Source organism: Opitutaceae bacterium TAV5, assembly GCA_000242935.3.
GTDB lineage: Bacteria > Verrucomicrobiota > Verrucomicrobiia > Opitutales > Opitutaceae > Geminisphaera.
In genome coordinates this window covers 5,901,947-5,957,636 of sequence record CP007053.1, presented here as the reverse complement: position 1 = coordinate 5,957,636, position 55,690 = coordinate 5,901,947, and the positions used below count along the sequence as shown (strand labels likewise).

The window sequence follows — 55,690 nt, the reverse complement described above, 5'->3', positions numbered from 1 at the left end:
GAGGCAACCCGCGTTCGATCTGCCGCCAGGGCGCGAGTCGCATATCGTCAGCCGATAACCGCGGCCGGTCGGCTTTTTCCCACGGCGGGCGAACGACCGGAGAGGCGCGTTCCTCCGCACGAAACTGCTCCTGCTTTTCATTTTCCAGCCGGTTGATTTCTTCGATGGACGGCACCCACCGAAATGCGACCGCCCGCTCGCGGGTCGCCTGTGCCTGGGCCGGCGTAGCCACCACCGCGGGCAAGGCTCGGCGAACGCGCTGCACGGCGGCGGGCCCGAATTCCATGAGCAACAGCCCGGCGCAGGCGAGCAGGGTGCAGCGCCAGACCCAGCACCGGGCGCGGGCCGACCGCCGGCGCAAGGCGGAGGCGACGAGCCATCCGGAAAGAACGATCAGGCTGCTCTTCAGCGCGCAGAGAACAAAAAGCGCCGTTGCCGGGTACTGCGTACTGAAAAACGCAAATCCGGAGACGAGCGGGTTCATGTCTCTTCCCTTTCGTCTTCCTTTGCGGACGGCACTTCCCGCGCGCTCTCGATCAGCCGGATGAGACGGTCCGCCTCATCGGCGGAAAGCTTCAGGTTTTTCTGGCCGAGAAGCGCACAGGCAGCGGCCCCGGCGGAATCGCCAAAAAAGTTGCGGACAATGGCCCGCAGGGCGCCCTTGCGGGCGGCGGCGGGAGCGACGGAGGGCGCATACCAGTCCCGTCCGTCGAGCGGGGTTTTGCGGAGGACGCCCTTTTGCGTGAGAATGCGCAGGATGGACCGCACGGCGGAATAAGTGGGCGGATCGGGAAGCTCGCGCTCGATGTCCCGCGCGGTGGCGCGACCCAGCCGGATGACGATTTCGACGACCTGACGCTCGCGCATGCTCAGGTCATCGGGAAGGGACGGGGTGCTCATGACTCCTGTTGAAATATCAACAGAAGCGGACCGTCAAGGCATATGTTGATATTTCAGCACAACAGGGGTTGCGCCCCCCTGCCCTGCACTGCTACCTTCCGAAGACCGCGCCCCGTTCGCGCAGCGCGTGCAGCCGGAGTTCGAGCCGGTCGCCGTGGCGGCGGAGGCGCATGGGGGCGCCGAAGGCTTTTCCCAGCACGGCACTTGTCAGCGTTTTTTCCCGCAAGCCGGCGGCCACCGCCCTGCCCTCGCGGAGCACGAGCGCGTGCGTGAACGCCGGCGTGATCTCCTCCACGTGATGCGTCACGAGCACGAGCGCAGGGCCGCCGCGGCGGCGGGCGAGCGTTTCGACAAACTGCAAAAACTGCTCGCGCGCCACCGGATCGAGGCCCGAGCACGGTTCGTCGAGAATGAGCAGGCGCGGGTTGGCCATCAGGGCGCGGGCGATGAGCACGCGCTGGCGCTCGCCTTGCGAAAGGTACGTCCACGGACGGTCGGCCAGCGCCGCGCCGCCGGCAAATTTCAGCCAGCGCAGGCCGTCGCGGCGGTCGGCGGCGGTGGTTTTTACCCAGAGATCGAGCTGCGCATAGCGCCCGCTGATGACGGTTTCGAGCGCGGGCTCGGCGGCCGGGACGGCGGCCTGGAGCGCGCTGGTGACGATGCCCACCTGGAGCCGCAGATCGCGCCAGTCGCTCTCGCCGTAGCGGTGGCCGAGCAGCGTGAGTTCGCCGGTGGTCGGCGAGAGGTAGCCGGTGAGCGATTTGAGGAGCGAGGTCTTGCCGCAACCGTTGGGCCCCATGATGACCCAGTGCTCGCCGCGCTGCACGCTCCAGTCGATGCCGCCGAGAATGATTTTCCGGTCGCGGACGACGCCGAGACTGGCGACGGAAAGGAGCGGCGCGGCGGATTTGCGGGTGCGTGGACGTCGGACGGTGCGGATGCGTGTGCCCATGGGAAAAAGGGAGAACGTTAACGATCCCGGCCGGCGGTGCAAAGCAAAGGAGCGGCGGCAGGAACGCGGCGGGGTAACCGGAAGTGATTTCGGCGGGGAGGGCTGGCATGTGGCACGGCCATCCTGGCCGTGGACGGAGCGAAGCGCCGCCCCGCCCCTGTCGTCGGCCCCGGAACACGGGCTGGGAAGCCCGTGTTACTTCATGGGCAGGATGCCCATGCCACGTTGCGTTACGGGCGGGACGCCCGCGCCACTTTTTCTGCCAGATCTGCCGCTCCGGTTACCTGACGGCGCGGATCGCCAGCCAGAGGATGCCGAGTCCGCAAACGAGGCTGAGCGCGACATAGAGCACGGCCACGCCGGCCTCGCCGCGGCGCAGGAGGAGCACCGTTTCCAGCCCGAACGACGAGAAGGTCGTGAATCCGCCGATCACGCCGGTGAAGAGCAGCAGGCGCAGGTGGGGCGTGAGGATGGGCCAGCGCTCCGCCGCCGCCCAGAGCGCACCGATCACGAGGCAGCCGATGAGGTTGACCAGAAAGGTGCCGAGCGGGAAGCGCCAGCCGGGCGTGCGGCCGGATGCATACGCCGAAAGAAGAAACCGCGCCACGCTGCCGAGACCGCCGCCAAAAGCCACGAGTGCGATCTGTTGCCAGGTGATGGACAGGGAGGATGGCATGAGAGGGGGGCGCCGGGATCACCCGGCGCGCAGTTGCAAGGTTTTTATGTGGTCGCAGCCGGGAATCGCCCGGATTTTTTTCAGGACGCTGTCGCGGTGCAGGAAGAGTTCGTTGCGCACGATGGCATGCGAGGTGAGGACGAGGAGGCGCCCGCGCGGATCGATCTCCACGGGATGCGAGTAGGCGGCGTTGGCCCCGCCGACGAGTTCGGCCCAGCGTTCGCGCAGCGTGTGCTCGGGCGAATCGCGACCGATGTGATATTTGACGAGCAGCGGTTCGAGCAGCTCGGCGAGGTTTTTTGTCGGGCGCCTGACCTGCCGCAGCGGCTCCCCGAACGGCAGCCGGCGCAGGTCGGCGACGAGCGCTTCGGCCGCCTTGCTGAACGGACGTGGTTCGGGCGGCGTGCGGTTCATTCGTGCTTCAGTTCGCGCGTCATCAGCGCGGTCAGCGCCTCGACCGGCGGGAGGTCCTGGTAGAGGATGCGGTAGACTTCGGTGAGAATCGGGGCATCGATGCCGCGCTCCTGGCAGAGTTCGTAAAAACTCTCCGTCGTCCGGTAGCCCTCGACCACGGATTTGCTGGCGGCAATGAGGTCGGCGGCCCGCTTTCCTTCGCCGAGGTGCTGGCCGAAGGTGCGGTTGCGGCTCCAGGCGCCGGTACAGGTGGCGACGAGGTCGCCGAAGCCGCCGAGCCCGTAAAACGTTTCCTGCCGCGCGCCGAGCGCGACGCCCACGCGCACCATTTCGGTGAGGGCGCGGGTGAGCAGGGCAGCCTTGGCGTTGTCGCCGAGCTTCAGTCCGTCGCAGCAGCCGGCGGCGATGGCGTAGATGTTTTTCAGGCAACCGCCGAATTCCGCTCCGGCCACGTCGCTGCCGAGGTACACGCGCAAGGTCGGCCCGCTGATCGCGGCCTGCACGGTGGCGAGGTAACCGGAGGCGGCCGCCGCCGAAGCATCGGGAACGGGCGCGGCGGCGAGGACCATCGCGGCGGGTTTGCCGCGGGCGACTCCGGCGGCGTTGGTGGGGCCGGTGAGACTGGCGGCGAGGTAGCCGGGCAACGCGGCCTGGATGACCTCGCTCGGGCGGAGGTGGGTGGAAAGTTCGAGCCCCTTGGCGAGGCTGATGACGAGGCGCAGTTGCGTGGCGAGGCCGGAGGCGGCGCGGATGTTTCCGCAGGTCTGGCGCAGGGATTGCGAGGGGCACGCGAGGATGACGACTTCGGCCTCCATGAGCACGGGCGCGAGTTCATGGCCGATCTGCAGGCTGGGCGGCAGCGGGATGCCGGGCAGGTAATCGGCGTTTTCGTGCGAGGAGGCGAGCGCGAGCGCCTGCTCGAAACGCCGGGGCACGAGTGTCACCGTGTGGTCGAGTCGCGAGAGATGGATGGCAAACGCGGTGCCCCAGGCACCCGCCCCGATGACGGCAAAATTCATGAGGGTGGTTCTGAAAATTCAGTTTTTGAACAGAAGGAAACAAAGAGAACGAAGATGAAACAAAGAAGACTTTTTATGAAAAAATAAAAATCATTTATCATGAACAGGTTGGACAGAAGAGACAGAGATGCGCCCTTGGTTGCTCTTGGTTCTCTTTGTTGCCTTCTGTTCAATTTTCAGAAGTTCCCATGAGGCGTTCACGCCCACTCGGGCGGGTTTTGCAGGTGGGGCTTGAGGACGCCGATGCAGGGGAGGTTGCGGTAGCGTTCGGCGAAATCGAGGCCGTAGCCGACCACAAACTTGTCGGGGATCTGGAAGCCGACGAAATCGGCCTCGAACTCGACCTCGCGGCGGCCGCGCTTGTCGAGCAGCACGCAGGTGCGCACGCTGGCGGGCTCGAGCTTGCGTATCATGTTGGCCACGACGGAGAGCGTCTTGCCGGTGTCGAGGATGTCGTCGATCAGCAGCACGTGGCGGTTGGCGATGTCGAGGCTGAGGTTGCCGAGGATGCGGGGCTTGCCGAGCGAACGCGTCTCGTTGCGGTAGCTGGAAATGCGCACGCAGTCGAGACGCACGGGGTTGGGGATGTGGCGGAGCAGGTCGGCGGTGAAGAAGATGGCGCCGTTGATCAGGGCCACGACGGTGATCTCTTCGTCGCCGTAGAGGGCGCAGATCTCCGCGCCGAGCTTGCGCAGGCGTTTTTTGATTTCGCTCTCTGGGACGAGCACCGACTCGAGGTCGGCATGCACGGCGGAAGCATCGGTTGATAACGCGGATTTGCGGGTAGCGGCGGCGACAGTCATGTGGCGTGTAAAACCGGCAGGCTGGAAACGGCGCGCCCCGGGCGCAAGTGCCGATCCGCGGACAAATCGCAACTATCACGGGGCGGCCTGTTTTCCGGCTTGGTTTCCCGGGCCGCCCGGGGAAAACTTTGCCGCATTCTTCATGACAATCCTTCTCGGAGTTAACATCGATCACGCCGCCACGCTGCGGCAAGCGCGCTACCGGGGTTACGAGCGGACGGCCGGCGGGCCGGTGGAGCCCGATCCGGTCGCCCTCGCCTCGCTGGCCGAGCAGGCGGGCGCCGACGGCATCACCATCCATGTGCGCGAGGACCGCCGCCACATCCAGGAACGCGACGCATGGCGCCTGCGCGAGGTCGCGCAGACCCGCATCAACCTGGAAATGGCCTGCACCCCGGCGATGATCGACTTCGCGCTCGAGCTGAAGCCGGATTCGGTCTGCGTGGTGCCGGAAAACCGCGAGGAAATCTCGACCGAGGGCGGGCTTGACGTCGCCGGCAACCGCGACCGGGTGCGCGCCTGCGTGGAGGCGATGAACGCCGCCGGCATCACGACCAGCCTGTTCATCGATCCGGAGGCAGCGCAGATCGAGGCCGCCGCCGCTGTCGGCGCGCCGTGGGTGGAGTTGCACACCGGTTCCTGGGCCAACGCGTATCACTCGCCGCGCCGCGCCGGCGAACTGGCCCGGCTCATCGACGGCGCCGGCCGCGCCCGCTCCGCCGGCCTCGTGGTCAATGCCGGGCACGGCATCAACTACGTCAATGTCGCCGAAATCCGCACCGTGCCGCACCTGCACGAGCTCAATATCGGCCACAGCATCCTTTCCCGCGCGCTTTTCGGCGGCATCGCCGAGGCCGTCCGCGAGATGAAGGCGCGGATGAACGGCTGATTTTCAGGCCCACGAAACACACGAAATGACACGAAAGAAAAACCTCCATCCGGATTTCCGGAAACAGGGCGTCTGTATGTATTCACTCTGCTTTTTCGTGTCATTTCGTGTGTTTCGTGGGCACCTTCTCCGGTCATGAACATCGAAATCCCCACCGGCGGCATCCTGATCGGGCTCGGTTGCGACATCATCGAGGTCGAGCGCATTCGCGGCGTTCTGGTGCGGCAGGGCGACCGGTTTCTCGACCGCGTCTTTACCGACGAGGAGCGCACCTACTGCTTCGGGATGAAATATCCGCACAAGCACCTCGCGGCCCGTTTTGCCGCGAAGGAAGCGGTGTCGAAGTGCTTCCGCACCGGGATCGGCGCGGAGCTCGGGTGGAAATCGGTCTCGGTCTGGCACGGTCCGCGTCACGATCCCCATGTGCGGCTCGATGAAAAAGGCGAGGCCCTGCTCCGCCATATCGGCGGCACGCAGGTGCTCGTGTCGCTCTCGCACACGGATACCGCGGCGATGGCCGTGGCCGCGATCGTGAAGGCCGTGTAGCGCGGGGAGCGCGCATTTCGCGGCAAAGAATGGGCGCGGCTTGCTTCGCGGTTGCGAACCGGGGATCGACCCGGTTCCTGCATCCGGTCAACATACCGGCAAATTTCCGGAACCGAACCGTCCGCACCGCCTGCCATGCTTCACGTCATCGACCACCCGCTCGCCCATCACGCCATCACGCATCTGCGCGACAGGACGACCAAGCCCGCGACCTTCCGCGTGCTCAGCCATCATATCTCGACCTTGCTCACCCTGGAAGCGACGCGCGACCTCGGCACCCGGACGATCAGCGTCGAGACGCCGCTGGAAACCACCACCGGGCAGGTGCTCGGGCAGCCGCTGGTCGTGGTGCCGATCCTGCGCGCCGGGCTGAGCATGGTGGAGCCGGTCGCCAACCTGTTCCCCGACGTGAGCGTGGGTTACATCGGCATCGAGCGCGACCCGGTCACGCACTTCGCCCGCAGTTATTATTGCAAGCTGCCGCCGCTCGCCGGAGCGCGGGTGTTGCTGGTCGATCCGATGCTGGCCAGCGGCGGCTCGGCCGTGATGGCCCTGGATGTCATCAAGCAAAACGGCGCGACGGACATCCGCATGCTCAATGTCGTGGCCGCGCCCGAGGGCGTGGAGGCCGTGCACGCCGCGCATCCTGACGTGAAAATTTTTGCCGGGGCGCTCGACCGGTGCCTCAACGCCAGCAAGTACATCCTTCCCGGCCTCGGCGATTTCGGCGACCGGCTTTACGGGACGTGACCCGGGCGACGGCTACGCCGGCTGCTGCTGCGAGATGCAGTGCAGCGTGCCGAGGCCCCAGATGAGGTGATAGCAGTCGATCGGCACCACTTCGCGATCCGGGAAACAGGAGGCGATGATCTGGCATGCCTCGCGGTCGCGCTTGTTCTGGCGAAAGGTCGGGACGAGGACGGCGCCGTTGATGATGAGGAAATTCGCGTAACTCGCCGGCACCCGCTGCCGCTGGAAACCGAAGGGGCGCGGCATGGGCAGCTCCACGATATCGAACTTGCCGCCGGCCGGCGTGCGGAACGATTTCAGGCGTTCGAGGTTTTCCGCGAGGATGGCGTGATTCTTGTCATGCGTGGCGGGTTCGACGCAGGTGATGAAACCGTCGGGCTTGTAAAACCGCGTCATGTCGTCGATGTGCCCGTCGGTGTCGTCCCCGACGATGCCGTCGCCGACCCAGAGGATTTGCGTGACGCCGAGGTAATCGCGGAGGTTTTGTTCGATCTGCTCCTTCGTGAGGTGCGGGTTGCGGTTTTTGTTGAGCAGGCATTGCTCGCTGGTGAGGAGCAGGCCTTCGCCGTTGACGTCGATCGAGCCGCCTTCGAGCACCATGTCGTTTTTCTCGAAACGGCGCAGGCCGAGCGCCCGGCCGATGCTGGGCGGGATTTCGTTGTCGAGATCGTAGGGCGGGTACTTGTCGCCCCAGGCATTGTAGGCCCAGTCGGTGAGCGCTACCTCGCCGGTCTGCGTGTGTTTCACGAAGATCGGGCCGTGATCGCGGCACCAGGCGTCGTTGGTCGGATGATCGTAAAAGGTGACGCGCGCCATGTCGGCGCCGGCCTTGGCGCAGAGTTTCGCGGCGCGGGCCTGGAGGCGGGCGGCGCAGTTGATCCGCACTTCCTCGCGCTGGCTGATCGCGGTGACGATACGGCTGAACAGGTAGGGAACCGGCCGGAACTTGCCGGGCCAGGACTCGTATTTGTGCGGCCATGACAACCAGACGGCGGTCTGCGGCGCCCACTCGGCCGGCATGCGGAAGCCGAGCGCGGCGGGCGTGCCGGTCCCCGGGGCGGCGGGATGTCCGGCGGCGGAGTCGGCGGGCGCGGCTTTTTTCTGGGCGGTTTTGGTGGATTTCGCGGAAGTTGTCACCGGAGGGAAGAGGGAGAGTGTTTGATCGGACGGATCTTCGGTTTCCGAAAATTACAGGGCGGTTCAGGAATCGATGAAGCGTTGCGTGAGTTGTCCGTAAGCGTCGATGCGGCGGTCGCGGAAAAACGGCCAGTGGGTGCGGGTCACGTCCACCTTGCCGAGTTCGACCGGGACGAGAAGGATCTCCTCCTTGTCGACGCTCGCCTTGGCGAGGATCTGGCCGCTGGTGCCGGCGACGAAGCTCTGGCCCCAGAATTCGATGCCGTCGCCGCCCACGCCCTTGATGACTTCGCGGCCGATGCGGTTGATCGAGGCCACGTAGCAGCCGTTGGCGACGGCGTGCGAGCGCTGGATCGTTTCCCACGCGCCGTGCTGGTTGACGCCGTATTCGGCTTTCTCGGACGGATGCCAGCCGATGGCGGTCGGATAAAAAAGGATCTCGGCGCCCTGGAGCGCGGTGAGACGCGCGCCTTCGGGATACCACTGGTCCCAGCAGATGAGGACGCCGATCTTGCCGTACCGGGTTTGCCAGGCGCGAAAGCCGGTGTCGCCGGGCGTGAAATAGAACTTTTCGTAGAAGAGCGGATCGTCCGGGATGTGCATCTTGCGGTAGATGCCGAGGAGCGAGCCATCCGCGTCGATGATGGCGGCCGTGTTGTGGTAGAGGCCGCTGGCGCGTTTTTCGAAGAGCGAGGCAACGATGACGACCTTGTATTTTCTGGCGATTTTCCGGAACGCCTCCGTGGTCGGTCCGGGGATGGGCTCGGCAAGATCGAAGAACTTGTGATCCTCGCTCTGGCAGAAGTACTGCGAACGGAAAAGCTCCTGGGTGCAGATGATCTGCGCGCCCTGTTTCGCCGCCTTTTCGGTGAGAGCGAGGGTTTTTTTGAGATTGGCCTTCGGGTCGGCGGCGCAGGCGTGCTGGAGGAGTCCGAGAGTGACGTTCATGGTGGTCAGGATGAGAGCTATGCGAGTTATGGGAGAGAGGGGAGTTATGGGAAGCGGGAGTCGCGCATGAGATGAGGCGGGCAGGAATGCATCATAACTCTCATCGCCCCCATGTCTCCCATAGCTCCCATACTCGATCTTTCAGTACACGACCTTGTTGAGCGGGTACTCGACGATGCCTTCGCCGCCGAGGGCCTTGAGTTGCGGGATGATCTCGCGGGCGACGCTTTCGTCGATGATCGTCTCGAGCGCGATCCAGTCGGGATTGCTCAGCGGGGAGATCGTCGGGTTGCGCAGCGAGGGGAGCTGCCTGATCATGGCGTCGAGGGCGCTTTTCGGGAGGTTGAGTTTGAGCCCGACCTTGCTGCCGGCCTCGAGCGCGCCGCGCAGGAGAAGGGCGATGGTCTCGATCTTCTTGCGCTTGGCGGGATTGGCCCAGGACGCCTTGTTGGCGATGAATTTGGTGTTGGTGGTGAGGAGCGTGTCGATGATGCGCAGCTTGTTGGCGCGCAGCGAGGAGCCGGTCTCGGTGATGTCCACGATGGCATCGACGAGATCGGGCACTTTCACCTCGGTGGCGCCCCAGGAAAATTCGACCTGCACGGGGATGTTTTTCGCCGCGAAGTAACGTTTCACGGTGCCGACGAGTTCGGTGGCCACGCGTTTGCCGGCGAGGTCCTCGGGTTTTTGCAGGGAGGAGGCTTCGGGCACGCAGAGCACCCAGCGCGACTTGAGCGTGGAGGCGCGGCTGTAGACCAGATCGCACACCTCGACGACGTCGGATTCGTTTTCCTGCACCCAGTCCCAGCCGGTGAGGCCGCAGTCAAAAAAGCCGTGCTCGACGTAGCGGCTGACCTCCTGGGCGCGGATGAAACGGCCATCCAGCTCGGGGTCGTCGATGGACGGCTTGTAGGAGCGCGAACTGGTCGTGATCTTCCAGCCGGCTTTGGCAAAGAGCGTTTTTGTCGATTCCTCGAGACTGCCCTTGGGCAGGCCGAGCATCAGGAGTGGAACTTGGGCAGACACGCCCGCCAAGGGAGCAGCGGCGGCGGACGCGTTCAAGTCTCTTTATTGTGCGATTCTTGTCCGGTTTCATGCGTCATCCGGCTGACCGGCGCGGGGTTTCGGCGGGAAGATGCCGGGAGACGGGCCGCCGCCGGACGCCGTTTTTTTTCGTCCCGACGAGGGACGCGTGAAGGGCAAACAATTTACATATCGACAGCGCAGGCCGGGGTCCGCGATATATCCGCTCATCCTGCTCAACTCCTCCGAATGACTGTTAACTGGTATTTGCTCGTTGGCGGCCTTGTCGCTGCCTTTATCCCCGCGCGCCTCTTCATTTCTCCGGATTCCCGGCCTCTGGAATTGCTCCAGATCCGGGCCATGCGCATCGACAAAAGCCGGCGACGGCGGCGCTGGTGGAAGGCGCGCCAGATCTGGCTCGAACCGCTCCGCGGAGCGGCGGCGGCCTTCTGCCTGCGCGCAGCGCTGACTCCCGCTCCCGGGTCCGGACGCGGCATGCACCTGCTGGTCATCCTCATCGTGCTGGCGATCCTCGTCGTCTCCGTCACCCTGCAAACCCTCGGCGGAAAACCGGGGGCAAGCCGCTATGGCGACGATGACGACAACGACGGCAAAGAGCGCGAGAGCGATGCCGCCGCCGGAAGCAGGGGCAGCCGGTCCTCGCGGCGCCGCCGCAATCCCGACGTCACGCCGCAGAGCCTCGCGGCCGCCCGGGAAAACCGGCCGCTGACGGCTCCGCTGCTTTTCCTCGCCGGCATGGCGCTGGGGCTGCCCGTTACCTGGCCGATCGGCAACGGCGCGGTTTTTTTCGTGGGAAGCGCGGCGATCGTGATCGGGATTTTTGCGCTCAAGGCATTCCATTACTGGGGCATGGCCTGCCTGGCGGGCGGCGTCGTCGCCATGGTCATCGGCTATGTCGTCATGGGGAAAAGTCTCTACGTGCCGGGCCTCGCCTTGCTGATCATGGAACCGGCGCTGCTCGCGTGGTATTTCCACCGCGGACTCGTCATGCCGGTGCGGATCTGACGACGCGCGACGGGGTGCGCGGCATTCCCGCCACTGCTTCTGGTGTTGAATAACCGCGCCCCGCGCCCCTGACTCTCGCCTTTTCCCGAATGCCTGCCGTTTCTTCCTCCGACCGGATCGATTCCGCGACGCCGCCTCCCGCGATGCCGCCGCCGCCCGCCCATGTGGCCATCATCATGGATGGCAATGGTCGCTGGGCTCGCCAGCGCGGACTTCCCCGGATCGAGGGTCACCGCCGCGGGGTCGAGGCCGTCCGCGCCGCCATCGAAGGCGCCCGCGAGCAGGGCATCCGTTACCTCACGCTCTACGCCTTCTCCGCCGAAAACTGGAAACGTCCCCAGGATGAAGTCGGCGCGCTCATGGGCCTGCTCGAGCTTTTTCTCAAACGGGAAACCTCCACCCTGATCAAGAACCGCATCCGGCTCCGCACCATCGGCCAGACCGCCGCCCTGCCTCCCGTCGTCCGGAGCGAACTGGCGGCCGCCATCGCGGCCACCGCCGCGTTCACCGAACACACCCTGATCCTCGCGCTCAACTACGGCTCCCGCACCGAAATCCTCGACGCCGCCCGCTCGCTCGCCGCCGATGCCGCCGCCGGCCGCCTCGCGCCCGACGCCATCACCTGGGAAACCCTCGCCGCCCGCCTCTACACCGCCGGCCTCCCCGACCCCGACCTCGTCATCCGCACGTCCGGCGAGACGCGCATCAGCAATTTCCTGCTCCTCCAGGCCGCCTACGCCGAATTCGTTTTCATGCCCGTCCTCTGGCCCGACTTCCGGAAGGAAGACCTCGCGACCGCCATCGCCGAGTATTATCGCCGCGAACGCCGTTTTGGCGGCACCGGCATCGCCGATTCCAAATCCTGAAATACCAAACCCGCTCCCGTGGCCAAACGCACTTTCAGCACCCTTTCCCTCTGGTTGATCATTCTCGGCACGCTCTGGTTTTTCGGCACGCGCGGCGCCGCCGTCCTCGCGATTGTCGTGAGTGTCTTCACGCAACTCGAACTCTACCGGATGCTCCGCCGGATGGGGCACCGGCCGTTTGTCCGGCTCGGGCTCGTGTCTGGCGCACTCGTCGTCATCTCGCCAGTGCTTCCGGCTTTCGGCCTTCCGCCTTCGGCCTTCAGTCTTTCCGTTCTCGCTCCCGCCAACCTCCTCGCGCTCTCCGCCATCGCCTCCGCCCTGCTTCTCCTCGGGCGCCGCACGCCGGAAAACCGCGTCGAGTCGCTCGGCTGGACGCTCTTCGGCATCGTTTACGTGCCGTTCCTGTTGCAGTTTCTCGTGCAGATCCTCCTCATCGCGCAACCGCACGCCTCCACCGGCCTCGTCCTCGGCCTCTGGGTGATCGCCACTTCCAAGTTCTGCGATGTCGGCGCGCTCCTCACCGGCATGGCTTTCGGCAAACACAGGATGGCGCCCGTCATCAGCCCGAAAAAAACCTGGGAAGGCGCGGCCGGCGGCGTCGTCACCTCGGCCCTCGTCGGCGCGGGCATCGCGTATTTTTGCCGCCAGTGGCTGCCTGTCACGTTCACGCCGCTCCTCGCCGCGGCCATGGCGGCGCCGGTCGCCCTCCTCGGCATCGTCTCCGATCTCGTGGAATCGATCATCAAGCGCCGCGCCGACACCAAGGACTCCGGCGCGACCATCCCCGGAATCGGAGGCATGTTCGACCTTTCCGACAGCCTGCTGCTCACCTCGCCCGCCGCCTTCATCCTGTTTTCCCTCTTCCTCTGATGCCGTGCATCCGTATCCCCTTTTTCGCGGCCCCTGCGTCCGCGGCCATCGCGGTTAACCCACAATGAAACGCGTCGTCCTCCTCGGTGCCACCGGCTCGGTCGGTGAAAACACGCTCGCCGTCCTGCGCGCCCATCCCGACAAGCTCCGCCTCGTCGGGGCCGGCGCCTGCCGCAGCGCGGAAAAACTCGCCGCCATCGTCCGCGAGTTTCACGTTCCGCACGCGGCGTTGTCCGACACCGCCGCCGCCAGCCAGGCCCGCGCCGCCGGCCTCTTTCCCTCCGGCGCCACGTCGCTCCACGCCGGCCCCGATGCGCTCGCGCACCTCGCCACGTTGCCCGAGGCTGACATCGTTCTCGTGGCCGTCGTCGGCACCGCCGGCCTCGCCCCCGCCCTCGCCGCCCTCGCCGCCGGCAAGGATCTCGCTCTCGCCTCCAAGGAAATCCTCGTCCTCGCCGGCCCCTTCGTCCTCGCCGCCGCCCGCGCCAGCGGCGCCCGGCTGCTCCCGGTGGACAGCGAACACAACGCCGTTTTCCAGTGCCTGGCCGGCCACGATGCCGCCGACGTCCGCCGCATCGTGCTCACCGCTTCGGGCGGCGCCTTTCGCGACTGGCCCGCAGAGCGCCTCGCCCACGCCACCCCGGCCGACGCGCTCCGCCACCCCAACTGGTCGATGGGTCCCAAAATCACCGTCGATTCCGCCACCCTCGCCAACAAGGGGCTCGAGCTCATCGAGGCGCAAATCCTCTTCGGCCTCCGGCCCGACCAGTGCCAGACGATCCTGCACCCGCAAAGCATCGTCCACGCGCTCGTCGAGTTCACGGACGGTTCGCTCGTCGCGCAGCTTTGCCCGCCCTCGATGACGTTTCCCATCCAGCATGCGCTGCTCCATCCCGGGCGCGCGCCCGCCGCCGCCGCGCCCACGCTCGACCTGCTCACACAAAACCTCACGCTCGACTTCCGCCCCATCCCCCCCGGCCGTTTCCCCATGCTCGATCTCGCCCATGCCGCCATGCGCGCAGGTGGCGCGGCTCCGGCGATTTACAATGCTGCCAACGAGATCGCCGTCGCCGCCTTCCTCGATGGCCGCCTCCCCTTTCTTGCGATTCCGCGAGTCGTGGAGCAGACTATGGCCTCGATCGACATCAAAATGACCCATCCCGCCGAACTTTCCGCCGTCCTTGCGGTCGATGCCGAAGCACGCCGCGTCGCGGCGGAAATGCTGAAAACCGAAACGCTGAAAAACCAAAGTCGGGGTCTTCCCGGAGAGACAGATTTTTAACCACTAATGCACACTGATGCACACTAATCCAGGGCGATGCAGCCTGCCATGATTCCTCTCAACTTGTTATAAATCTGCATGGTCTGTTTTTATCCGTGTCCATCAGTGTCCATTAGTGGTTAAAAAAATCCCGTTTTCCGCATTTCATCTCTCCGCATTTCCGCTTTTTCCGATATGTCTATCGCCACTCTCCTCTCTCTCCTCTGGGCCGTTGTCCTCATGGCGCTGTTTTTCGGCGGCTCCATCTTCGTTCACGAGCTCGGCCACTTCCTCGCCGCCCGCCGCCGCGGCGTGAAAGTCGAGCGGTTCTCCATCGGCTTCGGCCCGAAAATCGTCTCGTGGCGGGGCAAGGATGGCGTGGAATACCGCCTTTCCTGGATTCCGCTCGGCGGGTACGTGGCCCTCCCGCAACTCGCCGACATGCGCGGCATCGAGGGTGAACCGACCACGGAAGCCGAGGCCGAAATCCGCAAGCTGCCGCCGCCCTCGTACAGCACGCGCATGCTCGTCTTTGTCGCCGGCGCCGTCTGCAATATCATCTTCGCCTTCGCCCTCGCCGCCATCCTCTGGATCGCCGGCATGCCCCAGGAAGCTCCCACGCAGATCGGCTACGTCGCCCCGACGCTCACCACCACCGACGGCGCCACCGTTCCCGGCCCCGGAGCCGCCGCCGGCCTCCGTCCCGGTGACATCATCACCCGCGTGGACGGCAAGGCCGTGCAAAATTTCTCCGACGTCGAGACCCTCGTCATCCTCGGCTCCGGGCGCACCGCTGCCGGCGCCCCCGAAGTCGAGCTCACCGTCCTGCGGGACAAGACCGAACAGACGCTCCGCCTCGTCCCCGCCTACGTCAGCACCGAACGCATGCGCTCCCTCGGCATCGCTCCCTCCAGCAGCCCCGCCGTGGACGGATTTTCCGCCGACAGCGCCGCCCGCGACGCCGGCCTGCGCACCGGCGACATCATCACCCACATCGACGACCGCTCCGCCTTCTATGTCGGCTCCATCGCCGATTACCTGCGCGACCGCGCTCCCGAGGCCGCCGCCCGCCCCGTCCATGTCACCGGCCTTCGCGCCGACGGCGTCACGCCCTTCGCCCTCGACATCACGCCGCGCCTCGTCGTCGACGAAGCCACCGGCCAGACCATCCCGCGCCTCGGCGTCATGCTCAAGCCGCACATCCTCAACGCCGCCCTCGTCCACCTCCCGCCACACGAGCAGATCGGCCGCCACATCAGGACCACGTGGCGCACCATCGAAAGCCTCGTCAGCCCGCGCTCCGACATCGGCGTTTCCAAACTCAGCGGCCCGGTCGGCATCGCCCACGTCTTCATCCGGCTCGCCCAGATCGATCTGCGCAGCGTTCTCTGGTTCACGGTTCTCCTCAACATCAACCTGGCCATCTTCAACCTCCTGCCCATCCCCGTCCTCGACGGCGGCCACATGCTCTTCGCCACCATCGGCAAACTCCGCGGACGCCCCCTTCCGGTGCGACTCATCATGAATACCCAGCTCACCTTCATGGCGCTGCTGCTCACGATGGTCCTTTACGTCACCTTCTTCGACGTCCGTCGCGTGGCCCGCGACATCCTGCCGGCGGAACCCGCGCAGCAGGAGCAGGCTCCCGCTCCCGCCGCGCCTGCGGAGCCCGCGCCCTGATTCCGTAAACATGCGCTACTGCCCATCCCGCTACCACACCCTCCGTCGCGAGACGGTCGAGGTCCAGGTCGGCTCCGTCGGCATCGGCGGACCCGGCGGGATCGTCGGAAAAAATCCGGTGCGTATCCAGTCGATGACGACGACCGACACGCAGGACGTCGCCGCCACCGTCCGGCAATCGATCGCCCTCGCCGAGGTCGGCTGCGAGATCGTCCGCGTCACCGCGCCCAACGTCACCGCCGCCCGCGCGCTTCGGGATATCCGCCAGCAGCTCACCGCCGCCGGCTTCGGCCACATCCCGCTTGTCGCCGACATTCACTTCCTGCCCTCCGCGGCGATGGAGGCCGTGGAGCACGTCGAAAAAGTCCGCGTCAACCCCGGCAACTACGCCGACAAGAAAAAATTCGCCGTCACCGAGTATTCGGATGCCGACTACGAGCGGGAGCTCCAACGCATTTACGATGCCTTCACCCCGCTCGTGCTCCGGGCAAAAGCCCTCGGGCGCGCCCTGCGCATCGGCACCAACCACGGCTCGCTGTCCGACCGCATCATGAACCGCTACGGCGACACGCCGCTCGGCATGGTTGAAAGCGCCCTCGAATTCCTGCGCATCTGCGAAAGCCACAACTTCCGCGACATCGTGCTCTCGATGAAGGCCTCCAACCCCAAGGTCATGATCCAGGCCTACCGCCTCCTCGTCGCCCGGATGGACCAGGAGGACATGCACTACCCGCTCCACCTCGGCGTGACCGAGGCCGGCGATGGCGAGGACGGCCGCATCAAGAGCGCCATCGGCATCGGCAGCCTCCTTTACGACGGCCTCGGTGACACCATCCGCGTGTCGCTCACCGAGGACAGCGTTTACGAAATACCCGTCGCGCAAAAACTCGCCGCCAAGGCCCACGCGCTCTGGCAGCAAGGTGGCGCGGGCGTCCCGCCCGCTTCCGAAACCGACAGCATCGATCCCTACCGCTACACCCGCCGCGAAATTCTCCCGGTCGAACTCTCCCCCGGCCTCCCGGTCGGTCCCGACCACCCGCCGCGCGTATTCAGTGGCGCGGGCGTCCCGCCCGCAACGTGGCATGGGCTTCCAGCCCATGAGGTGGCACGGGCTTCCAGCCCGTGTGCCGCGGGTGTCCCGCCCGCTCCCCAACCGCCCGCCCTTCCGCCCCGTGATTCCGACACTCCCGTCGAAGGCCGCGTCCATCCGATTTCCGACGCCGACGCCCTCCGCGCTTTTGTCGCTCAGGCACCCCGTCCGCAACGAGACGCAGGCAACCCGCCCGCCTCTTCCTTCCGTCCCGCCGATGTTCTCGCGCTCTCTCCCGCGCTCTCCGTTGCCACCCTCGAATCCGCGATTCCGGAAGGTACGCTCGCGTCTTCACTCATCCTCCTCCGGCCTTTTACCGGCTCTGCTGCTGACATCGGCGAACTCACGGCCTTCGCCACGTTCGCCCGCGCCCGCAACCACGCGCTCGCCATCGCCACGACCGCCGAAGCGCTCCCCGCGCTCGCTCCGGTTCTCCGCACCCTCCCGGCCGGCCAACGCCTGATCTTCACTCTGGATACGCGGGCACCGGCCTCCCCCCCTGCCCTCCCGCTTCCGCAAGCCTCTCCCACCGCCCGCTATCGCGCTCTCGCCGAAGCCCTCCGCGCGCTCGCGCCTGCACCCGCGGCCCGCGCGCCGATCTGGATTCGCAACACCGCCGAAACCGCCATCCGCGCCACCACCGGAGATTCCCCGGATTTCCTTTCCCGCCTCCTCGACGCCGCCATTCTCACCGGCTCGCTTCTTTGCGACGGCGTCGGCGACCTCGTCAGTGTCGAGACCGACCCCGACCCGGTGCGGGCGAACAAACTCGCCTACAACATCCTGCAAGGCGCGGGCGCACGTGTCACGAAAACCGAATACGTCGCCTGCCCCTCCTGCGGCCGCACCCTTTTCGACCTGCAAACCACCACGCAGCGCATCCGCCAGAAAACCGGGCACCTCAAGGGCGTGAAACTCGCCATCATGGGTTGCATCGTCAACGGCCCTGGCGAGATGGCCGACGCCGATTTCGGCTACGTCGGTGGCGCTCCGGGGAAAATCAATCTCTACGTCGGCAAAAACTGCGTCCAGTACAACATCCCCCAGGCCGAAGCCGACGCCCGCCTCATCGAACTCATCAAGCAACACGGCAAGTGGATGGAGCCAGCGGAACAGATGGAGAGAGCAGGAGGCTGAATGAAAGTGGTGAGGCGTTTTTTGCCCGGATAGCGGCCTCCCCTCCTCGAACACAACTATCATCCCCCTCTCTGCTTTAACGCTGTGCGCGACCACTTTTCCCTCATCCTCATCACCTACCTCTTCGTTTGCCTCTGGCTCGGCTTCCGGAGCTGGCAGGCGCTCCCCCGCCGCCGCTGGCTGCGCAACCTCTGGCCCGCGTTCATCGCCGCGCTTTCCCTCTCCTTCATGGTCGGCATCCTCCTGCGTTTCGCCGATCTGTGGGAACCCGTTGCCCGCGCCTGCCGGCTCGTCGGCGGGATCTGGCTCGTGACACTCCCGTACTGGTGCCTCATTACATTCGCCTTCGAAATCGTCCGTATCGCCGCCCGGCTACGCCCCTCGCTCGTCCCGCAATCGCTCCGGCAAAATCCGCAGCGCGCCCGCACCCTCGGCCTGCTCGGCTCCGTCCTGCTCGTCGTCCTCATTTTTACCGCAGGCTACATCCGCTTCCTCCACCCGCAAGTCACCCGCTACGCGATCCACATCGACAAGCCCGCCATCCCCGCCGCGTCGTCCCCCGCCGCCTCTCCCCGCCTGCCGCAACCGCTCCGCGTCGCTTTTGCCGCCGATCTCCATATCGGCGACATCATCGGGAAAAAACGCACCGCCGACTACGTCCGCCGCATCAACGCCCTCAACCCCGACCTCATCCTTCTCGCGGGCGATCTGCTCGACAACGGCCTCGCTCCGCTTGTCGAACAGGACATCGGCGCCGAACTCGCAAAACTCCGCGCCCCGCTCGGTGTCCATGCCGTGCTCGGCAACCATGAAACCTACTCCGGCGCCGACGACTGCGCCGCCTGGTTCAGCCGCTACGGCATTCGCGTCCTGCGCGACAAAGCCGTTCCGCTCGCCGGCGGCGCCCTCTGGCTGGCCGGCCGCAACGACGCCACGATCCGCACCCGCAAGCCCCTCGCGCAACTCCTTGCCGATGCCGGCGTCGATCGCACTCGCCCCCTCATCCTCCTCGACCATCAGCCCAACGACCTGGTGACTCCGGCCTCTGCGGGCATCGATCTGCAACTGTCCGGCCACACTCACAACGGCCAGGTCTGGCCGATCAGCCTGGTCGTCGCACGGCTCTACGATGTTGCGTATGGTCATGCCCGCCGCGGCGATTTCCAGATCTGCGTCACCTCCGGACTCGGCCTCTGGGGCCTGCCCGCCCGCATCGGCACTGTCTCCGAGATTGTCGATCTCGAGATCAGCTTTCGCCGTTCGCCCTGAGTCCCTTGAAACAGGCGGGCTAACCGGGTTTCCTGTCCAGGGCGGCGCGCAGGCAGCGGTTCAGCATTTCGATATTGTAGGGCTTTTCCAGAAACTCGACCGGGCCGATCTCGCTCAGCCGGTCCCGCATTTCAGGCATGAGTTTGCCGCTCAGCACAATGACCCTGGCCTCGGGCCGGCGCGCCCGGATCGCCCGGAAAATCTCCAGGCCGTGCACGCGCGGAAGATTCAGGTCCAGCAACACCGCGTCGATCTTCAGCGACTCGTCCCCGATCGCCCGCATCGCCTCGTCGCCGTCCGCGACGAGATGGAGCGTGTAGCCGTTTTCGCGCAACAGCGTATTCAGCAGCAGCCGCAAACTCGCCTCGTCCTCGATGACCAGAATGCTTTCCCCTTTCCCTGCCGCCGCCGGCTCCTGACCCCGCTCCTCCGCGATCGGGGCCGGCAGCATGCGCTCCTGCAACGGCAGATAGATGTGAAAGGTCGTCCCCTCCCCCGGCGCCGTCTGCACGTCGATCAGGCCGTGGTGGTTGACCACCACTCCGTACACGACCGAGAGCCCGAGACCCGTCCCCGTGTGGCCCTGCCGGGTCGTGAAAAAGGGTTCGAAAATGTGTTCGCGCACGTCCGGGGTCATGCCCGACCCCGTGTCGCTGACGGACAATTCCAGGTAATCCTGCTGTGTGTTCGCCTGCAACGCGGCGATCTCCGCCCCCGCCACGCGGCGCGTGCCCAGCGTGAGCACGCCTCCCGCCGGCATGGCGTCGCGCGCATTCACGCACAGGTTCATCAGGACCTGCTGCAACTGGTTCGGATCCGCCGCCAGGGCCGGCAGCCCCGGCTCCAGCTTCTGGCGAAACTCGATGGGACGCGGAAACGTCTCGCCGAGCATCTGCACGTGCTCGGCAACGAGCCGGTTCAGATCGACGGCGCGGTAACTCACCTCCGCCTTGCGGCTGAAAGTCAGGATCTGCCTGACGAGGCCGACCGAACGCTGCGTCGCATTGTGCACCTCGCGCAGATAACGCAGCAGGGTCTCGTCGCCGGCCGGCACGCGCGCGAGCGAAAGCTCGACGAAGCCCTTGATGATCGCGAGCAGGTTGTTGAAATCGTGCGCGATGCCGCCCACCAGCGTGCCGAGGCTTTCCATCTTCTGCGACTGCCGGAGCTGCTCCTCCAGGTGCTTGCGCTCGGTGATGTCCACCCGCAGGCAGAGCAGGTGCGTGATCTCGTCCGCGTGACTCCGTATCGGAGACACCAGGACATTTTCCCACACGTCGGGATTTCCCCGGTACGAGGTGTGCAGCTCGCCGCGCCACTGGCGGCCGGCCGCCACCGTCTCGCAGAACTGCCGCCAGGATTCCTCGTCCGGGTGTCCCTCGCGCAGCACGCGGATATCGCGCTCGAAAATTTCCTCCAGCGTGTAGCCGGTGAGCTGGGAGAAGCGGGGATTCACGTATTGCACGCGCCCTTCGGGCGTCGTCATCACGATGGAAACCGGCGCCTGCTCGACAGCCTGGGCGAGTTTTGAAAAATGCTCCTCGCCCAGCCTCCGCCGGGTCACGTCGCGGCCGATGGAACGCACGGCAAGGGGCCGGCCGTCGACGTCGCGCAGCAGCGTCTCTTCCCAGGAGATCCAGCGCCAGCCTTGCGCGGTGTGCCAGCGATGTTCGCGGACGATGTGAAACGGTGCGGCATGCAGCCGCGCCGCCGCCTGCCGCCAGTTTTCCGCATCGTCGGCGTGCACGAGATCCGCCAGCTCCAGCCCGACGCAATCCTCCATGCGCCGCCCGAGCTTGCGCGCGAAGGCGGAGTTGCCGGCGAGGACGAGACCGGAAAAATCATGCACGACCGCAAGCTCCAGGCTGTTGGCCCAGGGGCTCACCCGGGAATCGGTTTCCGCGCCGGAAAAGGGCGCGGGGCCGCTGGTATAAACGGCGGGGGGCATCATGGTGCGGGAAAGATGAACGAAGGCCGGAAGCGGCCGGATTGGCAGGCGGTGCAAAGTCTCATATCAGGCCGCTCAGGATAAACGGCAGTCGCTGGACGCTGTTGGAAAGGGCGGCCCGGGCGAGCCGGGTGCTGCGCTCGCTTTCGCCGTAAAGGATGCGCCAGCCGGGAAGCCGTTCCCAGGCATCGGGCGCCAGCGCCGGGACGTTTTCGAAACCGCCCCGGATGCCGGCCTGGCGCACCAGCTGGTCGGCCACCTGCACCGCGGCCGCGCAAAAGGCATGTTCCGGCGCCGTCTCCGGATCGTTGTGGTGCAGCACCGCCTCGACGATCTCGTTCGAGAGCCGGTGACGTTGCAGGTAATAGCCGCCGATCCAGGCGTGATCGCGGCCGACCAGGGCGCGCTCCACGGCGCACACGGCGGCGGTGTCGGCGCAGGCGCTCACCACGATCTCGGCAAACTCGGCGGGAAAGGCGGTGGCGAGGACGACCTTGCCGACATTGTGGAGCAGGCCGATGATGTAGTCCATGTCGTCGTCGATGGAGAGCGTCGTCGTGCTGAGGATTTCGCGGGTCATGATGCCGGAGCCGATGCAGTGCTTCCACAGTTCGCGCCACGGCAGGTCGAGCCCCTGGCCGCCGATGCGCTGCATGTCCTCGATCACCGGCGTGGCCATCGACAGTTCGCGAATCTGCCGGATGCCGAGAAAGAGCACCGCCTCCTCGATGTCGTTGACCTTGGCGCTCAGCCCGAAAAACACGCTGTTGACCATGCGCAGGAGCCGCGCCGTCAGCGACGGGTCGCGCCGGATGATTTCGGCGATCTGCGCGGTGTAGCTGCGTTCGGAATTCACGGCCCGCGCCAGATCCGTGTTGATGCTCTGCAGGGAGGCCAGTTTCGGACAGGCGTCGATGCGGCGGCAGATTTCCTCGTCTGTGTAGGGACCGGAAGAGCTGCCGCAGGGGACGTCACGGGTGTTCGCCATGGATGATGACACGATCTCCCGTTAATCGGAGCATCCCGGCGGAGGGTTTAGCGGAAACCGGCGCCTGGGGCCAAATGCATGCATGGCCCGGGCAACGGGGCGCAACCCGGCGTCGGGCGAAGCGTTCTCAGCGGGGGCGGCCCCGCAGTTCGTTTTTCAGCCGCAGGATGCGTGCGTGCGCCTGGAGAGAAAACCGGCGCCAGTTGAAGCCGGGGAAAACCCGCTCGTTGAGAATCGGCCACGCCGTCGTGTCTTCCGGATTGCGCGCCAGAGCGCCGGTCCACTCGCCGCACTCGCCAATCTGGTAGCGGAGGCAGAGATGCCGGGCCAGTGCCACCACCGCCACGAGATCACGGTGGCGGATGGCGTTTTCCGGCTGGTCCGCGCAGCGGATCGCCTCCGTGTAGGCGGCCGGCAGCCCGTGTTTCAGGGCAAAGGCCTCGCCGATCTCGCGCACCTCGCATCCCAGAAACCGTCGTTCCGCCACCGGCCGGGGCACTTCATGGCGCCGGGCATGACGCGTGATCGCCCGGAAGGCGTACGGATGGAGCTTCAACAGCACGAGTTGTCCGAGATCATGCATCAGGCCGGCATTGTAGGCGGTGCGCGCCAGGTGCTCCTGCTCCAGCGCCTGGCAGACAAATTCCGCCAGGTGCGCAACGGCCACCTGAAACATCCAGAACTGCGTCCAGGAGAGCGGGGCCAGATTTTCTTCATCGATCGTCACCAGCGAGCGGCCCAGCGCCTGCAGGCGGGCGTTGCCCAGCCATCCCACCGCGCCGCGCAGGCTGCTGATGGCATCGCCATCGTCGCGGTTCAGCCGGTTGGCGCTGATCAGGATCTGGCCGGCCAGGCCCGGATCGCGCAACACGAGGTGCTGGACCGAGGCGAGGCTGGCCAGGTTGGCCGACGCAGCCATCTGGAACGCCGCCGCCACGCTCGCGATCACCGGGCAGCCGGGCAACGCCGCCGCCCGCGCCTTCACCGTCTGCGGATCGACCAGCGGACCGGCGGAAAGATCGGCGCCGATCCAGCGTTGCTGCTCCTGCCGCTCCGCCTCGTCGAGAGAGGCGGTCCGCCGCTCCTCCGCTCGCGCCCGCCCGGCGCTGCGCGAGGCCGCCCGGGCGTCGCCGGCGCGTTCGTCGCGATCCGGAGATGAGCCGAGCCGGACGATGCGTGCGGCTCGCGCGCAGAGAGCCGCCAGCGCCGCGGCGGCCCCGGCGTCGGCCGGCGGCCCCGTCACTCCCGCCAGCCAGCGGGCGATGCCGGGCGCGCTGGCCGCGGTCGCCAGGTCCGCCAGTCCGGCCACGTCGGCGGCAAACCGGGCGCACTCCTCCGGCGTTCCGGTAGCGGACACGGTATCCGCCCGGGCCGCACCGGCCTCCGGGACATCCGCCGGAAGGGGCGGGAAAAACGCGCGCAGGCCGGATTCCATGCCGGCGAGGGCATCCGCCAGCGCCCGGCGCTGGTCGCGTATCCATTCCATGGTTACTCCGGAACGGCGGACGACGGCGGACGGCTCCGGAACCAGCGCCCGGAGCCAGGATTGTTCCTGCGCCTTGGCGATTTCCTGGAGGATGAGTTCGTCCTCGTAGGGTTTTATCAGATAGTTCCGGGGACGGTAATCGAGCGCCGCCCGCACGGCCTTGCGCTCGGATACGGCGGTGTAGATGACGACGGGCAGCGTCCGGAAAAACGGATCGGCCCGCACTTTCTCCAGAAAAACAAAGCCGTCCGCCCCGCCGCCAAGACGCAATTCGACCACGGCGAGATCGTACCCGACATGCGTGTCGAGCAGAACCCACGCCTCGTCGGGCGTGGAGGCGACGTCGCAACTGTGATCGCCTCGCTCCAGGATGCTGGGAAAGACACGTTGCGCCGCCAACTGGTCATCAAGGAGAAGCAGGTGGGCCATAAGCGCGCAGGGTTCGGTAAAAATACCTGTCTGTGTACTTCGGTTCCCCGGGGAGAAACTTTAAGGGGAGTTTTTCGGGTGCTACCCGCAAAACACCCCGCACGCCGGGAGGCGCACGGGGTGTTTGTCTGATACCGGACTCCGGTCTGTTTCCGGCGTCCGTGTTTCCTGGTCTGTCGGGCTGGTTTACACACTACCTGTCCAGAAGGGGCGCCCGCCGGAGGGCCGGCACCCCGGTTATCTGCCGGTTACTGCAGGAGCGAGAGGGCGATCTGTGCAGAACTGTTGGCCTGGGAGAGCATCGAGGTGCCGGCCTGCACGAGGGTGTTCCAGCGTGCGAGCTGCGTCGATTCCTCCGCCACGTCCACATCCACGATGCGGCTGTTGGCCGCCTCGAGGTTGGTCTTGTTCGTCGTCAGCACATCCGAGGCGAAGCCGAGGCGGCTCTGCTCGGAACCGTTTTCGGCACGGAACGTCGCCACCGCTTGGATCGCGGTGTTGAGCGCGGCCACATCGGCGATGCCCGCCAGTGAGCCGGCTCCGGTATCATCGACCAGAGTCGTGCCCAGCGTGGTAGCCAGATCCTTGGCCGTGATGTCAACGCTCTGCAGACCATCCTCGGAAACCTTGACGTTTTCGATCACGCCGGAACTGTCTGCGCCGAACAGGGCCACGCCGTTGAACTTTTCCTCGGCGAGCGAGGCCAGCTGCTTCTGGAGCTGCTTGAACTCGACGTCGTAGTTGTCCTTGTCACTGGTGTTCTTCGTCGGGTCCTGGTACAGGGTGTACAGTTCCGAGATGCGGTTGAGGACATCGCCCGCGGTGGCGAGCACGCCGTCCTGGGTTTCCAGATACGACGTGGTGTTGGCGATGTTGGTGGCTGTCGCGCTGGAGCGCACCGCCGCGGCGGAGAGCTTCATCGAGACGGCCAGGCCGCCGGCGTCGTCCGCCGGGCTGACGATCTTGGAGCCGCTCGAGAGCCGGTTGAGGCTCTTTTGCAGCGCCGCGTTCGAGGCCGACAGATTGTTGGATGCAATCGTCGCCGCGTAGTTGGTGTTAATGACTACTGCCATGGGTTTATCTTTCCTTGATGAATGCGACGTCCGTCGTCGCCACGGGCCCGAATGGGGAAACGGCTCCGGGCCAGGCCGAACAGGGCGTGTGCCCCGAAACGTCAATCCCCTCCCGCCAAGGGACACGGGCCCGAAGGGCGCGCGCGGCCGGCATGCCGGGGGGGGTGAAAGATCCGCTTACTGGAGCAGGGCGAGAACGGTGTTCACGCTCTGGTTGGCCTGGGAGAGCATCGAGGTGCCGGCCTGCACGAGGGTATTCCAGCGTGCGAGCTGCGTCGATTCCTCGGCCACATCCACGTCTACGATGCGGCTGTTGGCGGCCTCTAGGTTGGTCTTGTTGGTCGTCAGCACGTCCGAGGCGAAGCCGAGGCGGCTCTGCTCCGCTCCGTTGTTGGCCCGGAATGTGGCCACGTTCTGGATCGCGGTGTTGATCGCGGCCACATCGGCAACGCTTCCGAGCGAGCCGCCGCCGGCCGGGTCGGAAAAGACGCCCAACCCGGTCGCCAGATCCTTGGGCGTGAGCTCGACCGCCTGGAGGCCGTCCTCGGAAACCGGCACGGACAACGAATCGGTCGAGAACAGCGCGAGGCCGTTGAACTTCTCGCCGGTCAGGCTGGCGAGCTGCTTCTGGAGCTGCTGGTACTCGACGTCGTAGTTGGCCTTGTCATCGGCGTTCTTGGTCGGGTCCTGATACAGGGTGTACAGTTCGCCGATGCGTTCGAGCACGCTGGCGGTGGTGCCGAGCACGCCATCCTGCGTTTCGAGAAGCGAGACGGCATTGCCGATGTTGGTGATGGTCGCTCCGGAGCGCGTGGCCGCAGCCGAGAGTTTCATCGAGACCGCCAGGCCACCCGCATCGTCGGCGGGCGAGACGATCTTGGAGCCGCTCGAAAGCCGGTTGAGGCTCTTTTGCAGCGCTGCATTCGAGGCCGAGAGATTGTTGGCGGCAATCGTAGCGGCAAAGTTGGTGTTGATGACAACAGCCATGATATCTTCCTTGATGTTGAAAACTGCCCTGTCCGTAGGGCGACGGGCCGGTGGAGGAACCGGGCCGGTCCGGCTGCGCGATAGGTCGCAGATGAGAACCTGTTACGGCGCGCCGCCGGACGGACTTTAGAAAAATCCCCGGACCGCCTCCGCCCTTCCCTTGTATCCGTCATTCCAGAACAGCGGACTTGCGCCGATGTGAACCCGAAACCCTCGCCGGCGTCCGCCACCGCCTGGCCGCCTGAACCGGAGGAATGGCCGCGAAAGGGCGCAAAAATCCTTATGCGCATGAAACCCTCCATCGCGCTTATAAGCGCGCGGGAGATTCACGACGGGCAGAATGATTTTTGCGCCCTTTTGCGGCTAAAAAATCTGCAAGGATTATACCAACGTCTCAGAGTCTTTGGATTTGCACAAAAAAACATAAATTATCCAGAGGCACCGGCAGGGCCCGGATCCGGTCGCCCGGATTTGGACAATGCAGGCTAAAGTCCCCATCCCTCCGTGCCGATAGCCCCCTCGCAAAAGCCAACCGCTCGCCTACACACCATGGCCTCTATCCAACTCACCGGGCTGATCTCGGGCCTCGACTGGGAATCCTTCATCGAGGACATGCTGGCACTCCAGCGCGTCCCCATCACCAGCCTGCAAACAAAGCAGAGCGAAAATACCCAAAAAATCAGCGCCCTCGATACGCTCGGCACCTTGTTCAACCAGCTCGGCACCGCCTCCAGGGCCCTGCAAAGTGACGGGGTTTTCAACGCCCGCACCGCCAGCTCCGGCAACTCTGCCTGGAACGCCTCGGCCTCCGCCGGCACCGCCAGCGGCACCTGGGCCATCAACGTGCTCGAAGTCGCCACCGCCACCCGACTCTCCGGCGCCGCCGGCATCAGCCAGGGACTCGCCGCCACGAGCGCGGAAGCCGAAGCCCTCACTCTTGCCTCGCTCCCCACCTCCACCGCCGTCACCGCCGGCACCTTCACCGTCAACGGCGCCCGGGTCACCATCGGGCTCGGTGATTCGCTCGGAGACGTCTTCGGCAAAATCGCCACCGCCACCGATGGCGCCGTCACCGCCGCCTACGACGCCGCGGCCGACCGCATCACCCTCACCGCCAGCGACGGTGAAGCCATCGTCCTCGGCGCCGCCAACGACACCTCCAATTTTCTTGCCGTCGCCAGGCTCTACAGCAACGGCACCGATGCGGTGGCCAGCACCGCCACCCTGGGACGCACCGTCACCAACGCCCCTCTGGTCAACGCCGGCCTTGCCACCGGCATCGCCGCCGTCACCGATGGCGACGGCACCGGCACCTTCACCCTTAACGGCGTGGAAATCGCTTACGACGCCAACACCGACTCCCTCTCCACCCTCATCCGCCGCATCAATGCCAGCAGCGCCGGCGTGACCGCGAGCTACGACTCCACCACCGACAGCGTCGCCCTCACCGCCAACACCACCGGCAGCCTCGGCATCACCCTCGGCGCCGACGATGGCGGCCTCCTCGCGGCGCTCGGGCTCACCGCCGCCGCCGGCGCCACCACCACGCTCGGCTCCAACGCCGTCTTCACCGTCAACGGCGGCCCCCCGATCACCAGCACGGGCAACACCCTCACCGCGACCGATCACGGCATCACCGGCCTCTCCCTCACCGTGACCGAAGCCGGCTCCGGCACCGTCACCGTCGGCGCCGACACGGAGACCATGCGCTCCACCATCGAAAACTTCATCACGGCCTACAACGCCGTGCAGACTTACATCGATGACGTCACCGCCACCACCGTTTCCGGCAGCACCGTCACCTCCTCCACGCTCAGCCGGAACCGCGAAGTGCAAAGCTGGGCCAGCCAGCTCCGCTCCACCGTCTTCGGTTCGGTCACCGGCCTCGGCGCCGCCATCTCCCGCATCACCGACCTCGGCATCGACTTCAAAGGCACCTCCCCGCAACTCGTCATCACCGATTCCACCAAGCTCGACGCCGCGCTCGCCGACGATCCGGATGGTGTCGCCGCCTTTTTTGCCACCGGCTCCACCGGACTTGCCGCCAGGGTCGACACCCTCCTCGCCAACTACATCGGCACCACCGGCACCGGCGGTTCCCTCAAAAGCCAGACGGACGCCCTCGCCAAAGCCAACGCAAAAATCGACGACCAGATCGCCGTCCTCGAACGCCGGATCGAATCCCAGCGCGCCCGCATGGAGGCGTCCTTCATCGCCATGGAAAGCTCCATCTCCAAATACAACCAGATGCAGACTCTCCTCGATAACGCGCTCGGCATCAAAAAAGACGATGACTGATTCTTTCCATCGCGTGCGCCCTCTCGCGCTCTCTCTCCTCCTCCTTATCGCCGCCGGCGGCTGCACCACCGCCACCCGCGATGCGCTCGAACTCGGCCCCTTCTACACACCGGCCAACAGCCGGGGCGCCGCCGTCTGGCCGGAAGACATCCGCCGCATCGCCGTGCTTCCGGTCGACGGTTCCTCCGCCGCCCTGCCCGACGACTTTATCGCCTCGTACGATCCCGTGTGGCTCGCCGCGCTCCAGAGCACGCAACGGGCGGAATTCGTCCCGGTGCCCCGCGAACAGATTTCCCACCTCGCCGACGGACGGCGCTCCGTCGGCTCGACCTCGCTCCTGCCCGCCGCCTTCTTCGAAAAAATTCTCGCGATCACCGGCGCCGACGCCGTCGTCTTTTGCGATCTCACCGGCGTCACGCCCTGGCCCCCCCTCGCGGTCGGCCTGCGCGCCAAACTCGTCCACCTGCGCCGCGGCAACCTCGTCTGGGCCTGTGACGAACGTTTCGACGCCGCCGCTCCCGCCGTCGCCAATTCCGCCCGCCGCTACGCCCGCAAGTCGGGCAACGGTCGCGGCGATTCGGTCACCTCGGTCCTGCAAAGCCCGTCGCATTTCGCCTCCTGGGCCTCCGGCGAAGTCGCTTCGACCCTCCCTCCCCGCATCGACGTGCGACAGGCGCCCGAGCACCGCTGATACCCTCCGTCAATCATCCGCCACGCTCCCGACAAAAATTTCGCAGCTTCCCATGATCTCCCGACCACTCTCCACCACCTCCTCCACGCCGGAGCGCATTGGCGCGCTGCCGGCGCAAACCCGGACCGCCGCCACCGGCGCCGCGCCCCGCGCCGCCGCCGACGAACGGCTCTCGGCGATCCACGCCGCCAACCTCCTGGCGGCGCTGGCCGCGCTGCCCGAAATCCGCCCCGAAGCCGTCGCCCGCGCCCGCGACCTCGCCGCTGATCCCGCCTGGCCCGACGCCGGGGTGATCGATGCCGTCGCCCGCCTCGTTTCCGCCGCCGCCGATCTCTCCGCCATCGAGGACTAGTTCCATGTTCGCACCCAACTACGCCCGCATTTACCGGCAACAGTCCGTCCTCACCGCCAGCCCGGGCCAGCTCGTCGTCATGCTTTACGACGGCGCGCTGCGTTTCATGGCGCTCGCCCGCGAGAGTTTCCGTCTCCCCGAAAACGATGTGCGCCGGATCGAGCAGATCCACACCTCGCTCCTGCGTGCGCAGGCCATTCTCAAGGAGCTCCAGGCCACGCTCAATCACGAGGCCGGCGGTGAAATCGCCGCCAATCTCGAACGCCTCTACGACTACTATATCCGCCGCCTCGAGGAGGCCAACCGGCGCAAGGACGAAGCTCCCGTCATCGAGGTCGAGCGCCTCGTCGGCCATCTCCGCGACGGCTGGGCCGAGATGCTGCGCACTGCCAATCCCGCCGGCGACACCGTCGGGAAATGACGAATGACAAACGCCCCCTCCTATCCCTGTCACCGCCACCATCGCGCTGCCCCCCTCCCTTTCATTCGTAATTCGTCATTCTCTCCTCCCATGCCCGTGACCCGCCGCCTGCTGTATTCTCTCGAAACGCTTTCCGGCCAGGAAAACGCCCTGATCGATGCCGGAGACTGGCCGGCACTCGACGAACTGCTCGACCGCCAGATCGCGGTGACGCGCGGGCTCGTCGCCCATCTCCCCCGACGCCGCGAACCGGCCGCCTCCGCCGACGCCCTGCTGCGGGCCCGCCTCCGGCAATTCCATGACGGTTGCGTCGCCCGGGTCCGGCAACTCGCCGCCATCGCGGCGGCGGACAAAAACAGCCTGCGCGCACTCGAAACCCTCCATCGCCAGCTCTGCGCGGTGAAACAGTCCTACATCAACCGTCCGCGCTCCGGCAGCCCCGCCCGCGCCGGCCTGGCCGTCCACGCCTGACCGTTGCCCTTTCCCGCCCGGATCCTGCCCGGCCGGATTCAGATTCCGCAGAAATTTTTCAGCCGCAAAAGAGCGCAAAGGATCTTTTTGCAGGGAAACTCTCCATGGCGCTTATAAGCGCCACGCAGTGTTTCATCCGCGTGAAGATTTTTGCGCTCTTGTCAGACTGTCGCTTCGCTCGGTACACGGCTGAAAAAATCACTCCTTGTGCTCTCTCGCGGCTCCCCGCCCCGCGAGCCACGCCTCCGCCAGCCCCTCGGCCGCCGCGCGCCAGTCGGATCCCGACGCCGCTCCGTAAACCGATCGCGCTGCCGCCACCTCGCCGTCCGGGCCCGAGGCCACGGCCCGCAGACAGAGCTGGCCCTCCGCCAGCGCGGCCGCCTGCAACAGCAGCCCCCCGCCGTCCGCACAGACCATCCATGCGCGCCCCCGGTTGTAATTCGCCTGACGCCGGATATCCCCGGTCACCATCCCCGGAGCACGTTGCCGCAGGACGGCCTCCACATGTTGCAGAAAAGAAAGCAGGCGCAGGGTGGCTGATGAAGTCACAATGGCTCTTCACATCGGCAACAACCCCGAAAACTGAAGCGCAAGGCAAACGCATCTGCAACCCCCGCCGCACGACGGAAAATCATCCCCGTGTTTTTTCCTAAAGTACAAAAGAGGCAGGTCGATAACACGAGCCGGCGCTATCTCGCCTCCACTCACGCAAACCGGTCCGCCTGCTCCACCGATCAGGCGTCCTCGCATCCACGCCTCAACGCATGCCCGCCATCCAGGATATCAACGAAACCATTTTTCAGGAAACGATCACGCGCGCCGTCCAGGAGGTTTTCAGAACCATGGTCGGACACGCCGCCGAACTCGCCGGCACGGCGGAGGATCGCCGGCTCAAGTCCCTGTCCATTCACGGGCCCCAGGTGGTCGGCACCGTCGGCTTCATCGGCGATATCAACGGCCTCATCTACCTCTATCTCGACGCCGCCTTCGCGCGCAAGGTCTCCGCCAGCCTTCTCGGCATGACGCCCGAGGAGATCGACGACGCCGGCGACGAGGTCGTCAACGATGCCATCGGCGAGCTCACCAACATGACCGTTGGCACCTTCAAGAACCAGCTCTGCGACCGCGGCTATCCCTGCCGCCTCACCATCCCCTCCATCCTGCGCGGCAGCAATTTTTCCATCGAGCCCATCAGCTCCACCACCCGCCGCGTCTACCGCTTCACCATCGACGGACATCTCCTCGTTGCCGACCTCCTCATGAAACCGGCCGGAGACGCCGGCAACGACGCCGACATCTGATCCCGCCCGCCCCCGTCTTCCCTCGCTTCCCGCACCTGCACGCCATGCGCTACAAGATCCTCACCGTGGACGATTCCCGCACCGTCCGCATCATCGTCAAAAAAGCGTTCCGTCCCTGGGATTGTGAAATCGTCGAAGCCGCCAACGGCATCGACGGACTCGCCCTCGCCGCCGGCGACCGGCCCGATCTCATCCTGCTCGATGTGACCATGCCTGTCATGGACGGCGTGGAAATGCTCACGAAGCTCAAGTCCGACCCCGCGCTGAAGACCATCCCCGTTGTCATGCTCACCGCCGAAGGCGGCCGCGAGAATGTCCTCCGGATCGCAAAGATCGGCGTGCGCGACTACATCGTAAAACCCTTCAAGGAAGAGCTGCTCGTGCAGAAGGTCGGCCGCATCATCGATCTTCAGCCCGCCACCGGTTCGCCCGCCCGCTCCCGCACCATTCTCGATCCCGCCGCCATCCTCGTCGTCGAGGACAAGCCCGCCATCGTCCGGCAGATCGCCGACGGCCTGAAACACACGCCCTGGCAGGTGACCGGCGTCGACACCACCGCCGCCGCCATCGACTTCTGCGCCCGCACCGTGCCCGACCTCGCCATGATCTCGCTGTCGCTTCCCGACGACGCCGCGTTCACCCTCTTCCGCGTCATCCGCGCCAATCCCCGCACCCGCAACACCCCCGTCTTCGGCCTCGTCGTGAAGACCGACGCCCTCGCACAGCAGCAGGCCCTGCAAACCGGCTTCACCGCGCTCGCCACCAAACCGCTCGACATGCGCGAAGTCGAGACCCGCGTCGCCCGCGCCCTCAATCTCGACACCTCCCACCGCTATTTCTCCATCGAACAAAACCTCCTCGTCATGCGCTTGCCCGAAAACACCGGCCAGGGCGTCGTCAACGAGGTGTCACGGTATCTCAAGGACAAGATCGCCGACGCCGTCGATACCGGCGTCAGCAAGGCCGTCTTCGACCTCAAGCAGCTCCGGCATCTCGACATGACCGTGATCAAGCTCCTGCTCCAGGCGATGGAGACCTGCAACCAGCTCGCCCTGCGTTTCAGCCTCGTCGGCAATCCCGCGATCACCGCCGAGTGCGAGGATTTCGAGGACACCCGCAACTGGCACTTTTTCGACTCGCTGGAAGCCGCCCTCGCCTCCGTCACCGATACCACCTCCGCCGCTTCGCAACCCGTCAGCTCATGAATCCGCCACGCCTCCGCTCCTCCTCCTCGCCTCCGCCCGACGACAAGTTCTCGCCCTTCGACCAGCCGCCTCCGGAAAAAGAGCGTCCCACCATGCTGCCGATGATCATCGGCCTCGTCCTCATCGTCCTCGCCTCGCTCGTGATCTTCTCGAGCTGACCCCCTGCGCCCGCCGCCCTTCTCCTTCCCATGCAAACCGAAGACGACAACGAATCAGGTCCCTCGCCGGTCTCCCTGCTCATCGCCTTCGCGCTGATCGCCATCAGCATCGTTCTCATCTGCACCGGATGACTCCGGTTTCCTGCTCAACGATTCACTGCCACATCGTATGGACGACCCGAATGCCAAGGATACCACTCTCATCGTCGCCGCGCTCGTCGTGGTGCTGACCGCCGCCGCCATCGTGTTCGGCCTGTTCCTGTTCTCCCGTCTCTGAATACCCGTTCTCCCGCTTGTCGGGAAACCTGCCGCCACATGAGCCGCCTGCCATCGCCTCCCCCCGTCAGTCCGCCGCCGTCATCGTCCGTGCTGCGCGCTGCATGGCTGCTCCCGGTGCTCCTCTCCGGCCCCCTGCCCGGCGCCTATGTCGTGCATGTTCCGCCCGTGCATTACGATCACCCGCTGCGGCCTGACGAGGCCCGGCAACTCCCCGCCGACGATTCGCCGCCCGGCCTCCCGCCGCTGCCCCCGACCCTCACCTGGTCTCCGGACGACACCGCGGCGGCGCCGTCTGCGGAAACGGATCGCGCCTCCTCCTCGCCTTCCCGCCCGCCGAAGCCCGCCGTCCCCTCCGGCCAATCGCTGCCCTGGCTCGTCTGCGGCGAGCCTGCTCCCCTGCGTTTTGCCCGACTCCGGAAACCGGCGCCCGCGCCGCCCGCCCTCGCCAACGTCGACTTCCCTCGTATCATAAAAAAAACGACACCGGCGCCCGTCCCGCCGCCCGTCGCCGCGCCGGCGGCGAAGGTCGAGGCACGCAGCGAACCGCCGCCTCCGGCTGTCATGGCCCCGCTGATACTCGGCGACGACCTCCGCCGCCACGCCCTGCCGGAAGACCCGCTCTTCTACTTCCGCCCGCCCTTCACCGTCATCCCTCCTCCGCCGCCGCTCCCCGAGAGCAAGGCCACCTACCGGCAACAATGAATCTCCCTGCGCGCGCCGTCCCCGTTTTCCTGTTCTTCCTCCTTCCCGCAGCCGTCCTCGCGGAAACCGGTGCGGACGCGGCCCCGCCTCCCGCTGCCGGAGCAACCCTCCCGGCCGGCGACGCCCCGCCCGCAGTTCCGGCCGTTCCCGATGCTGCCGCCGCTCTTCCCGCGCCGCCCGCCGCCGCCCTTTCACCGGAGGAACGCGCCAGCCTCTTCCGGCTCGCGGCCGGCAGCCTTGCCAAAGGAGACACCGCCGGCGCCGAAATCGCCTGGCGCCGGATCCTCCTTGGCGATCCGTCCGCCGCGGATGAAGAAAACGCCCTCCTCGGCCTCGCCCGCACCCATCGCCAAGCGGGCGATCTCGTCAAGGCCGCCGCCGTTTACGAAAAACTCCGCCAGGATCATCCGGCCTCCGGCCTTCTCCCCGAATCGTGCCTCGAACACGGCCGCGTGCTCCGTGTGCTCGGCGCCTGGAAACTCGCCATCGACCAGTTCTACAACGTCATCCACGGCACGCTCAGGATCGCCAGCGGGCAGACCGCGCATTACCGGCAACTCGCGCGCACCGCCCAGTTCGAAATCGCCGAGACGCACTACCTCGCCGGCAACTACGCCGACGCCGCCCGCTTTTTTTCCCGGCTCAACCTTCTCGATCTCGCTCCCGGGGATCGCGCCCGCGCCCACTTCATGGCCGCCATGTCCCGGCTTCGCGAAAACCGGCTCGAGGACGCGGCCACCGGCTTCACCTCCTTCATCGCCTCCTGGCCCGATGACGAATCCGTGAGCGAAGCCCGCTACCAGCTCGCCACGATCTGGATGCGCCTCGGCCGCAAGCAGGACGCCCTCGACGTCACGCTCGACCTCCTCCGCCTCGAGCACCGCCATGCCGGCGCCGACGTCCGCGCCTGGGCCTGGTGGCAGCGCCGCACCGGCACCTGGCTCGCCAACGATTTCTACAACCAGGGCGACTACTCCGGCGCGCTCACCATCTACCACCATCTCGTCCGCATTTCTCCCGAACCCCGCTGGCGCCTTCCCGTCCTCTACCAGATCGGCCTCTGCCAGGAACGCCTCCGGCAGACGGGCGCCGCCCGCGCCACCTGGCGGCAGATTCTCGACGACCCCGCACTGCAACCGCAGTCCGCCGGCTCCCCCCCCGCCTCTCCTCCACCGGAAGATCTCGCCGAGCTTGGCCGTATGGCCGCCTGGCGTCTCGAGCATCTCGACTGGGCGGAAAAAACCGGGACCCTGCTCGACAGCCTCACCCCGCCCGCCCCCGACCCGCCCCTCCGGCCCTCCTCCGTCGCCTCCCCTCACGCCGTCAATCCGCCCTCCCGCTCCCAACCTTCGATATCCGCCAATATAGATACATAAAACCCCTCACACGCCCCTCCCCCGCCAGGAAACGCAGGGATCTCCCGCCTTCGGAATAATGCCGGGGCGATCTTCCCCTTCGTTTCTTTTTCCGTCCCGTGAAGATACGCCCAAAAAATATTTTCCTATATACAACCATTAACATTAGGTGCAACCGGAAGACTGCCATCCTCATAAATTCACAAATTATTGGCAAAAGGCACTTTCATCTGACCGATAAAATCGGTCAAGAAGATTGACAATTTGGCCATATATCGAAAAAGCATCGCAAACAACACCCGTCTGCCCTGGTATGAGGAGCATCTGCCGACAGCATCTGCAGACCGGAAAGACGGTCTCCATTTGCCCGCGGCAATGTCCATTCCCCTGCAATATAGCAGTCAATAAGAAATCGTTAATCGCACTATAAACAAATCGGAATATCCCGGCATTTTTCCCGGTCACCACCCTTTTCCCCGCGTCCCTCCATGCCGACTTCCTGTGACAGCTCCTTGCGCGATGCCCTTGTGGTTTCCGCTCACCGCGACGCACCGGGGGTCTCCGTCGCTCCGGTCGCCCCTCTCCCGCCACGCCAGCACCGGGTGTTGCCGAGGCTGACGGGCGACTGGGAATGGGAACCCTTGACCGGCCTGTTTACCTGGTCGGCTTCCCACGCCACCCTCTTCGGTTTGCCCGCCCGGGCTTTTCAGGAAGATTTTGCCACGCTGTGCCTGCGGCTCCATCCTCACGACCGCCCCGGACTCGAGACCGCCCTGACGCGCAGCCGCGACCGGCAGACCCCCTTTCTTTGCTCCTGGCGTGTGCGCTGGCCCGACGGATCGCTCTATCTGCTGAAATCCGCCGGCCGGTTCCTGGCCGCCACCCCCACCCGTCCGCCCAGGCTGGCGGGCACCAGCGAAGGCCGTGGCCTTCCCCCGGAACCTCTCGTCGCCCGGCGTCCTCTCGCCGAGGAACTGCGCCTGTCCTCCGCGCCTTCCGTCCGGCCTCCGTATCCTGCCGGCCGCCACGTGGCGCCGACGCTGGCTCCGCTCGTGTGCGACCCCGACTACCTTGTTCCCGTCAGCCAGACGCGGATCATCGAGGAGCGTTACCAGATGATCTTCCAGCAAATGTCCGACGGTTTTGCGCTCTTCGAAGGCACGCATCCTTCGCACAGCCAGGCAACCATCGATGACTTCCGCCTCGTCGACGCCAACCCGGCCGCCGAGCGCAATCTCGGCCGGCTCGCCTCCGACTGTATCGGCAAAACCCTTCGCGAGATCCTGCCCGACATCGATCGCGAGCTCCTTGAAAATCTCGACCGGGTCGTCTCCACCGGCGCGGATTCCCGCTCCACCGTCGAATCCCGCTCGCTCGGCAAGCACTTCTCGATCCTCGCCTTCCGTCCCGGCCCCGGCCAGCTCGCCTGCATTTTCCAGGACATCACCGAACGCAAGCAGCTCGAAGCCCAGTTTCTCCAGGCCCAGAAAATGGAAGTCGTCGGCCAGCTCGCCAGCGGCGTCGCCCACGATTACAACAACATCCTCACCTCGACGCTCCTTCTCCTCGGCATGCTCCTCGGCGATCCCGGCCAGCCTCGCCACATGACCGAGGCGCTCAAGGAGCTCGAAGGCGAAACCCGCCGCGCCGCGCGCCTCACCCGCCAGCTCCTCGCCTTCAGCCGCAAGCAGCCCGCCCAGGTCCGCCCGGTCGATCTGCACGAACTCCTCTCGCATCTGTTCACCATGCTGAGCCGCCTGCTCGGCGAACACATCCACCTCGAATTCCGCGGCGACAGCGCGCCGCTCTGGATCGAAGCCGACGCCGGCATGATCGAGCAGGTCGTCATCAATCTCTGCATCAATGCCCGCGACGCCATGATGCCTGCCGGCGGGCTTCTCGCCATCGAGACCACCGCCGCTCCCGCCTCCGCGCTCCACCGCCCGGTCGGCGCGAATCACCCGGCCTGGGTCCGCCTCTCCGTGAGCGACACCGGTTGCGGTATGGACGACTCCACCCTGCATCGCATTTTCGAACCCTTCTTCACCACCAAGGGGCGCCAGCACGGCACCGGCCTCGGCCTTGTCACCGTGCAGAGCATCGTCCGCCAGCATCACGGCTGGATCGATGTCCGCAGCCGCCCCGGCGAAGGCAGCACGTTCGATGTTTTCCTTCCTGCCATTCCCTCCGCGGCCCCTCTTCCCGACCGCCGCTCTCCCCGTGAGGCCCGCCTGCACGGCTCCGAAACCATCCTCCTCGTCGAGGACGAGACCAGTGTGCGCAGCACCGCCGCCGCCAGCCTCCGGGCTCATGGCTACCGCGTCATCGAAGCCGACGACGCCGCCTCCGCCCTCCGCTGCTGGCGGCAGAGCCCCGATCGCATCGATCTCCTCCTCACCGACATGGTCATGCCCTGCGGCGTCTCCGGCATGGAACTCGCCCTCCAGCTCGCCCGCGAACAACCCGCCCTCAAGATCATCGTCTCGAGCGGCTACAACATGCACCCCCGCGCCGGCTCCGATCTCCCCGCGATGAACGACTGTTACCTCCCCAAGCCCTACGACATCCAGACGCTCCTGACCACGGTCCGGCAACACCTCGACCAGCCCTGAGATGAAAACCCGTCCGCCCCCCCCTGCCTCATCCCCTCCTCCCGGGCCCGTGCGCGTGATGCTCGTGGAAGATCATCTGATGATGCGTTCGGGCCTGCGGCTGCTCGTCGGCGGGCAACCCGGTTTCACGATCACCGGAGAGGCCGGCGATGGCGCCACTGCGCTCGCCCAGGCCGCGCTCGCCCCTCCCGACCTGATGATCGTGGACATCCATCTCCCCGGCGAGTTCGACGGCATCGAACTCACCCGCCGGCTTCTCCGCCGCCATCCGGAGATCCGCATCATCATTCTCTCTGCCGACGACCAGCCCGCCAACATCCGTGCCGCACTCCTGGCCGGCGCCGCCGGCTACCTGCTCAAGGAAAACACCTGCGACGAATTGCTGCGCGCCATCCGCACCGTGCTCCGCGGCCGCCAGTACCTCAGCCCCGGCATCCTCGGCGCCTGAGACCCGGGCCATTCCTGATCGTCAAAGAAGGACCGGAGGGGCCGGTTTTTTCCAACCGCGTTCATTCGCGGTTGAGGATTGATGGCTTTGGTTCGGGTTCCACCCATCCGGGCAAACCCTCGCGCTACCGGCCACCGTGAAGACGCTCCTGTGCATTTTCTGCTAAAGTCTCGTCGCGGTCAGCCGATTCGGAAAAAGCGACATAAATAAATGCCGATCCATTCTCCAGCTTTTGCCCGCGCCTGCCTGCGTCGTGCCGCGATTTTCCTCCTGTATCCGCTTCCGGGAACCGCCGCCGCGCCCTCTCCGCTCACCTGTCTCCGGCGAGCCGGCCGTGCTCCTTCAGCAGTCGCTGGCACTGCCGCACGGATAGCCTCACTCCGAATTTTTCCCGCAGAAACGCCGCCAGCGTCCGTCCACTCCAGCGGCCGGCCGGCACTCCCGCCCGCGCCGGATTCTCCCGCAACACCGACCGCACCCGCGCCAGCGCCACCGGCCCGATGCGCCCCGGCCTCCCCGGCCGCCAGCCTTCGGTCAACCCCGCCAGCCCTCCCGCCTCGAACTGCCGCACCCACTTCACCACCGCGCGCGGTGAGTCCCCGAGCAATCCCGCCACCTGCGGGCAGGTCATGCCCTGCGCCACCAGCAGGAGGGCGTGCAGCCGGTGATGATACCGCGCGGCTTCGTCGCACCGGATTTCGGCGTGTAACGACATGATGATTTTTTCCCGGTCGGAAATGGTCAGAGCTTTCATAGGGCGCAGAGGGTTCCCTCCTCCGAATCAGTCCGCTCGCCATGCAAGAGACGATCCAGCCCGCCAGCATCGGCACAAACTTCTGACGCCATACTCTCCTCTTCCCTCCTGACCTCTTCCTTCCATGAAAAAGACCCGCAAACTCGGCACCCGACTCATCCTCGCCTTCGGCGCCCTCATCCTCATCATGCTCGCCCTCGGCGGCAGCGCCGTCTGGAACATGCAGCGCGGCGCCGCCACCTCCCGCACCACCTCCGGCCAGGCCGTGCCCGCCGTCACCCTGGTCAGCGCCATCGAGCACCAGGTGATGCTCACCCGCTACGAAATCCGCGGTTATTTCCTGCACCACGAACCGGGCTACCTGACCCGCGGCCGCGAGAGCCTCGCCAAGGCAAAACAGGAACTGCAAAAGGCCCGGGAACTCGGGGCCTCCAGCCCTGACCTCGCCGGTTTTTATGAAGCCGTCGGCAAAACCTCCGCCAAGGTCCAGGAGTACGAAACAACACTTCAGCGTGTTGCCGAAAGCATCGGCTCCACCAACGACGCCCGCCGCAGCCTCGACGAGGCCGCCCGCGTGCTCGCCACCGCATCCGACGATTTCCGCGCCGCCCAGTTCCGGATCATCGAAGAAGAAACGTCCGCCGCCACCGCCGACCAGGCGCTCTTCGCCGAAGCCAGATCCAAGTTCAAAACCCTCATCGCGCTCGACCAGTCCATTGCCGCCCTGCGCCTCGCCGTCTGGCGTGCTCTCGCCGAACGCTCACCCGCCGACCTCGTCCGGGCCCAGAGTCACATCACCGCACTCACCGGCCATGCCACCGGCATCCGCGCCATCCTCACGCAGGAAGCCAACATCCGGCTCATCGACAGCATCGCCCGCGCCGCCGCCGATTACGGACGCGCCATGAAGACACTCACCGACGACTGGGAAACTCGCGACAAACTCATCAAGGAGGGCACCGATCTCAGCTACGCCATGACCGATGAAACGCAAAAACTCATCGAAACCAGCCTGAATGATGTGCGCGACGACTCCGTCCGCACCACCCGCCTCCTCGGCACCTCTTCCACCATCATGATTGCCGGCCTCGCCGCTGCGTTCATCATCGCCGCGGCGCTCTCCTTCGGCCTCGCCCGTTCGATCACGCGGCCGGTCAAGGCCATTGCCGACACCCTCAACCAAGGCGCCGAGCAGACTGCCGCCGCTGCCGGCCAGGTTTCTTCCGCCAGCCAGACGCTCGCCGCCGGCGCCAGCGAGCAGGCCGCAGCCCTCGAGGAGACCAGTTCCTCCCTCGAGGAGCTTGCCAGCATGACCCGCCGCAACACCGACAACGCCCAGCAGGTCAACTCCCTCGCTCGCGAAGCCCGCGCCGCCGCCGAAACCGGCGCCGCCGACATGTCCGCCATGGCCCACGCCATGCAGGAAATCCAGAAAAGCAGCGGCGACGTCGCCCGCATCATCAAGACCATCGACGAAATCGCCTTCCAGACCAACATCCTCGCCCTCAACGCCGCCGTCGAAGCCGCACGCGCCGGCGAGGCCGGCGCCGGCTTCGCCGTCGTCGCCGAGGAGGTCCGCAACCTCGCCCAGCGCAGCGCACAGTCCGCACGCGAAACCGCCGCCAATATCGAAAACTCCGTCGCCAAAACCGCCCAGGGCGTCCAGCTCACCGAAAAAGTCACCCGCAGCCTCGACGAAATCCTGCAAAAATTCCGCCAGGTCGACCAGCTCGCCGCCGAAGTCGCCACCGCATCCCGCGAACAGTCCCAGGGTATCGACCAGGTCAATACCGCCGTCAGCCAGATGGACAAGGTCACCCAGTCCAACGCCGCCTCCGCCGAAGAAAGCGCCTCCGCCGCCGAAGAACTCAACGCCCAGGCCGCCTCCCTCAAGGACGCCGTCCTCTCCCTCCGCCGCATCGTCGACGGCGGCTCCGCCACCGCCTCCTCACCGTCACCCGTCCATCACGATCTTGCCCGTGCCTCCGCGCCCGCCCATGCCGCTCCCTGATCCGCCGATCACCTTTCACCCGCCAATCCCCAAACCAATGGCCGCAAAAGAACGTAAAATCCTGCCGCGCATGAAACCTCCCATCGCGTCTATAGACGCGCGGGAGATCCTCCCCGGGCAGACTGATCCTTTGCGCCCCTTCGCGGCAAAAAAACTCCCTGTCCATTCCGGCCGCCTCTCACCCTTTGCGTCCATGAACCCTTAGCCAACCGCCATCCGCACCACTCGCCTTCCGGCTCAAGAAATCCTTCCAGTGACCGATAACACCCTGCGGCGTCGCTCGTGACGACCGCGCCGGTTTGTCGCGCCCGAGGCCGTCCACGGTCACTGTCATGAAAAATAACTACAAGCTCGGCACCCGGCTTTCCCTCGCCTTCGGAAGCCTCGTTCTCATCATGCTCGCCCTCGGCGGCATCACCGCATGGAACATGCATCGCAGCGCTGCCACCGCCCGGCAGGCCGCCGGGGAAGGCCTGCCCGCCATCACGATCGTCAACGATGTCCAGCACCAGGTCATGCTCGCCCGTTACGAGATTCTCGGGTATGCGCAGACTTCCATGCCGGATTTCCTGAATCGTGGACGGGAAAATATTGCCGCCGCGCGCCAGCACCTCGAAAAAGCCCGCGAACACGCTTCCCGCCATCCCGGCCTCACCGATTTTTCCACGGCGGTCGCCGAAACCGGACACAAGTTGCAGGAATACGATGCGCTCCTTCACCACATCATGGAAAAAACCGAGGCCACCGATTCCTCCCGCAACCGCCTCGACGACTCGTCCCGGACCCTTCTTTCCGCCATCAACGGCTTCCGCACCCGGCAATACCACGAGCTCGACGAAGAGCTCAAAAACGCCGCTGCGGCGGAAAAAATCACCGAACGCAGTTACAAGCTGAAACTCGTCTCGGACATCGACCAGGTCATCTCCGAACTTCGCCTCGCCACCTGGCGCGCCCAGGCCGAGCAGAATCCGCACGCCCTCTCCGCGGCCCAAAAACATTTTGCCGTCATCACCTCCCGGTGCGACGAGTTGCAACCCGTCACCCGCCAGGAAGCCGACATCCGCCAGATTGCCGCCATGCGGCAAGCTGCGGCCGAGTACCGCAAGGCGATCGACGGCCTCGCCCTCGAATGGGAGGAGCGCGAAAAGCTCGTCGCCGATTGCGCCGTCCTCAGCCGGGCCATGATCGACCAGACGCGGAAACTCGCCGCCGAAGGTCTGGACAACATGCGCACCGGCACGCTCACCACCGGACATCAGCTCGGCACCTCCACCCTCATTCTTTATGCCGGCCTCGCCACCGCGTTCATCATCGGCAGCGCGCTCTCCATTGGCCTCACCCGTTCGATCACGCGGCCGGTCAAGGCCATTGCCGACACCCTCAACCAGGGCGCCGAGCAGACTGCCGCCGCTGCCGGCCAGGTCTCTTCCGCCAGCCAGACGCTCGCCGCCGGCTCCAGCGAGCAGGCCGCCGCGCTCGAGGAAACCAGTTCCTCGCTGGAGGAACTCGCCAGCATGACCCGCCGCAACACCGACAACGCCCAGCAGGTCAACTCCCTCGCTCGCGAAGCCCGTGCCGCTGCCGAAACCGGCGCCGCCGACATGTCCGCCATGGCCCACGCCATGCAGGAAATCCAGAAAAGCAGCGGCGACGTCGCCCGCATCATCAAGACCATCGACGAAATCGCCTTCCAGACCAACATCCTCGCCCTCAACGCCGCCGTCGAAGCCGCACGCGCCGGCGAGGCCGGCGCCGGCTTCGCCGTCGTCGCCGAGGAGGTCCGCAACCTCGCCCAGCGCAGCGCACAGTCCGCACGCGAAACCGCCGCCAATATCGAAAACTCCGTCGCCAAAACCGCCCAGGGCGTCCAGCTCACCGAAAAAGTCACCCGCAGCCTCGACGAAATCCTGCAAAAATTCCGCCAGGTCGACCAGCTCGCCGCCGAAGTCGCCACCGCATCCCGCGAACAGTCCCAGGGTATCGACCAGGTCAATACCGCCGTCAGCCAGATGGACAAGGTCACCCAGTCCAACGCCGCCTCCGCCGAAGAAAGCGCCTCCGCCGCCGAAGAACTCAACGCCCAGGCCGCCTCCCTCAAGGACGCCGTCCTCTCCCTCCGCCGCATCGTCGACGGCGGCTCCGCCGCCACCTCCTCACCCGCAAGCGCCCCCGTTCACGCCCACCCGACCGGCAAGGCCGGGTCCGCTCCCGCGCCCGCCGCAAAATTCCCGGTTCCCGCAAGCCTCCCGGAGACAGACCGGTAGCCGCAAAAGAACGCAAAAAAATCTCCGCGCATGAAACCCTCCATCGCGCCTATATGTTCCCTTGGCTGCGAAGGGGAACAGAACCGGATTTTTCAGCCGCAAAAGGGCGCAAAGGGTCTTTTCGCAGGGAAACCCTCCATGGCGCCTATAGGTGCCACGCAACGTTTCATCCGCGTGAAGATTTTTGCGCTCTTGTCAGACTGTCGCTTCGCTCGGTACGCGGCTAAAAAAAATGCCTCCTGCCTCTCCGGCAAAAATTGCCCATCGCCACAGTACTATCGCAATATAATATAAAACAACATCTTAACAATCTGGCACCGATACTGCTTTTCATTCCTCTGTCCTCCTTCGCGGCCTCGTCCGCATCCGCCCATGAACATCGGTCTCTACCAGAACGCCGCTTCGCTTTCCGCGCTCGAACGCTGGCAAGACGTCGTCGCGCAAAACATCGTCTCCAGCCAGGTCACCGCCTTCAAACGCCGCACCGTGCAGGTCGCCGGCAACCAGTCCGGTGAATTTTTCATCGAGCCCTCGTCCGTCCCCGGCGCCTCCGGCGAGGCCCGGCGCGCCATTTTCCCCCAAGCCAATTACAACATCAGCCTGACACCCGGCGAGGCCCTCCCCACTCACCGCGACCTCGACATCGCCCTGCCGGCCGACGGTTTTTTCACTGTCCGCGATGCCGGCGGACGCATCCTCTACACCCGCGCCGGTTCCTTCCAGATCAGCCCCGAGCGCACCCTCGTCACCGCGGAAGGACTCGAGGTGCTCGGCGACGGTGAAGCCCCGATCCAGCTCGAAACCGAAGGCGGCACGCTTGTCTTCAATGACGACGGCACCATCTCCCAGGACGACACTCTCATCGGCCGCCTCGGCATCGTCACCTTCGCGCGTCCCGAACTCCTCACCCCGCTTTCCGGCGGCCTCTACGCCGCGCCGCCCGAGGCCGGCCCCGAACCGGTGGAAGAGCCCGGCGTCATCCAGGGTTTTGTCGAATCGAGCAACGTCGCCCAGCTCCACGAGATGGTCGACCTCATCACGATCTCCCGCGCCTACGAGGCGAACCAGAAAATGATCCAGAGCCGCGACACCCTTCTCGGCCGCACCATCGAAGCCCTCACCACCTGACGCTCCGCCGGCCACCCGCCGTCCCTCCCCTTTCCCTGATTCCGCAATCCACATTCCGCACTCCACACTTCAATGAACCTCTCCCTCTACTCCGCCGCCACCGGCATGGAAGCCCAGCAGATGAACCTCAACACGATCGCCAACAACCTCGCGAACGTAAACACCGCCGGGTTCAAACGCAGCAAGATCGAGTTCCACGACATGCTCTACCAGAACCCGCGCAACGCCGGCGCGGAGACCGGCAACGGCAACCTCCTGCCCACCGGCATCGAAATCGGCAACGGCTCGCGGATTTCCGCCACCTCCAAGGTCTTCACGCAGGGCCAGCTCACCTCCTCCGGCGAGAAACTCGACATCGCCATCCAGGGCGAAGGATTTTTCGAGGTGCAGCGGCCCGACGGCACCACCGCCTATACCCGCGACGGTTCCTTCAAGCAGGACAACAACGGCCAGATCATCACCTCCGGCGGCCTCGTTGTTCTCAGCGGCTTCCAGGCCGTGCCCAACGGCACCACCGACATCACCGTCGCCGAAACCGGCGACGTCACCTACGTCACCCCCAACGGCAACGAAACCTTCCGCATCACGCTCACCCGTTTCGCCAACCCCGCCGGCCTGCGCAGCCTCGGCGACAACCTCTACGAAGAAACCACCGCCAGCGGCACGCCCGAGGCCGGGCAACCCGGGGAGGAAGGTTTCGGCACCACCCAGCAATATTACGTCGAGTCCTCCAACGTGAACATCGTCGAGGAAATGGTAAACCTCATCGTCGCCCAGCGCGCCTACGAAGTCAGCAGCAAGGCCATCCAGACCTCCGACGAGATGCTGCAAAACGTCACCGAGCTCAAACGCTGAACCCGCGCGCCGGAGGCCTCCGGCGCGAACCGCCAACGCCGAACCGTCAACATCCCGTGCACCGACCATTCGAGAAAACCGAAGCCGGCAACCTTGCCTTCAAGACCGCACGCAGGACATCCGCCCTATGTCACCGGATTATGGATACCGGATTCCGGCTGTTCGATGTCGGACGCCGGATACCGGATACCGGACGTTCGCGGCGCCTCGTCGCGATTGTCTTCGCTCTCGCCCTGTCCACCGCCGGCCAGACATCATCCGCCGACGACGTCGCCGGCACCGCTCCCGCCGCGCCCTCCGCCACCCTGCTTCGCCGGCTCGCCGACGACATCGCCGCGCACTTCCAGGCCAGCGGCGAACTCCTGCTCGACTGGCAACGCCCCCAGCCCGCGCTCGCCCGCCTCGCTCCCGACACCGCCCTCCGCATCCTCGAGTACCCCGCCGCGCTCGCCCCGCAGATGCTCGTCCGCGTCCGCCTCCCCTCCGCGCCCCGGCAACCCGCGGACCCCGCGCGCGCCGCGCCGCCTCCCGCCGACATCACTCTCGTTGTCCGCGCCCAACTCTGGCGCGACGGCTGGCTCCTTCCGGAACCCGCGGCCCGCGGCGACCCCGTGCTGCCCTCCGCGCTGGGCATCAAGCGGTTTGATGCCCTGCGCGATCGCGACGCCGTGCCCGCCGATTCCGGGGCCGACCTTCTCTTCGCCCGCGCCCTCCCCGCCGGACGCCTGCTCGTGTGGCGCGATGTCATCCGCCGCCCGCTCGTCAGGCGCGGCCAGTCCGTCGAGATCTCCGCCGGCGAGGGCGCGCTCCTCGTCACCCTGCGCGGCATCGCCATGGAGGACGCCGGCCGCGGCGAGACCGTGCGCATCCGCAATCCCGAATCCCGCAAGGAATTCACCGCCCTCGTCGTCTCCGAATCCCGCGCCGAAGTCCGTTTCTAGAAACCACGCTCACCGCCATGCATCGCCGTATCCACTTCCTGATTTCAGCTTTTCAGCTTTTCAGTCTTTCCGCTTTTTCCGCTTTTTCCGTTTCCGCCGCCTCGCTCTGGACCGCGCCCGGCAGCCGCGAGGTCTCCCTCGTCGCCGATTCCCGCGCCGGCCGCGTCGGCGACATCATCACCATCGTCGTCGCCGAAGCCGCCGCCCAGTCCTCGACCCAGAGCAAGAACACCTCCACCGACACCTCCGCCGAAGCGGCGGTGAGCCAGTTCCTCTATCCGCCGAGCGCCAGCAAATTCGGCACGCACAACGGCGCCCTGCCCGGCATTTCCTTCGGCGGCACCAGCACCTTCAGCGGCGGCGGTTCCGTCAACAACTCGCAGACCATCACCGCCCGCGCCGCCGTGCTCGTCACCGACACCCTTCCCAACGGCAACCTCGTCATTGCCGGCGCCCGCCGCACCACCTTCTCCGGCGAGACGCAGCACGTCATTCTCCATGGCGTCATCCGCCGCGACGACATTACCAGCGCCAACACGATTCTCTCCAGCAACATCGCTGACACCCACATCGAATTCATCAGCGAAGGCTCCCTCACCGACGCCCAGAAACGCGGCTGGCTCAGCCGCATCTACGAAAAACTCCGCCCCTTTTGAAAAGCTGAAATGCTGAAAACTGAAACGCTGAAAATGAAAGCAGTCTTGTATCCCCCAAAAAACGACAGCCAACGTTCCGACTTGCTCCTGGCAGTCGGCCCTGGGGGCCATCGCCTCCGGCGAGGCCATCTCCGCGCTCCGGGCTCCGTCAACTTTTCAGCTTTTCAGCCTTTCAGTCTTTTCATGCGCCACCTGTTCCTCGCCCTTTTCAGCTTTTCAGTTTTCAGCTTTTCAGCTTTTCCGGCCCGCGCCTCCCGGATCAAGGACCTCGCCCTTGTCGGCGGCGGGCGCGACAACCAGCTTGTCGGCTACGGCATCGTCGTCGGCCTCGCCGGCGACGGCGATTCCAACTCCCAGAAATCCACCCTCCGCGCCATCGCCAACGTCCTCCAGCGCTATGGCCTCACCGTCGACATCAACCAGATCAAGGCCAAGAACACCGCCGCCGTCATGGTCACCGCCGACATCGCCGCGTTCATCAAGCCCGGCTCGCGGATCGACGTGACCATCGCCTCGCTCGGCGACGCCAAGTCGCTCCAGGGCGGCGTCCTCCTGCAAACCCCGCTCGTCGGCGCCGACGGCCGCGTCTACGCCGTTGGCCAGGGTGCCATTTCCGTCGGCGGATTTCTCGGCGGCACCGGCGGTCCCGGCGGGGCCACCGTCCAGAAAAATCACCCCACCGTCGGCACCATCACCAACGGCGCCATCGTCGAGCGCGAGATTCCCGCCTCGTTCGTCAACGAAGGCGTGCTCACCCTCCAGCTCCACAACCCCGACTTCACGTCCGCCACGCGCATGGCCGACGCCATCAACGCCATCCACGCCGGCGCCGCCGACCCGCTCGACGCCGCCACCCTCAACGTGCGCGTGCCCGACACGTACGCGGGCCGCGAAGTCGCCTTCCTCGCCGACCTCGGCGCCATCGAGATCACGCCCGACACCATGGCCCGCGTCGTCATCAACGAACGCACCGGCACCATTGTCGCCACCTCCACCGTCCGTCTCGCCGAAGTCGCCATCAGTCACGGCTCGCTCACCATCACCGTCTCCTCCACGCTCGGCGTCTCGCAGCCCGGCCCCTATGCCATCGCCGGCCAGACCGCCGTCGTCCCCTCCACCCAGACGGATGTCAGCGAGGGCCGGGGCGGCTTCCAGGTCATCCCCGAAACTCCCTCCATCGAACGCCTCGCCGCCGCCCTCAATGCCCTCGGCGTGAGCACCCGCGAGATGATGGCCATTTTCCAGACCCTCAAACGCTCCGGCGCCCTCCAGGCCGAACTCGTCATCAACTGATCCATGCTCTCCGCCCTCTCCCCTGTATCGACCTCCCGACTACTCGCCGGAGACGCCCTGCCCCCCTCCCCCCCTCACTCCCTCGCCCCCTCCCCCCCCGGCATCCGCCGCGCCGCCGAACAGTTCGAGGCCATTATCCTGCGCCAGCTCCTCGCGCCCGCCCTCGATTCCATGGCCGGCGGCTCGCTCTCCGGCAACAGCGGCCCGGCCGGCGGCGCCGTCTACGGATATCTGCTCACCGACGTCCTCGCCCAGGCCATGAGCCAGGGCGGCGGCTTCGGCTTCGCCGACATCATCGAACACCAGCTTTCCCCGAAAAATCCGCCTCCCGCCGCTGGCAAACCGCAAAAACACAGTCAACCCTGACGCCGTCGTGCCGATATAGTCCTCCGCGTCTCCGGTTTCTCCGGCGATCCCGTCCGCATCCTGATCCGGAGGCGGCCACACTTTCTTTCCTTTCCGATGAACAACACCGCCACTGCCTGTGAAGAGCTCCTCGCCGCGCTGCGTGAAGAACTCGCCGGTTATGGCGGCGTCCTTGCCCTTTTCGACGAACAGCAGACCCATCTCTGGAATCGCGACGCCGCCCGTGTCGCCGCCACCGCCGTCGCCATTGACGAAATGATGCAGACCGTCTCCCGCCAGCGCTCCGTCCGCGAGGCCTGGGTCGCCGGCTTCGCCCGCGCCCGCCAGCGCCCCGCGACTTCCACGCTCCTCGACCTGCTACCCCTGTTTCCCGAAGACACGCAGATCCTTCTCCGCGCCCTCGTCACCGAAATCAGCCGACTGCTCCGCCGCGTCCGCCGCCGCGCCCGCCAGAATCACCAGTTGCTCACCCGCGTCTGCCAGCTCCATCACGAACTGCTCGCGCTCGTCCGCCCGGACTCCCGCGCCGATTCCACCTATTCGGCCGACGGCCGCCTCCCCGCTCCCGCCGGCTCCACCCTCCGCATCGCCGGTTGACCCGTCCGGGGGAGAAATTTCTGTCACCGACAGCCAACTACAAATTTCCGACAGCCAACAACCCTCCCATCCGCCATGTCCGGCCTTCTCTCCAATCTTTCGCAAGCCTCCGGCGCCCTCAACGCCCACTCCCGCGCCATCGAGGTCACCAGCAACAATATCGCCAACGTCAACAACGGGGACTACTCCCGCCAGCGCGTCGTCTACGCCAGCCGGGGCACCGTCCTCACCGCCAACGGCGTGGAGTCTCTCGGCATCGAGGCCAGAACCGTCGTGCAGTTGCGCGACCTCCTGCTCGACAAGCAGGTCACCCGCGAAACCGCGAGGACCGCCTCCGTCGAGGCCGAAAGCAAGGCCTGTGCCCGCGTCGAGACCCTCCTCGGCGAAACCATCGACACCTCCGGCGAGAGCAGCAGCGCCGGCCTCTCCGCGGCCATCAGCGATTTTTTCAGTTCCTTCGCGGCGCTCGCCGCCAGCCCCACCGACCAGGGAGAAAAGCAGACCCTGCTCGCCAACGCCGGCATCCTCGCCGAACGCTTCCGCACCATCGACTCCAACCTCGCCCTCGCGCAAGGCGACCTCGACGACTCCATCTCCCAGGACGTCGGCGAGATCAACGACCTGCTCGCCCGCATCACCGAGCTCAACGAGCAGATCGCCCGCTTCGAGGTCAACAACCCCGGCTCCGCGCTCAGCCTGCGCGACGAGCGCCAGGCCGCGCTCGAGGACCTCGCCGCCAACATGTCCTTCGAGACCCGCGCCTCCGCCTCCGGCAACGGCGCGATCGACGTCTACACCCTCGACACCGACGGCAACGAAATCCTTCTCGTCTCCGACGGCGCCGCTCCCGCCACCGTCACCTTCGACGGCGACAATCTCCTCGCCGACGGCACCGCCCTCGCCCTCACCGGCGGCTCCGTCCACGGCAGCCTCGCCGCCCGCGACGGCGCCGTCCAGACCCTGCGTGACAATCTCGACGCGCTCGCGCAGCAACTCATCACCTCCGTCAACGCCGCCTACAATCCCGACGGCGACGCCGGCATGGATTTTTTCTCCGGCGCCGGCGCCGCCGACATCGCCCTGGACGGCAATCTCACCGACACCACCCTGCGCGCCTCCGCCACCGGCAACGCCGGCGCCAGCGAACTGGCGTCCGCCGTGGCCGACCTGGTCACCCGCAACTTTTCCACTGCCGGCGGCGACCTCGTCAACGGCACGCTTTCCGGCTACTATTCGAGCGTCGTCAGCAGTTTCGGCCAGGCCGTGCGCAGCGCGGAGACGCGCTACGAATCCCAATACAGCATCGAAAACCTCGTTCGCGAACAGCGCGACTCCGTCAGCGGTGTCTCCCTCGACGAGGAAACCATCAGCCTCATCAACTACCAGCGCGCCTACCAGGCCGCCGCCCGCATCATCAACGTTCTCGACGACCTCCTCAACACCGTCGTCAACGGCCTCGGCGTCACCTGACCCCCAAAAAAATCCCCATCACCAATTTCCAACTACAAACTTCAAACTGCCAATTACCAACTACCACGCCCCCGATGCGCACCTCCAGCCTCACCACCACCAACCGCCTCATCGACCAGCTCACCCGCCTGTCCGATCGCCAGATCGCGCTGCAAAACCGGATCGCCACCGGGCAGCGCGTCACCTCTCCCGGCGACGATCCCGCCGCCGTCGGCCGCATCCTCGCCAACCAGATGGAGCAGACGCAGGTCTCCCGTTACCAGGACAACGCTTCCCGGGCGCTCGAACTCTCCGAAGCCGTGTACTCCACCCTCTCCGATCTCAAGGCCATCTCCGACCGCGCCGGCGAACTCGCCACCCTCGGCGCCGGCGCCACCAGCACCGATGCCATGACCGCCTACGCCGTCGAACTCGACGAACTCATCCAGCAGGCCGTCGATCTCGCCAACACCCGCTTCGGCGGCGATTACCTCCTCGCCGGCACGGCCGTCGACACCGCCCCCTTCACCGCCGCCACCGATGCCGACGGCACCCTCACCGGCGTGACGTACACCGGCAATGCCGACCGGATCTCGATCGCCCTTTCCGCGACCTCCGCCATTTCACCCGGCACGAGCGGCGAAACCAACCAGGCCGTCGCCGCCTTCATCAACCGGCTGGTCGGCCTGCGCGACACCCTCGAAACCGGCGACACCACCGCGGTCAACGACCTGCGTCCCGGCCTCGAGGAATCCGAAGACATGTTTGTCAACGCGCTCAGTTCCCAGGGAGCCATCCAGACGCGTATCGAAGCCGCACAGACGCAACTCCAGTCCCGCCAGGATCAGCTCACCGGCCGCATCTCCGCCGATGCCGACGCCGATGTGACGAGCACCTACGTCTCGCTCACGACCGCGACCGCCGCCTACGAAGCCGCCCTCACCTCCTCTTCCGCCATCATCGGCCGCTCCCTCCTCGATTACCTGTAAGGCGCCCCGCCCATGAAAGTCCTCGCAGAAACCCTTCCCGAACCGGCCGACACGCGCGAGCCGCCCCTCCCCGCCCGGCTGGAACTGCCCGCCGGCCTCGTCGGCTTTCCCGATCACCGGCACGCCGAGCTCTTTCATTTCCCCGGCCAGCTTCCCTTTCGCTGGCTGCGCGTGCAAGGTCCCGCGCCCCTTCATTTTGTCGTCATCGAACCCGGCGGCCTCGTGCCCGGTTACACGCCCGAACTGTTCGACGAGGACGCCGCCGCCATCGGCCTCTCCTCGCCCGGCGAGGCCCTCGTGCTCAACATCGTCACCGTCAGCCGCACCGAACCCGCGACCGCCACCGTCAACCTCGTCGGCCCGCTCGTCGTCAACCGCCGCACCGGCGTCGCCCGCCAGGTCGTCCTGTCCAACCACAACCACTACAGCGCCCGCCACCCGTTCGTCACGGCGGCCTCCTGACGCTCCACCCCGCCCGCCATGCTCGTCCTCTCCCGCAAGGCCGGTGACGCCATCCTGATCGGTCACAACATCGAGATCGTCATCACCCGCATCGATGGCGATACCGTCAAGCTCGGCATCAACGCCCCGCGCGAGATTCCCGTCATCCGCAAGGAAGTGCTGGCGGATATCGCCGCCACCAACCACGCCGCCGCCATGCCCGCCGCCCCGGGGAGCGCCCTGCCTTCCCTGCCCGGCCTGGCGCCGGCGAGGCGCTGATCGCCGCCGCCCGTTTTCCTTCCCGCATTTTTATGTCAACCACCCGTTCGCTCAGTTCCGGCGCCCGCCTCCTCCTCTCCAGCCTCGACCACAACCAGACGGCGCTCGACCGCGTGCTCTATCGCCTCGGCTCCGGTTCGCGTCTGCTTGCCGCCGGCGACGACCCCGCCGGCACCGGCGCCGCCGCCAAGGCCGATTCGCAACAGGCGCGCCTCGACGCCGCCTCGGTCAACATCCAGAACGGCATCAGCCGCCTGCAATCCACCAGCAGTTACCTCACCTCCCTCAACAGCACGCTCACCCGCATGAACGAACTGGCCACCTTCGCCAGAAACGAAGTGCAGGACCCGGCCGACGTCGCCCTCTACAAAAGCGAATTCATCCAGTTGCAGGAGCACCTCCGCTCGGTCATCGGCGGCTCCCAGGCCGAAACCGGCGGCGTCGCCGACATCACCGATCCGCTCGGCTCCTACAACGGCACTCCCCTCTTCGGGGCCGATGGCGGCAGTCTGCTCGCCATCGGCATCCACGCCGACGAGACGGTGCAACTCCCTGTCATCAACCTGCGCACCGGCGCCACGCTGTCGCTCATCACCCAGGACGCCGGCGGCAGTTTCACCTTCGATTTTTCCGATCCCGACGCGATCTCCGTCCTCGACGAGGCGATCGGCCAGGTCACCGCCGGCCTCACCGCCGTCGGCAGCGTGGAAAGCCGGCTCGACTACGCCGCCGGCACGCTCGAATCGACCGGCACCGCGCTCGAATCGAAGCTCTCCCGCATTCGCGATGTCGATGTCGCCGCCTCCACCACCGCTCTCGCCCGGCTGCAGGTTCTCAGCCAGGCGCATGTCAGCATGCTCCGCCGCGCGGATGACATGAATTCGAAGTTGTTGTCCCTGCTCGCGACGTAGCTTTCCCCGCCCGCGATGAATTCCGTTCGCTTGCGACGGGATTTACGGGAATCCGTCTCATGGAAACAGGCTTTTTCATCCCAGAGTGCAGGTGACATCTTCCGGTGATTTCGCCCACGTTGTGGGCTGTGGCGGTTCGCTTTCAGGTTTGCCTGCCGCCTCCCTCCCGACTCACGAGCCCTGTTTTCATGGCACTTGACAGAATTCTCATTCTCGATGACGAGCCGCTTATCCGCTCGCATCTGGAAACGCTTTTCCTGCACAGGAAGCTGGCGGTCGTCACCGCCGGCACGATTGCGCAGGCAGCGGATCTTGTTGCCCGCGAATCCTTCGACCTCGCCCTTTTCGACGTTTGCCTGCCCGATGGCAACGGGCAGCAACTTCTCGAGCACATCAACATGCTCCCCGACCGGCCGCTCGTGGTCATGATGACCGGCCACGGCACCATCGAAAACGCCGTCGCCTGCATGAAGGCCGGAGCCTTCGACTACCTCATAAAACCGTTCACGATCGACCAGCTCGACATCCTCCTGCGCAAGGCCGAGTCGTACCACCAGCTCATCAACGTCAACCGGCACCTCAACGACCAGCCCGACGACACCAGCGACCTCCTCGGCAACAGCCCCGCCATGCTCCGCCTCCGCCAGCTCGCCCGGCGTGTCGCTCCCACCGACACCAGCGTCCTCATCACCGGCGAAAACGGCACCGGCAAGGAAATGATCTCGCGCGAGATCTACCGCCACTCCTCCCGTCGCACCGGTCCCTACATCAAGGTCAACTGCGCCGCCCTTTCCGAAACGCTGATCGAAAGCGAGCTCTTCGGCCACGAGAAAGGCGCCTTCACCGGCGCGACCAACCGCCGCGAAGGCCGCTTCGAGCTCGCCAACCGCGGCACGCTCCTGCTCGACGAAGTCAGCGAAATCTCGCCCAACCTCCAGGCCAAGCTCCTGCGCGTGCTCCAGGAACGCGAGTTCGAGCGCGTCGGCGGCACGCGCACGATCAAGGTCAACGTCCGCATCCTCGCCACCTCCAACCGCGATCTCGCCCGCAGCGTCGAGCGCGGCGATTTCCGCTCCGACCTCTATTACCGGCTCAACGTCTTCCCGCTGCACATCCCGCCGCTGCGCGAACGCGTCGACGACATCCCGCTCCTCGCGGAAGACTTCCTGCGCCGCTTCGCCCGCAAATACTCGCTGCGCATCCCCGGCTTTTCCGACCAGGCGCTGGCCGCGCTCGCCGCCTACCCCTGGCCGGGCAATGTGCGCGAATTGCAAAACACCATCGAGCGCGCCGTCATCCTTTCCGAAAACGGCCGCCCCGTCTCGACGGCCGCGCTCAGCCTGCCTTCGCTGGTCCGCAAGCCCTTCGGGGAATTGTTTCCGCCCGGCTCGTCCGGCCCGCCGTTCATGCCCGCGGCCGGCCCGCCCGCGCTGCCCCCGCCACCGCCGGAGCCGATACCGGTGCCGCCGGCCGAAGAATGGCTCCCGCCCCCCGCCAGCGAGAACGAACCCGCTCCGGCCGGCGAACCGCTGTCCGGATCACCCGATATCATCCCGCTCGATGAACTCGAGCGCCAGGCGATTCTCAACGCCTTGCGCACCACCGGCGGCAACCGCACCAAAACCGCCGAACTGCTCAACATCAGCATCCGCACCCTGCGCAACAAACTTCACGAATACCGCGAGCAGGGCATCGACCTGCCCTGAATTTTTAGCCGCAAAAGGGCGCAAAGGGTTTTTATGCGAGGAAACTCTCCATGGCGCTTATAAGCGCCACGCAACCTTTCATCCACGTGGAGATTTTTGTGCCCTTTTGCGGCTAAAAATTCAGGGCCATCGAATGACGAACACCGGATGAATCCCTGCCTTTGTCGCACCTCAGGTTTCCTCCCCGTACCGGCACTCGATCGCGATCCGTTCGCCGCTGCTGCTCGTCACGATGATCCGGCTGATCCGGCCCTCCTCGTCGCGCTCGCAGTCCACCCGCGGCCCGCCTTCTCCTTCGCCAGCGGCCTCCGGGGCCGCATTCTCCACGACGGACCCGGCCGTTTTCCCGTTCACCGTTTCGGGAGTCGCCGGCGGCGGTTTTATCCGGGTGTCCTTCAGCGAGACAAAACACGACAGCACCGCCGCCTTGCCTTTGGCCAGAGCGGGCAAATCGATCCGGGGACGTTCACTCAGATACGGTTTCATTTTCAAGAGAGGTTCTGATGATACATGTTTAAACCACTAATACACACTAATGGACACTGATGAATTTAATGAGGCAAAATACAACCAGGTGACTGTTAATGTAT

At 65.9% G+C, this 55,690-nt stretch carries 59 protein-coding genes (1 of these 59 only partly in view); 40 read left to right on the top strand and 19 right to left on the bottom strand.

The window, feature by feature from the left end; translation table 11 throughout:
* From OPIT5_25240 to OPIT5_25210, 7 genes are all read right to left on the bottom strand, one after another.
* On the bottom strand, window positions 1-484 hold the 5' end (the start) of the coding sequence (locus OPIT5_25240; protein ID AHF94747.1) for a hypothetical protein. The gene continues 2,978 nt to the left of window position 1, outside the view; the window shows 484 of its 3,462 coding nt (coding positions 1-484); its start codon is at window positions 482-484; its stop codon lies beyond the left edge, outside the window.
* Complete coding sequence (locus OPIT5_25235; protein AHF93019.1) at window positions 481-900, bottom strand: CopY family transcriptional regulator; 420 nt, start codon at window positions 898-900, stop codon at window positions 481-483. Before OPIT5_25235 ends, OPIT5_25240 begins: the two co-directional genes overlap by 4 nt.
* Before the next feature lie 91 nt (window positions 901-991).
* A complete protein-coding gene (locus OPIT5_25230; protein ID AHF93018.1) occupies window positions 992-1,852 on the bottom strand; it encodes an ABC transporter in 861 nt (286 codons plus the stop codon).
* A 280-nt stretch (window positions 1,853-2,132) separates the two neighbouring features.
* Window positions 2,133-2,528, bottom strand: coding sequence for a chromosome condensation protein CcrB (locus tag OPIT5_25225; protein ID AHF93017.1), 396 nt, complete (start codon window positions 2,526-2,528; stop codon window positions 2,133-2,135).
* Window positions 2,529-2,546: 18 nt separating this feature from the next.
* Window positions 2,547-2,942, bottom strand: coding sequence for a hypothetical protein (locus tag OPIT5_25220; GenBank protein ID AHF93016.1), 396 nt, complete (start codon window positions 2,940-2,942; stop codon window positions 2,547-2,549).
* Window positions 2,939-3,961, bottom strand: a complete 1,023-nt coding sequence (locus OPIT5_25215) for a glycerol-3-phosphate dehydrogenase (protein AHF93015.1) — start codon at window positions 3,959-3,961, stop codon at window positions 2,939-2,941. The genes OPIT5_25220 and OPIT5_25215 overlap by 4 nt, the downstream gene beginning before the upstream one ends.
* A 197-nt stretch (window positions 3,962-4,158) precedes the next feature.
* A complete protein-coding gene (locus tag OPIT5_25210; protein ID AHF93014.1) occupies window positions 4,159-4,710 on the bottom strand; it encodes a hypoxanthine phosphoribosyltransferase in 552 nt (183 codons plus the stop codon).
* A gap of 196 nt (window positions 4,711-4,906) precedes the next feature.
* On the opposite strand from OPIT5_25210, the gene OPIT5_25205 reads away from it, so the two are divergent.
* The 3 genes from OPIT5_25205 to OPIT5_25195 all read left to right on the top strand — a co-directional run bounded on the left by OPIT5_25205 (window position 4,907) and on the right by OPIT5_25195 (window position 6,949).
* Entirely contained in the window at window positions 4,907-5,653 is a 747-nt protein-coding gene (locus tag OPIT5_25205) for a pyridoxamine 5'-phosphate oxidase (protein AHF93013.1), read from the top strand.
* Window positions 5,654-5,788: 135 nt separating this feature from the next.
* Window positions 5,789-6,199, top strand: coding sequence for an ACP synthase (locus OPIT5_25200; GenBank protein ID AHF93012.1), 411 nt, complete (start codon window positions 5,789-5,791; stop codon window positions 6,197-6,199).
* 135 nt (window positions 6,200-6,334) lie between these two features.
* Window positions 6,335-6,949 carry a uracil phosphoribosyltransferase gene (locus tag OPIT5_25195; GenBank protein AHF93011.1) on the top strand — a complete coding sequence of 205 codons (615 nt, stop codon included), beginning with the start codon at window positions 6,335-6,337 and terminating at the stop codon, window positions 6,947-6,949.
* Between the two features lie 12 nt (window positions 6,950-6,961).
* Here OPIT5_25195 and OPIT5_25190 read toward each other — a convergent pair whose 3' ends face one another.
* The 3 genes from OPIT5_25190 to OPIT5_25180 form a co-directional block, all read right to left on the bottom strand.
* Window positions 6,962-8,086, bottom strand: a complete 1,125-nt coding sequence (locus OPIT5_25190; GenBank protein AHF93010.1) for an agmatine deiminase — start codon at window positions 8,084-8,086, stop codon at window positions 6,962-6,964.
* 63 nt (window positions 8,087-8,149) lie between these two features.
* On the bottom strand, window positions 8,150-9,043 hold the full coding sequence (locus OPIT5_25185) for an apolipoprotein acyltransferase (GenBank protein AHF93009.1): 894 nt from the start codon (window positions 9,041-9,043) through the stop codon (window positions 8,150-8,152).
* Between the two features lie 132 nt (window positions 9,044-9,175).
* Window positions 9,176-10,036: an ATP phosphoribosyltransferase gene (locus tag OPIT5_25180; protein ID AHF93008.1), complete on the bottom strand. Its 861-nt coding sequence runs from the start codon at window positions 10,034-10,036 to the stop codon at window positions 9,176-9,178.
* Window positions 10,037-10,169: 133 nt separating this feature from the next.
* On the opposite strand from OPIT5_25180, the gene OPIT5_25175 reads away from it, so the two are divergent.
* The 8 genes from OPIT5_25175 to OPIT5_25140 all read left to right on the top strand — a co-directional run bounded on the left by OPIT5_25175 (window position 10,170) and on the right by OPIT5_25140 (window position 19,256).
* Window positions 10,170-10,310 carry a hypothetical protein gene (locus OPIT5_25175; protein AHF94746.1) on the top strand — a complete coding sequence of 47 codons (141 nt, stop codon included), beginning with the start codon at window positions 10,170-10,172 and terminating at the stop codon, window positions 10,308-10,310.
* Entirely contained in the window at window positions 10,307-11,083 is a 777-nt protein-coding gene (locus OPIT5_25170; GenBank protein ID AHF93007.1) for a hypothetical protein, read from the top strand. Before OPIT5_25175 ends, OPIT5_25170 begins: the two co-directional genes overlap by 4 nt.
* Window positions 11,084-11,199: 116 nt before the next feature.
* Window positions 11,200-11,949: a UDP pyrophosphate synthase gene (locus OPIT5_25165; protein ID AHF93006.1), complete on the top strand. Its 750-nt coding sequence runs from the start codon at window positions 11,200-11,202 to the stop codon at window positions 11,947-11,949.
* An 18-nt stretch (window positions 11,950-11,967) separates the two neighbouring features.
* Complete coding sequence (locus tag OPIT5_25160) at window positions 11,968-12,819, top strand: phosphatidate cytidylyltransferase (GenBank protein ID AHF93005.1); 852 nt, start codon at window positions 11,968-11,970, stop codon at window positions 12,817-12,819.
* A 64-nt stretch (window positions 12,820-12,883) separates the two neighbouring features.
* Window positions 12,884-14,101 (top strand): 1-deoxy-D-xylulose 5-phosphate reductoisomerase, encoded by a 1,218-nt coding sequence (locus OPIT5_25155; protein AHF93004.1) that lies wholly within the window; start codon window positions 12,884-12,886, stop codon window positions 14,099-14,101.
* 174 nt (window positions 14,102-14,275) lie between these two features.
* Window positions 14,276-15,760 carry a peptidase gene (locus OPIT5_25150; GenBank protein AHF93003.1) on the top strand — a complete coding sequence of 495 codons (1,485 nt, stop codon included), beginning with the start codon at window positions 14,276-14,278 and terminating at the stop codon, window positions 15,758-15,760.
* Between the two features lie 10 nt (window positions 15,761-15,770).
* Window positions 15,771-17,987, top strand: a complete 2,217-nt coding sequence (locus OPIT5_25145; protein AHF93002.1) for a 1-hydroxy-2-methyl-2-(E)-butenyl 4-diphosphate synthase — start codon at window positions 15,771-15,773, stop codon at window positions 17,985-17,987.
* A gap of 84 nt (window positions 17,988-18,071) precedes the next feature.
* The gene (locus OPIT5_25140; GenBank protein ID AHF93001.1) at window positions 18,072-19,256 is read left to right on the top strand and encodes a metallophosphoesterase; all 1,185 of its coding nucleotides are present in this window, start codon (window positions 18,072-18,074) and stop codon (window positions 19,254-19,256) included.
* A gap of 19 nt (window positions 19,257-19,275) precedes the next feature.
* Here OPIT5_25140 and OPIT5_25135 read toward each other — a convergent pair whose 3' ends face one another.
* From OPIT5_25135 to OPIT5_25115, 5 genes are all read right to left on the bottom strand, one after another.
* Window positions 19,276-21,207, bottom strand: a complete 1,932-nt coding sequence (locus tag OPIT5_25135; GenBank protein ID AHF93000.1) for a histidine kinase — start codon at window positions 21,205-21,207, stop codon at window positions 19,276-19,278.
* Between the two features lie 58 nt (window positions 21,208-21,265).
* Entirely contained in the window at window positions 21,266-22,192 is a 927-nt protein-coding gene (locus OPIT5_25130) for a histidine kinase (GenBank protein AHF92999.1), read from the bottom strand.
* 127 nt (window positions 22,193-22,319) lie between these two features.
* Window positions 22,320-24,107, bottom strand: a complete 1,788-nt coding sequence (locus tag OPIT5_25125) for a histidine kinase (protein ID AHF92998.1) — start codon at window positions 24,105-24,107, stop codon at window positions 22,320-22,322.
* Window positions 24,108-24,355: 248 nt separating this feature from the next.
* Window positions 24,356-25,180, bottom strand: coding sequence for a flagellin (locus tag OPIT5_25120; GenBank protein ID AHF92997.1), 825 nt, complete (start codon window positions 25,178-25,180; stop codon window positions 24,356-24,358).
* Between the two features lie 177 nt (window positions 25,181-25,357).
* Complete coding sequence (locus tag OPIT5_25115; GenBank protein AHF92996.1) at window positions 25,358-26,167, bottom strand: flagellin; 810 nt, start codon at window positions 26,165-26,167, stop codon at window positions 25,358-25,360.
* Between the two features lie 549 nt (window positions 26,168-26,716).
* On the opposite strand from OPIT5_25115, the gene OPIT5_25110 reads away from it, so the two are divergent.
* From OPIT5_25110 to OPIT5_25090, 5 genes are all read left to right on the top strand, one after another.
* Window positions 26,717-28,465 (top strand): flagellar hook protein, encoded by a 1,749-nt coding sequence (locus tag OPIT5_25110; GenBank protein ID AHF92995.1) that lies wholly within the window; start codon window positions 26,717-26,719, stop codon window positions 28,463-28,465.
* A complete protein-coding gene (locus OPIT5_25105) occupies window positions 28,458-29,156 on the top strand; it encodes a hypothetical protein (protein ID AHF92994.1) in 699 nt (232 codons plus the stop codon). The genes OPIT5_25110 and OPIT5_25105 overlap by 8 nt, the downstream gene beginning before the upstream one ends.
* A gap of 52 nt (window positions 29,157-29,208) precedes the next feature.
* Window positions 29,209-29,508, top strand: a complete 300-nt coding sequence (locus OPIT5_25100; protein AHF92993.1) for a hypothetical protein — start codon at window positions 29,209-29,211, stop codon at window positions 29,506-29,508.
* A 4-nt stretch (window positions 29,509-29,512) separates the two neighbouring features.
* Window positions 29,513-29,929: a flagellar biosynthesis protein FliS gene (locus OPIT5_25095; GenBank protein ID AHF92992.1), complete on the top strand. Its 417-nt coding sequence runs from the start codon at window positions 29,513-29,515 to the stop codon at window positions 29,927-29,929.
* 90 nt (window positions 29,930-30,019) lie between these two features.
* Window positions 30,020-30,400, top strand: coding sequence for a hypothetical protein (locus OPIT5_25090; protein ID AHF92991.1), 381 nt, complete (start codon window positions 30,020-30,022; stop codon window positions 30,398-30,400).
* Between the two features lie 198 nt (window positions 30,401-30,598).
* Here OPIT5_25090 and OPIT5_25085 read toward each other — a convergent pair whose 3' ends face one another.
* Entirely contained in the window at window positions 30,599-30,871 is a 273-nt protein-coding gene (locus OPIT5_25085) for a hypothetical protein (protein AHF92990.1), read from the bottom strand.
* 293 nt (window positions 30,872-31,164) lie between these two features.
* On the opposite strand from OPIT5_25085, the gene OPIT5_25080 reads away from it, so the two are divergent.
* The 7 genes from OPIT5_25080 to OPIT5_25050 are packed head-to-tail and all read left to right on the top strand — an operon-like array spanning window position 31,165 to window position 35,421.
* Window positions 31,165-31,701: a chemotaxis protein CheC gene (locus OPIT5_25080; GenBank protein AHF92989.1), complete on the top strand. Its 537-nt coding sequence runs from the start codon at window positions 31,165-31,167 to the stop codon at window positions 31,699-31,701.
* 44 nt (window positions 31,702-31,745) lie between these two features.
* Complete coding sequence (locus OPIT5_25075) at window positions 31,746-32,906, top strand: histidine kinase (GenBank protein ID AHF92988.1); 1,161 nt, start codon at window positions 31,746-31,748, stop codon at window positions 32,904-32,906.
* Window positions 32,903-33,064, top strand: a complete 162-nt coding sequence (locus tag OPIT5_25070) for a hypothetical protein (GenBank protein ID AHF92987.1) — start codon at window positions 32,903-32,905, stop codon at window positions 33,062-33,064. Before OPIT5_25075 ends, OPIT5_25070 begins: the two co-directional genes overlap by 4 nt.
* Before the next feature lie 30 nt (window positions 33,065-33,094).
* The gene (locus tag OPIT5_25065; GenBank protein ID AHF92986.1) at window positions 33,095-33,196 is read left to right on the top strand and encodes a hypothetical protein; all 102 of its coding nucleotides are present in this window, start codon (window positions 33,095-33,097) and stop codon (window positions 33,194-33,196) included.
* A 37-nt stretch (window positions 33,197-33,233) separates the two neighbouring features.
* Window positions 33,234-33,341: a hypothetical protein gene (locus OPIT5_25060; GenBank protein AHF92985.1), complete on the top strand. Its 108-nt coding sequence runs from the start codon at window positions 33,234-33,236 to the stop codon at window positions 33,339-33,341.
* Between the two features lie 38 nt (window positions 33,342-33,379).
* The gene (locus OPIT5_25055) at window positions 33,380-34,045 is read left to right on the top strand and encodes a peptidase C14 (protein ID AHF92984.1); all 666 of its coding nucleotides are present in this window, start codon (window positions 33,380-33,382) and stop codon (window positions 34,043-34,045) included.
* Window positions 34,042-35,421, top strand: coding sequence for a hypothetical protein (locus tag OPIT5_25050; GenBank protein AHF92983.1), 1,380 nt, complete (start codon window positions 34,042-34,044; stop codon window positions 35,419-35,421). The genes OPIT5_25055 and OPIT5_25050 overlap by 4 nt, the downstream gene beginning before the upstream one ends.
* A gap of 179 nt (window positions 35,422-35,600) precedes the next feature.
* Here the strand turns inward: OPIT5_25050 and OPIT5_25045 are convergent, their stop codons facing one another.
* Entirely contained in the window at window positions 35,601-35,783 is a 183-nt protein-coding gene (locus OPIT5_25045; protein ID AHF94745.1) for a hypothetical protein, read from the bottom strand.
* 105 nt (window positions 35,784-35,888) lie between these two features.
* On the opposite strand from OPIT5_25045, the gene OPIT5_25040 reads away from it, so the two are divergent.
* On the top strand, window positions 35,889-38,012 hold the full coding sequence (locus OPIT5_25040; GenBank protein AHF92982.1) for a histidine kinase: 2,124 nt from the start codon (window positions 35,889-35,891) through the stop codon (window positions 38,010-38,012).
* Window positions 38,013-38,061: 49 nt separating this feature from the next.
* Window positions 38,062-38,460 (top strand): LuxR family transcriptional regulator, encoded by a 399-nt coding sequence (locus OPIT5_25035; protein ID AHF92981.1) that lies wholly within the window; start codon window positions 38,062-38,064, stop codon window positions 38,458-38,460.
* Window positions 38,461-38,770: 310 nt separating this feature from the next.
* On the opposite strand, the gene OPIT5_25030 is transcribed toward OPIT5_25035, so the two are convergent.
* A complete protein-coding gene (locus OPIT5_25030; protein ID AHF92980.1) occupies window positions 38,771-39,214 on the bottom strand; it encodes a transposase in 444 nt (147 codons plus the stop codon).
* 124 nt (window positions 39,215-39,338) lie between these two features.
* On the opposite strand from OPIT5_25030, the gene OPIT5_25025 reads away from it, so the two are divergent.
* From OPIT5_25025 to OPIT5_24955, 15 genes are all read left to right on the top strand, one after another.
* Window positions 39,339-41,225 (top strand): methyl-accepting chemotaxis protein, encoded by a 1,887-nt coding sequence (locus OPIT5_25025; protein AHF92979.1) that lies wholly within the window; start codon window positions 39,339-39,341, stop codon window positions 41,223-41,225.
* A gap of 332 nt (window positions 41,226-41,557) precedes the next feature.
* Complete coding sequence (locus tag OPIT5_25020; protein ID AHF92978.1) at window positions 41,558-43,489, top strand: methyl-accepting chemotaxis protein; 1,932 nt, start codon at window positions 41,558-41,560, stop codon at window positions 43,487-43,489.
* Between the two features lie 372 nt (window positions 43,490-43,861).
* Window positions 43,862-44,617 (top strand): hypothetical protein, encoded by a 756-nt coding sequence (locus OPIT5_25015; GenBank protein AHF92977.1) that lies wholly within the window; start codon window positions 43,862-43,864, stop codon window positions 44,615-44,617.
* Window positions 44,618-44,689: 72 nt separating this feature from the next.
* A complete protein-coding gene (flgG, locus tag OPIT5_25010; protein ID AHF92976.1) occupies window positions 44,690-45,472 on the top strand; it encodes a flagellar basal body rod protein FlgG in 783 nt (260 codons plus the stop codon).
* A 140-nt stretch (window positions 45,473-45,612) separates the two neighbouring features.
* On the top strand, window positions 45,613-46,413 hold the full coding sequence (locus tag OPIT5_25005) for a flagella basal body P-ring formation protein FlgA (GenBank protein AHF92975.1): 801 nt from the start codon (window positions 45,613-45,615) through the stop codon (window positions 46,411-46,413).
* Window positions 46,414-46,430: 17 nt separating this feature from the next.
* The gene (locus tag OPIT5_25000; protein ID AHF92974.1) at window positions 46,431-47,069 is read left to right on the top strand and encodes a flagellar L-ring protein; all 639 of its coding nucleotides are present in this window, start codon (window positions 46,431-46,433) and stop codon (window positions 47,067-47,069) included.
* 183 nt (window positions 47,070-47,252) lie between these two features.
* Entirely contained in the window at window positions 47,253-48,362 is a 1,110-nt protein-coding gene (gene flgI, locus OPIT5_24995) for a flagellar basal body P-ring protein (protein ID AHF92973.1), read from the top strand.
* Between the two features lie 3 nt (window positions 48,363-48,365).
* The gene (locus OPIT5_24990) at window positions 48,366-48,728 is read left to right on the top strand and encodes a flagellar protein FlgJ (protein AHF92972.1); all 363 of its coding nucleotides are present in this window, start codon (window positions 48,366-48,368) and stop codon (window positions 48,726-48,728) included.
* A gap of 96 nt (window positions 48,729-48,824) precedes the next feature.
* Entirely contained in the window at window positions 48,825-49,325 is a 501-nt protein-coding gene (locus tag OPIT5_24985; GenBank protein ID AHF92971.1) for a FlgN, read from the top strand.
* A gap of 75 nt (window positions 49,326-49,400) precedes the next feature.
* On the top strand, window positions 49,401-50,795 hold the full coding sequence (locus tag OPIT5_24980; protein AHF92970.1) for a flagellar hook protein FlgK: 1,395 nt from the start codon (window positions 49,401-49,403) through the stop codon (window positions 50,793-50,795).
* Window positions 50,796-50,869: 74 nt separating this feature from the next.
* Window positions 50,870-51,763 carry a flagellin gene (locus tag OPIT5_24975; GenBank protein AHF92969.1) on the top strand — a complete coding sequence of 298 codons (894 nt, stop codon included), beginning with the start codon at window positions 50,870-50,872 and terminating at the stop codon, window positions 51,761-51,763.
* Between the two features lie 12 nt (window positions 51,764-51,775).
* Entirely contained in the window at window positions 51,776-52,225 is a 450-nt protein-coding gene (locus OPIT5_24970) for a flagellar assembly protein FliW (GenBank protein ID AHF92968.1), read from the top strand.
* A gap of 18 nt (window positions 52,226-52,243) precedes the next feature.
* Complete coding sequence (locus tag OPIT5_24965) at window positions 52,244-52,483, top strand: carbon storage regulator (GenBank protein AHF92967.1); 240 nt, start codon at window positions 52,244-52,246, stop codon at window positions 52,481-52,483.
* A 32-nt stretch (window positions 52,484-52,515) separates the two neighbouring features.
* Window positions 52,516-53,394 carry a flagellin gene (locus OPIT5_24960; protein AHF92966.1) on the top strand — a complete coding sequence of 293 codons (879 nt, stop codon included), beginning with the start codon at window positions 52,516-52,518 and terminating at the stop codon, window positions 53,392-53,394.
* A gap of 188 nt (window positions 53,395-53,582) precedes the next feature.
* Window positions 53,583-55,100 carry a Fis family transcriptional regulator gene (locus OPIT5_24955; protein ID AHF92965.1) on the top strand — a complete coding sequence of 506 codons (1,518 nt, stop codon included), beginning with the start codon at window positions 53,583-53,585 and terminating at the stop codon, window positions 55,098-55,100.
* Window positions 55,101-55,271: 171 nt separating this feature from the next.
* Here the strand turns inward: OPIT5_24955 and OPIT5_24950 are convergent, their stop codons facing one another.
* Entirely contained in the window at window positions 55,272-55,586 is a 315-nt protein-coding gene (locus tag OPIT5_24950) for a hypothetical protein (GenBank protein ID AHF92964.1), read from the bottom strand.
* Window positions 55,587-55,690: the final 104 nt, after the last annotated feature.

What these genes read in the sequence shown, in the direction of transcription:
- OPIT5_25150 (AHF93003.1), top strand. Translation starts at nt 14,276, where the DNA reads ATGTCTATCGCCACTCTCCTCTCTCTCCTCTGGGCCGTTGTCCTCATG.
- OPIT5_25050 (AHF92983.1), top strand. Translation starts at nt 34,042, where the DNA reads ATGAATCTCCCTGCGCGCGCCGTCCCCGTTTTCCTGTTCTTCCTCCTT.
- OPIT5_25230 (AHF93018.1), bottom strand. Translation starts at nt 1,852, where the DNA reads ATGGGCACACGCATCCGCACCGTCCGACGTCCACGCACCCGCAAATCC.
- OPIT5_25130 (AHF92999.1), bottom strand. Translation starts at nt 22,192, where the DNA reads ATGGCGAACACCCGTGACGTCCCCTGCGGCAGCTCTTCCGGTCCCTAC.
- flgI (AHF92973.1), top strand. Translation starts at nt 47,253, where the DNA reads ATGCGCCACCTGTTCCTCGCCCTTTTCAGCTTTTCAGTTTTCAGCTTT.
- OPIT5_25205 (AHF93013.1), top strand. Translation starts at nt 4,907, where the DNA reads ATGACAATCCTTCTCGGAGTTAACATCGATCACGCCGCCACGCTGCGG.
- OPIT5_25105 (AHF92994.1), top strand. Translation starts at nt 28,458, where the DNA reads ATGACTGATTCTTTCCATCGCGTGCGCCCTCTCGCGCTCTCTCTCCTC.
- OPIT5_25120 (AHF92997.1), bottom strand. Translation starts at nt 25,180, where the DNA reads ATGGCAGTAGTCATTAACACCAACTACGCGGCGACGATTGCATCCAAC.
- OPIT5_24970 (AHF92968.1), top strand. Translation starts at nt 51,776, where the DNA reads ATGAAAGTCCTCGCAGAAACCCTTCCCGAACCGGCCGACACGCGCGAG.
- OPIT5_25135 (AHF93000.1), bottom strand. Translation starts at nt 21,207, where the DNA reads ATGATGCCCCCCGCCGTTTATACCAGCGGCCCCGCGCCCTTTTCCGGC.
- OPIT5_25155 (AHF93004.1), top strand. Translation starts at nt 12,884, where the DNA reads ATGAAACGCGTCGTCCTCCTCGGTGCCACCGGCTCGGTCGGTGAAAAC.
- OPIT5_25090 (AHF92991.1), top strand. Translation starts at nt 30,020, where the DNA reads ATGCCCGTGACCCGCCGCCTGCTGTATTCTCTCGAAACGCTTTCCGGC.
- OPIT5_25170 (AHF93007.1), top strand. Translation starts at nt 10,307, where the DNA reads ATGACTGTTAACTGGTATTTGCTCGTTGGCGGCCTTGTCGCTGCCTTT.
- OPIT5_24965 (AHF92967.1), top strand. Translation starts at nt 52,244, where the DNA reads ATGCTCGTCCTCTCCCGCAAGGCCGGTGACGCCATCCTGATCGGTCAC.
- OPIT5_25030 (AHF92980.1), bottom strand. Translation starts at nt 39,214, where the DNA reads ATGAAAGCTCTGACCATTTCCGACCGGGAAAAAATCATCATGTCGTTA.
- OPIT5_25080 (AHF92989.1), top strand. Translation starts at nt 31,165, where the DNA reads ATGCCCGCCATCCAGGATATCAACGAAACCATTTTTCAGGAAACGATC.
- OPIT5_24980 (AHF92970.1), top strand. Translation starts at nt 49,401, where the DNA reads ATGTCCGGCCTTCTCTCCAATCTTTCGCAAGCCTCCGGCGCCCTCAAC.
- OPIT5_25070 (AHF92987.1), top strand. Translation starts at nt 32,903, where the DNA reads ATGAATCCGCCACGCCTCCGCTCCTCCTCCTCGCCTCCGCCCGACGAC.
- OPIT5_25225 (AHF93017.1), bottom strand. Translation starts at nt 2,528, where the DNA reads ATGCCATCCTCCCTGTCCATCACCTGGCAACAGATCGCACTCGTGGCT.
- OPIT5_24990 (AHF92972.1), top strand. Translation starts at nt 48,366, where the DNA reads ATGCTCTCCGCCCTCTCCCCTGTATCGACCTCCCGACTACTCGCCGGA.
- OPIT5_25045 (AHF94745.1), bottom strand. Translation starts at nt 35,783, where the DNA reads ATGGACATTGCCGCGGGCAAATGGAGACCGTCTTTCCGGTCTGCAGAT.
- OPIT5_25200 (AHF93012.1), top strand. Translation starts at nt 5,789, where the DNA reads ATGAACATCGAAATCCCCACCGGCGGCATCCTGATCGGGCTCGGTTGC.
- OPIT5_24960 (AHF92966.1), top strand. Translation starts at nt 52,516, where the DNA reads ATGTCAACCACCCGTTCGCTCAGTTCCGGCGCCCGCCTCCTCCTCTCC.
- OPIT5_25115 (AHF92996.1), bottom strand. Translation starts at nt 26,167, where the DNA reads ATGGCTGTTGTCATCAACACCAACTTTGCCGCTACGATTGCCGCCAAC.
- OPIT5_25060 (AHF92985.1), top strand. Translation starts at nt 33,234, where the DNA reads ATGGACGACCCGAATGCCAAGGATACCACTCTCATCGTCGCCGCGCTC.
- OPIT5_25110 (AHF92995.1), top strand. Translation starts at nt 26,717, where the DNA reads ATGGCCTCTATCCAACTCACCGGGCTGATCTCGGGCCTCGACTGGGAA.
- OPIT5_25180 (AHF93008.1), bottom strand. Translation starts at nt 10,036, where the DNA reads ATGCTCGGCCTGCCCAAGGGCAGTCTCGAGGAATCGACAAAAACGCTC.
- OPIT5_25235 (AHF93019.1), bottom strand. Translation starts at nt 900, where the DNA reads ATGAGCACCCCGTCCCTTCCCGATGACCTGAGCATGCGCGAGCGTCAG.
- OPIT5_25175 (AHF94746.1), top strand. Translation starts at nt 10,170, where the DNA reads ATGCCGGGAGACGGGCCGCCGCCGGACGCCGTTTTTTTTCGTCCCGAC.
- flgG (AHF92976.1), top strand. Translation starts at nt 44,690, where the DNA reads ATGAACCTCTCCCTCTACTCCGCCGCCACCGGCATGGAAGCCCAGCAG.
- OPIT5_25215 (AHF93015.1), bottom strand. Translation starts at nt 3,961, where the DNA reads ATGAATTTTGCCGTCATCGGGGCGGGTGCCTGGGGCACCGCGTTTGCC.
- OPIT5_25220 (AHF93016.1), bottom strand. Translation starts at nt 2,942, where the DNA reads ATGAACCGCACGCCGCCCGAACCACGTCCGTTCAGCAAGGCGGCCGAA.
- OPIT5_25145 (AHF93002.1), top strand. Translation starts at nt 15,771, where the DNA reads ATGCGCTACTGCCCATCCCGCTACCACACCCTCCGTCGCGAGACGGTC.
- OPIT5_25100 (AHF92993.1), top strand. Translation starts at nt 29,209, where the DNA reads ATGATCTCCCGACCACTCTCCACCACCTCCTCCACGCCGGAGCGCATT.
- OPIT5_25025 (AHF92979.1), top strand. Translation starts at nt 39,339, where the DNA reads ATGAAAAAGACCCGCAAACTCGGCACCCGACTCATCCTCGCCTTCGGC.
- OPIT5_25085 (AHF92990.1), bottom strand. Translation starts at nt 30,871, where the DNA reads ATGGTGACCGGGGATATCCGGCGTCAGGCGAATTACAACCGGGGGCGC.
- OPIT5_25015 (AHF92977.1), top strand. Translation starts at nt 43,862, where the DNA reads ATGAACATCGGTCTCTACCAGAACGCCGCTTCGCTTTCCGCGCTCGAA.
- OPIT5_24955 (AHF92965.1), top strand. Translation starts at nt 53,583, where the DNA reads ATGGCACTTGACAGAATTCTCATTCTCGATGACGAGCCGCTTATCCGC.
- OPIT5_24950 (AHF92964.1), bottom strand. Translation starts at nt 55,586, where the DNA reads ATGAAACCGTATCTGAGTGAACGTCCCCGGATCGATTTGCCCGCTCTG.
- OPIT5_25075 (AHF92988.1), top strand. Translation starts at nt 31,746, where the DNA reads ATGCGCTACAAGATCCTCACCGTGGACGATTCCCGCACCGTCCGCATC.
- OPIT5_25000 (AHF92974.1), top strand. Translation starts at nt 46,431, where the DNA reads ATGCATCGCCGTATCCACTTCCTGATTTCAGCTTTTCAGCTTTTCAGT.
- OPIT5_25005 (AHF92975.1), top strand. Translation starts at nt 45,613, where the DNA reads ATGGATACCGGATTCCGGCTGTTCGATGTCGGACGCCGGATACCGGAT.
- OPIT5_25095 (AHF92992.1), top strand. Translation starts at nt 29,513, where the DNA reads ATGTTCGCACCCAACTACGCCCGCATTTACCGGCAACAGTCCGTCCTC.
- OPIT5_24985 (AHF92971.1), top strand. Translation starts at nt 48,825, where the DNA reads ATGAACAACACCGCCACTGCCTGTGAAGAGCTCCTCGCCGCGCTGCGT.
- OPIT5_25055 (AHF92984.1), top strand. Translation starts at nt 33,380, where the DNA reads ATGAGCCGCCTGCCATCGCCTCCCCCCGTCAGTCCGCCGCCGTCATCG.
- OPIT5_25195 (AHF93011.1), top strand. Translation starts at nt 6,335, where the DNA reads ATGCTTCACGTCATCGACCACCCGCTCGCCCATCACGCCATCACGCAT.
- OPIT5_24975 (AHF92969.1), top strand. Translation starts at nt 50,870, where the DNA reads ATGCGCACCTCCAGCCTCACCACCACCAACCGCCTCATCGACCAGCTC.
- OPIT5_25125 (AHF92998.1), bottom strand. Translation starts at nt 24,107, where the DNA reads ATGGCCCACCTGCTTCTCCTTGATGACCAGTTGGCGGCGCAACGTGTC.
- OPIT5_25020 (AHF92978.1), top strand. Translation starts at nt 41,558, where the DNA reads ATGAAAAATAACTACAAGCTCGGCACCCGGCTTTCCCTCGCCTTCGGA.
- OPIT5_25040 (AHF92982.1), top strand. Translation starts at nt 35,889, where the DNA reads ATGCCGACTTCCTGTGACAGCTCCTTGCGCGATGCCCTTGTGGTTTCC.
- OPIT5_25065 (AHF92986.1), top strand. Translation starts at nt 33,095, where the DNA reads ATGCAAACCGAAGACGACAACGAATCAGGTCCCTCGCCGGTCTCCCTG.